The following is a 57,671-nucleotide window of genomic DNA, read 5'->3' as shown; positions in this document are numbered from 1 at the left end:
TTTGAGATGGTCATACGCTCGGACATTGGCAGTGAACTGATAGCTGAACCTGCATATTCTGCAGCCTTGTATCTTGCACCTTCTGCACCTACGTCACCGATAAGGTGGAGAATGATGTCCTTTGAGTAGACGTGCTTTGGAAGCTTTCCTTCGACCTCAAACCTGATGGTTTCAGGTACCTTGAACCAGAGCTTTCCTGATGCAAAAACTGCTGCCATGTCAGTTGAGCCGATTCCTGTTGAGAATGCACCCAGTGAACCATATGCACAGGTGTGTGAGTCTGAACCTACTACGAGGTCTCCTGGCTTTACATGTCCCTTTTCAGGCATTACCTGATGACAGACACCTTCGTAAACGTCATAGTTAATGATGCCCTGTTCCTTTGCGAACTTCCTGAGCATTATGTGGTTCTGTGCAGCGTTAAGTGAGTCTGCAGGAACCTGGTGGTCGAAAAGAATTACAATCTTGCTTGGGTCCCATACCTTCTTCTCTTCCTTGTCCCTCATAATCTCGTAGAATCCTTCTACTGCAAGAGGTCCTGTGATATCGTGGGTCATTGCCCTGTCTATATTGGCCAGTACGAATTCTCCGGCTTTTACCGTCTTCCCGGCAGCCTTTGAAAAGATCTTCTCAGAGATCGTCATAGGTTCATTATTAGTAGACATGTTTATTCCTGCATAATGTTTATTTGTTATAAATCAATCGATAAATGAAATTAGTGTAATTTTAAGCCCAATTTAGGGTAAATTCAGATATTTCTTACTATCCTGTAACTTCCCTCACTATAATGTACGACGTAATTTAAGTATCCTTGCTTCAGGCAAGATTCCGCAATATTTTTACCATTTTCTCCGGTTTCAAACCCGTTATAGTTTTTATATGTAAGAATAGTATCCTCTAGTTCCAGAATGTATCTTTTCAGCACCAATTCTGCAAGTGCATAACTTTCCTGAGCTCCTATCTCCTTTCCAACACCTTCACATTCAGATGTATTGAGTTTGAGTCCTTCCATGTAGAATGGATATGTACTGCACAAAAGAGGTCTTAGTTTGTAAATCTCACAACGATGGTTTGTGGTATCATCGGGAATGAAAGAACAATCCCGGTTCTTCTTGCGACGCAGCATCCATCCAAATGTATGTATATTGCCTTCTTCGTCGATGAGTCCGTCTGCTGCATTAGTCTCGCATTCTTCTTCCGGAGATTTAGCTTCTGCAACAAAAGGCTCTGCAATCTCTTCCCATCTACTATTATAACTACATTCGATTGTATGTATTTCAGTAGTTGTTACTGCAACCCTGTTATCTCCAAAATCCCTGCGACAACATTTACTGCATATCAGGCATTGAAATCCTATACTATATATCTCATCTGCAATTTCCTGCACGCTTATCTTCTTTGCAGCATCAAGTTCTGCTTCAAGCTCACAGATCAGGATTTCCTTCAAATTCTCATTCATCTGCTTATCTGAATGTTCTGATCATTTATCATCTATAGGGTAGGACAATCCCATGCATCTCTCTAAAAGTTTCTGCGTAGATCTGTCTATTTCTTTGTTGTGATGGACGTGTGAATTGAATATTGCGCAGTATTTTTTGTATTCTTTTGTAAGGGCATACATATTATGTGCTTTAATACGTAAGCTCTTGTATTCGTTTGTATGGTCATATGGATATTATCTGTATGTTTGGCATCAGGTATGTTGTGGGTAACGATGATGTCATTAAATCGTAGACACTACTTGGCTCAACAAACAGAGCAATATATGCACATCATGTAGTGCATAATGCATAATATATTCCACAATCTATACACATTAATATATATGTTGCAGCACACCATATTAAAAAACAGCAACGGAAGAGTTATTCGTCGGTCTCTTCCACACCAACAGCTGCCAGGAATCTTTTAACGACAGCTTCATTTACAAGTCTTAATAGTGTCTGGCGGTCTTTAGATACACTGAAAACTCCCAGAGGGATCTGTGCGGCTGCAGCGGTTGCATGTCCACCACCAGCATCTTCTCCGAAGGCTCTTTTCATGATATCTCCGAGATTGACCCTGATATCGTTACTGCGTCCGGAGATGTAGATCTTCTCTTCAGTAACTCCGAATACGATCGACGTTGAAATACCTTCAAGGTTAAGCAGGTAATCAGCTGCCTGTGGCAACGTATCTCTGTTACGGATACTTCCCACATTGGAGAGCAAATAGCTTCCTACTACCTGTCTGCTGTTAATGGCTTCACCCAGGACGTCCAGGGTTTCAATTGACATTGAAGGACGTTCTAGTTGTTCCAGTATATCATGGTCAGATACCGGATAGAGATATGAAGCTGCAGAAAGGTCTGATGAATCGGTATTTCTCTTGAAGTCAAGAGTGTCTGTCCTTATACCGTAGAGCAGTGCTGTAGCAAGCTCACTGTCAATATCAATATTGAGTTCCTGCAGGTATTTCGTAAGAATAGTAGCAGCAGCTCCTACGTGTGGCCTGATATCTATAAAGTCTGCATCGATGTCTGCATCAGGAAGAGGATGGTGGTCTATAATAATATTCACGCGAGTATCAGCTGGAAGTGAGTTATTAGCACCTGGCGTTGAACAATCAACCAGTGCAAGGTTCTCGTAATTTGTAAATCCGACATCTTCCGATCTGTAAAGATCAATTCCAAGCAGGTTCACAAAAGCCTTGTTTTCCTGATGTCCTATCTCTCCATGGTATATGATATCTGCAAGAACATTGAAAGATGATGCAATGGTTTTCAGGGCAAGAGCACTGGATATAGCATCAGGGTCCGGGTTGTCATGAACCACAATTCCAAGCTTTTTTCCTTTATTTGCCTCAAACCACTGGGTAAGTTTGTTACCTCTGCGCATTGCCTCTGCACGTTCAAGTGATCTTGAAAGAGACTTTGCCACCATTCTTGGAGGCATGATCACAAGGTCTGCTCCAAGGGTTTCCATCTCCTGCATATTGATTACATCAGGAGCCCTAACTACAGAATAGATATCTGATGACACTTTTTCCCTGATATTTTTGAGGGCTATTTTGTTTGCCTTTGGATCAGAACTCAGTATAAGGATACCTGCAAGGTTCTTGGTGTTGATTGTGTCAAAAAGGTTCGGGTCGCTAACATCACCAACCACAGCTTCATATGCTTCCTCACGCAGTGTTTCAACCTTCTGCTCATCCTTATCGATGATAATAAGCTCTTTGTCAAGTTCCCTGAGTTCCTTGGCTAATGCAAATCCAAAACTGCCACTACCAAGAATAAGGTATGTGGGCTTGATCTTAGTTTTGTCAGTTGCGTTAATCTCCTTTGCAACGTTGTTAATAGAATAACCTCCATCTGGTTAAGAATCATATTTGCATAAAACAATTTTCAATAAAATTACAGAAATAATACATCAACTGATAAATACAATGCAAACTAAGGAATAAATAGGTAACTATGTTTTCTGTCACATCTTCAAAAATGCGGGCTATTGATGCTAATTGCGCATACATTGGCTTAAGCCCTGTGCAGCTTATGGAAAATGCCGGTGCTGCCATTGCCCGGGAGATAATTTCAAAGATCAGTTCCGGTAAAGTCCTTTTTGTTGCAGGCAGGGGAAATAATGGAGGAGATACTTTTGTTGCTGCACGTCATCTGGCGATGAACGAGAACTATGAGGTAAGACTGATACTTCTTGGTAACTCTTCCCGCATAAGGACAGAAGAATCCAGACAGAACTTTTCTCTTCTCAGTTACAGCGGTCTTACAGAACTAAAAGAAATAGCAGATTCAAAAGAACTTGAAAAATATGCAGGATGGAAGGATAGTGACATCATTGTTGATGGGGTACTTGGTTCAGGAATAAAAGGTGCTCCAAGAGAACCTGAATCTACTGCAATTGACTTAATAAATTCCTCAAATTCATACATTATTTCTGTAGACTCCCCATCGGGATATGATCTGGATGGTGAAGAGGTAGTAAAAAGCGTGGTTGCGGATATAACTATCACATTCCACAGGATGAAAACAGGTCTTGAAATTCCAGGTTCTGAAAAGTACGCGGGTCAGGTAATAGTTGCTCCAATAGGTGTTTGCAAGGATGCAGAAGAATATGTGGGGATGGGTGATCTTATGTCTCTTGTACATAGGAACAGGGATTCCCACAAAGGCAATTCAGGACGAGTCTTGATAATTGGCGGCGGCGCTTACTATGGTGCTCCAGCCCTTGCAACCATGGCAGCACTTCGAACCGGTGCTGATATTGTAACAGTTGCAGTACCGGAAAATGTTGCTGATATTGTTGCTTCATTTTCACCAAATCTCATAGTAATACCACTTGAAGGTGACAGATTAAATCCTTCAAACATTCCAGTTCTTAAAAACCTCATAGAAACTCATAATGTTGCTGTAATTGGTCCGGGTCTTGGCAGGGAGAAAGAAACTCTGGACACTGTAGAACAGCTTTTGCCTCTATGCAGGAAAGCTGTTGTTGATGCAGACGCGCTTTTTGGGTTGAAACTACCCCTAGAAAGTGAGGGTAAATTCATCCTGACGCCACATTCAGCTGAGTTCTCACGTCTGTCAGGTTCTGAAATTCCAAAGGAACTTGATTCTAAAAAGGATGTTGTCAGCAGTTTTGCTTCTGAAAAAGATGTCACTCTTGTTCTCAAGGGAAAAACCGATATAATTTCTAATGGCTCAGTTACCCGGCTTAACAGGACAGGCAATGCCGGAATGACTGTTGGAGGAACTGGTGATGTTCTTACTGGTATAACCGGTGCTCTCTTTGCAGTAAACGATGCTATGGATGCTGCATCCTGTGCGGTTTTCATCAGTGGGGCAGCCGGTGACCTTGCATTTGAGGAAAAAGGGAACGGGTTGCTTGCGACAGATATAATTGCCCGGATAACCGATGTTATATTAGGTGTATTATAATGGAGCGAGAAAGTAGAAAACTCAGTGTGGATATTGAAAGAAAGTGGATACGTGTCATTGTCAGTCATGGCAAGGATGAGGAAATACTCAAACTCACACTTGATGAGGCACGCAGTCTGAAAGAACAACTAAATACTACTATTGAGGATTACCTGCAGAGACAAAATATTAGAATTGATTAAAAACGGTGATTAATTGGAAGCTACATTCACACATATCGAGAACGACCGTGCGGTCATGGTGGACATCAGTAAAAAGGACATAATTGTGAGAAAGGCAATAGCTTCCGGGGAAATTGTCCTTAATGATGCGACTATTGAGAAGATACGCACAGGTAGCGTTGAAAAAGGTAATGTGCTTTCCACCGCGCGCGTGGCTTCAATTCTTGCGGTGAAGAAGACTCCGGAACTTATTCCTATGTGTCACCAGATTCCAATTACCAAAGTGGATGTAGATTTTTTAATTTATGGGAACATTGTTCGTGCAACTGTAGAGGTTCGTTCTGTCGGAAAAACCGGTGTTGAGATGGAGGCACTTACAGGTGTCTCAGTTGCCCTGCTTACTGTGTGGGACATGGTCAAGTCTGCAGAGAAAGATGAGACTGGCAATTATCCTGCCACTGGTATTCAAAATATAAAGGTTCTTGAGAAAGTCAAAATGAACCAAAACTAATGTATTTGAGGGATGCATTAGAAATCATTCAAATCATTCTAATCAATTATCCTAAATTAATATTAATTAAATCTTAAAGAGGTAAATTATTTGAAAATTATAGGAGGACCAGCATCCCAGGCTCTTTCATCAAGGGTTGCAAGAGAACTTAATATTGAGCCTACTGTATGTGACTTCACAAAATTTCCGGATGGGGAGCTATATTCTCGCATACTTGATGAGGATGTGGATGAAGTTACTATTATTCAGAGTACAACAACGGATTCTGATCTTGTAGCATTATTACAGCTTATTGATGCCTGTGAGGATTCACCTGTCATCAATGTGGTTATACCATACATGGGCTATGCCAGGCAGGATAAAAAGTTCAAAAGCGGTGAGCCAATTACCGCAAGAGCTATCGCAAGGACAATTAACGCTGACAGGATCTTCACAGTAAATATACATGAATCAAGTGTTCTGAATTATTTCAATGCCGATGCATTCGATCTGGATGCTTCACGTCTTCTGGGTTATCACATCAGGTCACTGAACCTGTGCAACCCTCTCATCGTCTCACCTGATAAGGGTGCAATAGCTCTTGCAGAGAACACAGCTGCTGATGTCGGACTGGAGTACGATTACCTTGAAAAGACAAGACATTCCGGTGATTCAGTTACTATCAAGGCAAAGAATGTCGATGTAATGAACAGGGATATTATAATTATCGATGACATGATTGCAACCGGTGGAACTATGGCTGAATCTATCAAACTGCTGAAATCACAGGGAGCAAAGGATGTCTACCTTGCATGTGTGCATCCGGTTCTTGCAAGAAATGCGGTGCTTCGCCTGTACAACGCAGGGGTAAAAGATATTATAGCTACCGACACAATAGAAAAGGTGCAGAGTTGTGTCAGTGTGGCACCTCTTATAGCCAATGCTTTAAGAAGTATCTGAACATTAATATATTGAGGTTTGATAATGACGTTACCCGATGTTTGTCCCAAAGACGGAGTTTCCCAGTGTAAGAAAAAAGCCTGCCACCTTTACGTAGTAGACTGGCGTACCGGGGACGAACAATGTGTAATAGGGTACCGCTCAACCCACAAAGAGCTTTCAAGGTCCACTCCTATGGAAGATACCTATGCTGAAAGTACACGCATGAAGCTTCAAAAGAAAGCTCCTGTAGAAAGAAAATCCTGGCCTGAACCAGAACAAAGTACAGAAAGGCGTCAACATCTTCAACGCCAGCCAGTTCCTGCAGAAGCTCCCACAGAGATTGCCGGTCTTCCTCCAAAAGAACCGATGTCTCCTGTTTGTCAGGAGGAGGTAGTGGTAAATGATAAGGATACCACGGTTTTTGAAGCTCGCAAAGATGATCAAAAGGAAGAAAAAAAGAGAAAGTCTCTGGATGAATTGATGGATCTGGATCTTCCTGAAGATTATGAGGAAAAGTTCTGGGACTAACTCTTCTGAAATGTCATGACGGCTGGAATACTTTGCAGGGTATATGATCTGCTTCTTGATGAACTTGGACCACAATACTGGTGGCCGGCAGATACGGCTTTTGAAGTTGTAATCGGGGCTATGCTTACCCAGCAGACAAAATGGACCAATGTGGAAAAAGCTATAGAGGGCTTAAAGGAGCATGGTCTTCTGGAAGTAGAATCTCTTGCTGAAGCTGATACCGAGCTTATAGAGGAACTTGTGCGGTGTTGCGGTTTCTACCGGCAAAAAGCTTCAAGATTAAAGGGCATGGCAACTTATTTTGCAGAAAATGGTATGGTAAATATTTTTTCCCGGTCTGTGATGGAACTCAGGAAAACCATACTGTCGCTCAAAGGAGTTGGTAATGAAACTGCTGACAGCATAGTGCTTTATGCTGCCAACAAACCAAAGTTCGTTATAGATGCTTATACGACCCGAATGATGAAGTGCATTGGCATTGAGGGCAACTATATGCAGTTACAGCAAAGGTTTGAGGCTGAACTTCCCGAAAACGTAGATATCTATAAGGAATACCACGCCCTCATAGTTGAATATTCAAAAGCCTATTGTGGCAAAAAAAGATGTAATGAATGTATTCTGAAGGATTTGAATGAGAATGGATATTGAGACCTACAATAAAATATACGAAAGCCTTGAGAGTGTAGATGACGTGAAGAAATTGTCACGTAAGTTCTCGCAGCCCATAGGTACTCTCCATTCAATATTGAATCAGAAAACCGTTACAAAGGTCAAGAGAAATTTCTCCAGGGTAAAGAATAAGTCTCCAAGGCATCTGAGGCAGTGGAAGAAAGGAAAAAGCATTATTGAAATAGCGAAGAAGAATGATATTCCTGCAACTCTTATAGTTTCCATGCTGCTTAAGGAAATGGGTATTCCCAAGAAAGGCTTTATCAGGAATCTTGATGACCAGCCTGATGGCCGTCTTAAAAGAGAAATAATTGCAGCCATGGAATCCGATTTCTTTTTCTCTCCCAAAGCTCATGCGCTTCATGCAGAGAAAGGTGAAATGGGAGAGTCTATTCTTGCAGAGTGGCTTGATGAACACGAAATAACCTACAGGTCAGAAAATGACCTGAGGGATGAAGGCTTTTCAAAAACTCCTGATTTTCTGCTGGATTCAGAGATTGTGATCGATGGAATCGATATTTTCTGGATAGAAAGCAAGGCTCTTTTTGGTGATGAGAAAGAGCACGAATATTATATTAAAAAGCAGTTCAGGGAATACGAAGAGAATTACGGCACCGGTATGATCGTCTACTGGTACGGTTATATAGATTCGCTTAGTTACAATGGGAATCTGATAAAAGATTACAGGTTCTTCAATAAGGACCGCGATACCATAGAAGAACTTCTGAACTTCAAGACATACTGGTAATCATTTTCCAGCATTTTATTGTATCTTTTTCAGTTCAGACATGACATTTTTCGTATATACCTGATACACACCCTCTTCGTCATATACTACAACTTCCTTGTTGATGGTGGCATGATTTGCATGGACTACAAGGAATGGCCAGAGCTCATTGCTCTCCGGATCGCGCTGGTTTTTCATGTTGAAAATATCTTCTGAGGCGCTTAATGAGATCCTATGCATATTTTCGGTAATACGGGTCATAATAAAATGAACAGTAATTTTTTATTAATACTTTTCGTGTTGACTTTATATGTGATAAGAATCTGTCCGTAAACGGACAAAATACTCTTATAAGATTCCTATCAGGATTTTTCTGTTAAGCAAAGATTATAATAGTAACAATCATCTAAGGTTACTGACTCCGGAGCATCCGGACATTACAATATTCTCATCATAGATCGGTGAAATCATGGCAGATATTACACATTGGGCAGATGTCATCGCAGACGAGGTGCTGGCAAAAGGCAAGAAGCACCTTGTTGCAACAGGCATCACACCCTCAGGTCACATTCATATTGGTAACATGCGCGAGGTCGTAACTGCAGATGTAGCATTCAGGGCTCTTCAAGACAAAGGGGCTAATGTCGAGTTTATCTACATTGCAGACACATACGACCCATTAAGAAAGGTTTATCCTTTCCTGGACGAAAGTTATGCGCCACACGTAGGCAAACCACTTTCAGAGATTCCATGCCCATGCGGTAAGCATAAGAATTATTCCGAACACTTCCTTGAGCCATTCCTTGCAGCTCTTGAACACCTGGGAATCCACCCAAAGGTCTACAGGGCAGATGAGCTTTACAAGGAAGGTGTCTACGTAGAAGCTATCAAGCAAGCTCTTGTGAAAAAGGATGAGATCGCAGTAATCTTGCAGAAGAAATCCGGTAAGACTCCGGTAGATACATGGAACCCGTTCAACCCGATATGCAATGACTGTGGAAAGGTAAACACTACTACAGTAACAGGTTTTGATCTTGATGCTGAAACAGTGGACTATGAGTGTTCATGCGGAAGCAAGGGCACAGTCCCAATGAAGGGCGGCGGAAAGCTTACCTGGCGTGTTGACTGGCCTGCAAGGTGGAAGGCTCTTGGTGTTACCGTTGAACCATTCGGCAAGGACCACGCTTCAAGAGGCGGTTCATATGATACCGGTGTTGATATTACCAGAGATATTTTCGGCTATGAGGCACCACATCCAATAGTCTATGAATGGATCATGCTTGGTCAGAAAGGTGCAATGTCATCATCAACAGGTGTTGTTGTTTCAATTGAAGATATGCTCAAGGTGGTGCCACCTGAGGTACTGCGTTACCTTATCATCCGTACAAAACCTGAAAAGCACATCAGGTTCGACCCTGCATTACCGCTTCTCACACTTGTGGATGAGTTTGAGCGCCTTCAAACAAGTGACAAGGCAACAGATTACGATAAGAGGATGATAGAGCTTTCACATGCAGCAGGACTCTGTCACACTGATATTCCATTCAAGCACATGACAACAATCTATCAGGTTGCTGCAGGTGACTTTGATAAGATCATGAATATAGTGAAGAGAGCAGGATACGACACCAGCAATGAGGAATGCATACGTGGGCTTGTTGACAATGTTGGCAACTGGCTTGAGATGTATGCTCCTGACAATGCAAAATTCAGTGTCCAGGAAGAACTTCCAGTAAGCACTTCACAGCTCAATGATCTTCAGAGGGCTTTCCTCAGTTCTTTATCAGCTATACTCGACAAGAGTGGTGAACTGAATGGTGAGGATTATCACAACCTTGTATATTCCGCAAAGGAAGCAGGTGCCGAACTTAACACCATGATCGCTGATGCACTTAATGCGGATTCAGCTTCACTTGAAGTAAATCCAAAGGAACTCTTCAAGGCGATATATATCTCAGTTCTTGGACAGGCTTCAGGCCCAAAGGCAGGCTGGTTCCTTTCATCCTTAGAGAAGGACTTCCTTGCAATTCGCTTTAAGGAAGCAGCAGATTATAAGCCCTGATCCTGATCATGGCGAACAATTCATTACCAGGCAATGACTTTCAGGGCAAATCTCATTTCCTTGCCTGGGATGAAGAATACAAACATGTGACCTGGGGTGGTCCCAGGTCGATATCGATGCTGGAGGGTTTCATCTCTTCCAGTTCACTAATTCTTGATCTTGGCTGCGGTAATGGCAGGTTTCTCTTGCCGCTTTCCCGTAAGTACAATACTATCGGTACGGATGTCTCGGCAACCGCAGTGAGAAGGGCCAGAGAATATCTTAAAAAAAGCAATGTTGAAAGTGATAAAAGAGCTGAATGCATTGTTTCAAGTATAACATCAATTCCTTTTTCTAAGAACTCATTTGATGCAATTCTATGTCTTGGAGTTTTGCAGCACCTTCTGGAAGATGAAAGAAAGCAGGCAATTTCTGAGATCAAAAGAGTGATGAAAAACCGTGCGATTTTTGTGCTGGAAGTTTTCGGAACTGAGGATATGAGATACGGTGGCGAGTCTGTGGAAAAAGACACCTTCATCAGAAAAAATGGTATCATATACCACTATTTCACTAAGGATGAACTGGCATCACTGCTCGCTGGATTTGAAATTCTGGAAATTAAAAACCTTGTGTCAGAAAAAAAGTTTCATGGCGAGCCACACAGGCGCCATCAGATAAGAGTAATTGCACGTCTTCAGAATGCGATTCCAAGATAATTCAGCCCAATAATAAGAAGTGCACCTACTATACCCCCAATTGCGCACACTAAAATAACTATCCATGTGTATGCTATATTGAGGCCAAGTACAAGGTTTGCAACAACCAGTATGATAAGACCCAGAACTGTGTTAATTACCATGTTCTTTATGGTCTTCAGCACTTTCCAGAGGATGATAGCGACTATTATAGCCACTATAAGAGTTATTATTTCAATTGCCATAATCACCACTTTTATATTACTACGATAAGTATTTAATGATTACTAAAAAATTAGTGTTTGTTAGCATCATTCAGGAATTTAGTGATGAATTCTTTCATTTCATCAATATCATGGTAATCTTTGCAGATTATCCTCTTATCACCAAGAAGCATCGCAGAAACATTCGCTTCAGGAACATTCAGGCACAAGACTGGAATTTCTCTCTGGAGTGCGCTACAGATCTCATAACCAACACCAATTGATGGTGTACTCACCTCTGCTATCATGCACTCACTTTTTTCAAGGAATTGCATATCCCTGATGTATATATCTTCCTCGGAAAGCAATGATTCAGTTTTTTCAAGTTCAGGGTCAGCCACATGCCAGCTAAGTACTTCATGGCCGCTGTCCTGAAGATAATTGCACATCTCCATGTAAGTGGATAGCATCTGCCTGCCGCCCCTGATGGAAGCTGAAAGGAATACTCTCATTGCACACCTCTGTGATAGTGCCCTCTGGTGTGGAATTCACTAACATCGCTTCCCTGCCAGATGTGTTTTGTATCACCAGTGTAGTAAGCATCAATATTTGCCCTGTATGCCCTTGTGACCATGCCAACGTTGTAATCATCCATGTTCCTTGCATCTATCCTGAGTCTGGAAAGCCCTGCTTTGATAAGCTGGGGGGTATCATCCAGCAGGCATAGTTCTCTGGAATTGAATACGTGGGTTCTGCACTGTGAATCAGTTTTTATAGGGAACTCAAATCCCTTTTCATCGATAATCTCAAAATTACCACTCTTGCACTGGGAACCACAGTTAAAACCATTTTCATCTTTCTGTCCGAGCACACCGCCTATAAGACAGTGTTCCGACTCCATTATCTGAATCTGTCCATGAGCAATATATTCGCAATCACCATATTTTGCGATATCAGTAATCTGTCCAAGATTCATCTCAGTTGAAAGTGTGACCGCGTTTGCACCTTTTTCTTCAAGTGCATGAAGGCTGTGTTTGTTGAACACATTCATGGAACTGTCAGTCAGTATTTTCAGACCGTAACTGCGTGCAATTTCAAGAACACCAAGGTTCGCTGCAATGATTCCTTCAAATCCCAGTTCTTTTGCAATCTTAATTTTTTCTTTCACATTCTGGAATTCTGAGTCTTTCGTTATGACTGGAGTGTGCATATAGAGTGGAATCTTCTTTTCAGTTGCAAGCTCTGTCATTACTTTCCATTCAAGAGTTTGAAGCTCTTTAAGTGAAACATCAATGTAAACAAGGTCTGCTCCGCTTTTCAATGCGGAATTGAGCTTTTCCGAACTATTGACACTAACCGAAAGCAGTATTTTCTTCTCCTCGCTTTCAGTATCAACTTCTATTTCTGTTTCTTCTTCCAGGATTTCAGAACTCCTGTCATGTGCCGGTCTTCTGAACTTTTCGATTCTGATCTTTTCCAGTTCAGTGGTTGCTTCGGTTCTTGCATTATTCAGTTCTTTTATAGGTATGAATGCATCACCCGGCATATCAACTTCAATTTTCTGAGCTTCAAAAACAGTATTTCCGGTTTTTGCGAGTTGTTTTTTCACATCATCTTCTGTAGTAGGTCTTTTCTGCGACTTCTCTACAATGTAGTCAGAAACAACAGTTGGTATGTTATTTTCGTTATCAGAAAGTGAGAGTTCGAGCTTCTCACCGATGAGTGCTTTGAATTTTATGGAAACCGGTACCTTGCGTATTGGTGAAGGAGAACTGTAGGAAGCCTGCAATTCTTTCATCAGGGAATCATCAAGTGTCCTGTAAACGGTGGTTCCATTCTTAGGAGGCTGGTCAAAATTGATTGTTATGATATCCCTATTGCCAGCTTTCTTTTCAAGTCTGTTTCCAATGTAGATTCCTCTGACAATAGTACCGGCATCCCTGCTGCCTTCAAAGCCTATACCGTCCCCGACTTCAAGGTCTCCGGTTAGTGTGATCTCCATTCTTTTGAACTTATTATTGAATCCGCTGACCTTTCCAACAACAATCCCCTGATTGTGCGGTCTTTGACGGCTCATCAGATCTCCAGCTGGATCGCCTTTGAAGTATCCGGTAGTGAACTCGCGGTTAAATAACTGCTCAAGATTCTCCTTTTCTTCATCGGTTACAAAATAGTTGTCCGGGTCTTCTGCAAACCTGTCAATGAGGTTGCGATAAATCCTTACAACGCCTGCAACATATTCCGGACGCTTCATTCTGCCCTCTATCTTGAAGGAATCTATTCCTGCTTTAATGAGTTCAGGTAATATTTCAGATGTATTCAGGTCTTTAGGACTCAGAAGGTAGCTGCCTTCAGTTTTGATTTCCTTTCCATCCCTTCGTAATCTGTACTGTTTACGGCATGGTTGGGCGCAATATCCGCGATTGCCGCTTCTACCGCCTATCATACTGCTCATGAGGCATTGGCCGGAATAACAGATGCAAAGTGCGCCATGAACAAAAGCTTCAATCTCTGCTCCCGTTTCAGTTTTTATCCTTGCAATCTCTTCAAGTGAGAGTTCTCTTGCAAGCACAATTCTCTTAACTCCCATCTCATTCAGGGCCTGCACGGCTTCCGTATTGTGTATCGTCATTTGGGTGCTTGCATGGATTGGGAGTGATGGAACTTTTTCCCTTGCAAGTTCCAGAAGTCCCATATCCTGTACAATGATGGCATCAGTTCCAAGTTCATCAAGGGTGCACATGAGCTCAAGTGCTTCTTCCATTTCACTGTCCTTGATGAGTATGTTCATGGTGACATAAACCTTAACACCTCTCAGGTGAGCGAAGTCAAGTGCTTCACTGAATTCTTCTATGGTGAAATTGCCTGCGTATGCCCTGGCGCTGAAATCCTTTATTCCAAGGTACACTGCATCTGCTCCGTTTTCAACGGCAGCTATCAGTGATTCCATGTTTCCGGCAGGAGCTAATAGTTCGGGGGTTTTAAGCATGATAATCGCTCAGATGAGGTGAGAGTATATAAAAGCCCCTCTTGCTTTCAAGAATAGAAAAGACTCACTGTTTTATGCAAAGGTAGGTTGCCATGAAACCCTTTTTATGTACGTATTCCTCAATTTTGAAACCTGCCTGTTCGATAAGTCCTTTCATGGTCCAGTCAAAGGTTGAGTATTCTTCCTTGATGTGAAGTTTCATTGCTTCCACAACCTTATCATCTGCTTCAGTCGGCATATTCTGGAATAGCTGAGAGAAATATTCATCGAAATCCTGAATTTCTGATGAAAAAACCACATCTTTCAGGAAGAATTTCCCTCCCTCTTTTAGCATTGAGTTGATGTTTTTCAGAGCTATAAGTTTCCAGAAATCAGGCAGATGATGCAATACAAGCTGGGTGACAACTGCATCATATTTTGTCTCACCGGAATCAAATGTCAGAAATCCTGCATTGATGAACTTTATATTTTCTCTTTGTCTGAATTTTGCTTTTTTCTCTGCGAAATCAAGCATCTTCTGTGAAATATCCAGTGCCGTTACCTTTTTGCAATACTTTGAAAGCTCAATGGAAAACTCTCCGGTCCCGCACCCAATCTCCAGAATCTCATTCTCCGGCTGGATGTCGATGAGTTTGCACATGGTTTCAGCTTCTCCGGCAATGTTGCGGATGCTTCCCATTTTCCTGTCATAGTTCAGGACTTCATCTTCACTTTCATAATCCGTTCCAACTTGGATCAGTTCATCGTAATACCATTCAGGCAATTTTTTCATAAGCATTCCTTCTGGTTATCTAATATCTTTTAAATGAATAAGGAACTGTTGCTGAATTTAATTAACCAATAAATGAGGGTAGAAGTAGCGGAAAACTGAGGATAATATAAAAAGGAGAGGAAAAGAAATTATTTCTTTTCCTTTTTCAGGAAGAACTTATTCAGCACAAAAATTCCGGCGAGGACAACAAACAGATAATACAGTGATCTGAATATCGGTCTGTACTGGTATTCAAACCATGTGCTGATAATTTCGCTAACTGAGAAATACAACTGAAGTGTTGCAAGGGCGATTATGATGCCTACCAGTGCAAGCATACCATTCCTGAAATGTTCTTCAGCTGTTTTTTCTTTTTTCTCCTTTTTTGCTGTTTTAGGAACAAAGCTTTCCCTCTCTTCCTTCAGTTCCACATTTTCATTATCCTCACTCATTGCAATCTCCTCCTCACGATGTATAGTGCTGCGATAAAACCAATTACTGCAAACGAACACGTAAATCCTGGTGTTTCTTCTTCTACAGTATCTTCGGTAACATCATCATATTCCCAGTTGTAGTCCTCTTCATCTAGCTCCATCAGGAAGTCGGCTGTATTGATATTTTTATTCTGCACAAGCTGGTCCCTGTCAATCACTTTTTCCGGGTTAAGCTGTACATAATCCTCGTCTGTCTTGACGATGGTGTTTCCATCCCATACACTGATCTCTACAACATAGTTATAGCCGTCAGGTACCGTTAAATTCACACTTCTGATGGCAGTTTCTTCGGGTTCTATCTCACCGGAGCTTGTCCATTCCTTATCTGCAACAAGGCGCGCATCCATTTCCCTTGCCTTGATGAGTATGCGATAATCCTCAGAAGTTTCAAGTCCTTCATTCTTGAGGTAAATATCATTCTGAATTACCACTCCCTTGGAGCTTGTTTCACGCACCAGGAAATCAATAGTTTCTATTTGGATGCCGGTATCCTGCATGTCGCTCTGAAGAGTATCGAGTCCTGAAAGTGTCATTTTTCTCTCAAAACTCAGTTTTCCATCATCCATTATGCTTGTACTGATGCGATAATCCTCACTTTTCAGAAGACTGATGCTCTGGCTGACAGCCTTAGTTTCCCATTGTTCTATTGGTCCTATCCTTTCTTCCTGTTTCTTCTCAAGAAGTCCGGTATTTTTGTTGAATACTTTCAGGACAACGGTTGCATTACTGTCGCTGTCAGCACCCATGTTCTCTACATAAGTGGTTACATTGAGCCAGACATAAGTGCTTTTCACACTATCTGCCGAGAGCTCAACGTCCCTTATCCCCAAATAAGAGCTTTCCTGTTCATCGAAGTCACGCAAACATCCGCTGGATGTTGCCGAAACCAGAACAATAAGCAGTATGAGGAAAGAATAAATTGAACGTTTCTGTATCATTATATCCCCGATAAATAGAGGTGAGGATACTATTTATACATTGTTAAATACTTTATATATACACAAATTTAGTGAAAAAAGTGTAATGTGGAATTTGAACTAAAAGTTTAATTAAAATTTAAAATTTAATCCGTACAGATGCACGGATTTTGCTTGCATGTAGGGCAATGATCTGGATATTTTTCCAGAAACGCAGCTTCAAGGTCAATATCATATAGGTTTGCCAGCGCTCCTATCCATGCAAAACAGTCTGCAAGCTCTTCCCTGATATTCTCCATATCTTCCCTGCGGATAGCTTCTGCAAGTTCGCCTATTTCTTCCACAAGCCAGAGCGTTGTTGCGGCTGCACCTCTTCTCCTGTCGTTGTGTGCGTAAAGGTCGTACATACGTTTCTGGAACTCGGAGATTTCCATGTCTTAGCCTCCTGAAAATTTAGCTGGAATATTTTAGAGCCTTACAGGGATATTCTTTTCCTTCAGATACTCTTTCACATCATTTACAGTATATTCGCCGAAGTGGAATATGCTTGCTGCAAGTGCTGCGTCGGCTTTTCCTTTTGTAAAACCTTCGTACATGTGCTCAGGATTGCCAACTCCACCGGATGCGATGATAGGGATTTCAAGCTCCTCTGAAAGCTTTCTTGTGATCGGGATGTCAAAACCATCATATGTCCCATCCTTGTCCATACTGGTAAGGAGAATTTCTCCGGAACCAAGTTCCTCCACCTTCTTTGCCCACTGGACAGCATCGATTCCTGTTGGCTGCCTGCCGCCATAGATTACCACTTCATACCATGCAGGTGTCCCGTCCTCAAGCTCAAGGATGGTCTTGTTAGGATTATTTTCAACATCAAGGTTGCGTCTGCAGTCGATTGCTGTAACAATGCACTGTGCTCCGAATATATCGGATGATTCTTTAATGAGGTCTGGATTCTTTACGGCTGCTGTGTTAATGGATACCTTGTCAGCGCCTGCCCTGAGAATCTGGCGTATGTCCTCGATGGAGTTTATTCCGCCGCCTACTGTAAGTGGAATGAAAACTTCATTTGCAGTCCTTTCGATGACCTTAACCATTGTTCCTCTACCTTCATGGGATGCGGTGATATCAAGAAATACAAGCTCATCGGCTCCCTGTTCATTATATCTCTTGGCAAGTTCCACAGGGTCTCCTGCTTTTCTCAGGTCTACGAATTCTATTCCCTTGACAACGGTTCCGCCTTCCTCATCAAGCGTAACGTCAAGACATGGTATGATCCTTTTTGTAAGCATGTATGACTTGTCCCTTTCACTGCATTTGATTATTTGTTTCTGCCATGCTGATGGCAGATGCTGTATTTAATAAGAAGATATCGAGTTTTTATTTAATACTTCTTATTGTTGAATTCAAAAAAGAGTATGCATAAAAAAGTATTTTTCATGTGATTAGTGGTGTGTTCCAACATGCTCTATTTCAAACTCTTCACTTTCGGTATGCAGTTCAAAAAACATACAGGTTGAAATTGCAGGTTGAGTGTGTATATAGTGCTCTTTTCCTTTAGATGCTATAAAATAATCGTAGTCAGATGACGAATAAAATATATCTGCTTCTCTAAAAGGGTTGACCCATTTAACTACAAGTCTGAGGGGTTTTTTAACCTCTATTGTATCTCCTGGTCCTATTTCGTAGTATCTCTGCCATGAATACTCTCCATTTTCACTGGAAATGCTTGTGGTAACTTCGTGTGCATATTGGTCAGTGTTGGTAATTGTGTAAAATGGTTCGATTGATGGGAAAAACAAAAAGCTGGTTTTTAATAAAAGAAGAATAATAAACAAAATAGCAATTTTTTTCTCCTTCCGGTCCAATTTATCACCTCATATGTGAGTGAAAACTCAGATTTAATGCTAAAAGTCCATATACCTTGTATTTTAATGTCATACTAAAATTTAATTAATCTGTTGTCATGTTATCCTTATTTGATTCTGGAAAGAAAAGTGAGTTAAAGATTTCCAAAAATGTTTATTATCATCTAAATTTTACTTCAATTATCTTTATTGGAAACTCTATACTTTTATTATGCAGTTCTAACGATATACCGGTTGAAATTCCTGGTTCAAAATCCGTGGAATATTCATATTCTCCTGAAGTTACGATATATGTGTATTCCGATACTGAGTGGAATGTATTTTCTTTTCTAAATGGATTAAGCCATTTAATTACAAGACTGAGAGGTTTTTTAACCTCTATTGTTTCTCCTGGCTCAAGTTCGTAATATTCCTGCCATGAATATTCATCATTGTAACTTGAAATACTGATATTAATTTCTTGTGTATATTGATCCGCATTAGTGATCGTGTAGAAAGGTTCTACTTCTGGAAAAAAGGATAGAATAATCAGCAGTATTATCAGATAATATAGTGGTTTGAGGTTCATTTTTGCTCCATAATTCAAATTTTACTGTCCATGTAGGTGTCAGTTAACATGTAACCACAAATAAAGATAATTACTGTATTATTTAAATTTAATTGCCATGTTGGCAATTAAGACATTTCATAATATAACTCACTAAAGAGTAATACAAGAAATAGTGGACGTTAATGGATAAAGACAACATCACAAGTACAATTCGAGAAATTAATTCCGAAATCAAAACTCAGTTCAAAGCTGAAGTAATCGGGATCTTTAGTTCCTAAGTCCGTGGAGAGCAACATAGTGGGAGCGATGTTGATGTGCTTGTGAGATTTGAAAGTGGAGCCACACCTTTGACCTTGTGGGTCTTTCTGATTATCTCAGAGTAATTTTAGGTGTTCCAGTTGATGTTGTTTCTGAAAAAGCACTTCACCCAATGGTGCATGATGATGTGATGAATGAGCTGGTGGTTGTTTGAAATCTCCTTTGCTTTAGCTTTATTTATCAGAGATTCTTTAAGCTGTTCAAGAGAACAAAACGCATTTATCCGTTGGAGTCGTCAGCAGAAGGCTTTAGAAACATTTTCTGAGCTAGGATTGTATAAGATCACTGCAAGCATCGCTTTCAAGGCTACACAGGGAATTTTTGTAGGGTCCGAAATTCAATCCCACAAGGAAACTTCCTATATGGTCCTTATTCTTGATACCCAGTTTTGATTTAATATATTCATCAGTCAATTTCGATGGTGATGCTATCATAGCTTCAGAAACAAATGCCAGTTTTTCGACTTCTGGGCATGGTTTAGCATCGATAACTATCATCGGAGCGCTAAAGGAATACTTAACATTTTTGAATTTCTTACGATCGATGACTATGTTTCCAAATATCCGATATTTGCCGGACTTTTTCAGCCTTTCAATTTCAGCGGCATCAGTAACATCTTCTCCTATAACTTCTCCCCGGTGGACAATTTTCAGGTTATTTTCAGGCCATTCATAATCCCTATTTGTGATATAAGATATCAATAAGTCTGAGCCAAGAGCCTGTTTCATTCCTACGTTGTTCTTTTTACCAAAACAACATGAACTATTCTGCTCATCTTTTTCCTCAAGCCCGATGATCTCTTTCCTATCATATTCAGTAATCAAAAATGCTTTTTCGATGCCTTTTCTATTGTAAAGAATGGAAATAGCCTTTTCAACAACATCCTGCTCTGAAAATTGCATTCCACTGTCAAATACACTCATTTTTTCACCAAGTCAAGTTAAGTTGTCTTTAATGATGGATATGTGGGTTATAATATAAGTGTGTTGGCCCGATGTAATATATCTATGCCGGAAGTATTAGAGTGACTATCTTAACAAGTTTACTTGTTGTTTCGGTGAATTAACTCAAACAAGCTTGTAGGAGGAAAGTGATTCTTTGAGTATACTTTTTAGGGATCTGCAGAAAGCTGGAATATAAGTATGTTATTGATTTTCATCTTCAAACCAACAACACCGCAATAACCCCTGCCAGGAAAACTCCATCGAAAGTCCCCGCGCCACCAATACTAACAACAGGCGCGCCCAGCTTCGTTATCGCGCGCATGTTCAGCAGGTCGGCTCCTATCAGGGTTCCCAGGGTGCCGCTGATGTAGGCTACTGCGAAGATGAGGTCATGCTGGATACCGGTGATGGAGACAACCAGAATGGAACTCATGGCAGCAGCGATAGGTGGGAGGAGTGCAGGGGAAACAATTCCCACACCTCTGACAGGTCTTGCAACTGCTTTTGTGATAATGGCCACCATCAGGGTTGCGTAGAGTACTTCGATTGCAGAACCCGGGAAAAGTCCAAGCAGGTAGACAGAAACAATAGTTGGTATCAGTGCACCGCCTACGTTGATAGCTATTGTTGTCCTGGTTTTGTGAGTTTCCTTGAAAGGAACCCTGTATGAAACTCCAAAAATCTTCACATACTTGCTATTCTCGATCGGGACTTTAGTTTCAATGGTTTTAAGAGGGATATTGATACTACTTCCAATAAGAGATGCAAGAAGCAGGATAAGAGCATCGTTCCATGAAAATCCTATTTTGCTGAAAGCGCTGCTGACCAGCCCGTAAAACAGCACAGAAATACTAAACGCCAGCACAAAGGCCAATATAATAGTGAAAACAAACTTAAAAGGATTATAGAATATCCGATGCCTCATAGAAATAGTGTGCTAATTATCAGTATATACTTTTTTGGGTCTTCATGTGTAAATCTCAGGTGAATTAGCAGGAAAATCAGCAGGCGAATCAGGCAAATCCTGTGATTGCCTTTGAACCTGTGAAATTCTCCTTACTGATAGCATCACCATTGAACACTTCTTCACTGATCATAATAGGAGCATTGTTACGAAGAGCAATTGCGATACAATCACTAGGCCTTGCATCAAATTCCATGCTGTTGCCATCCTTTTTCAAGGTCATTCTGGCATAATAGATATTGTCTTTCTTCTCATCTATGAGAATCCTTTCAACCTCAGCTTCAAGCCGTGAAAGTATGGAAATTATAAGATCATGTGTCATCGGCCTTGGCATAGTCTCATTCTTCAGCACCGAACTGATAGACAAAGCCTCAGTCTGTCCAATATGTATCGGCATTATCATTCCATCCTTATCCTCAAGCATCACCGCAGGCACAGCTCTGCCAAAGATATTGATCATATAAACGCCCTTTACGGTGACTTCCTTAATGTCGCTTCCAGTTTCCATATTATTAACAACAGCCTTCCCTTTTCGCAGTTTATCTCTGTATCCACAGATGTTTAATAAGTATCCTTACTTAACTCTTTCTTTTCACTCTCAGGCCAAACCCACCTGCTCCGGGTGTTTCAATTACAAAAACATCATCCTCGTCCATCTCTGTAATACCCCTGCCACCAAGCTCATCGATCTGTGAATTTACGGCTATGATAACGTAATTTCTACCAGTCTCCCCGTCCTCTCCACCATTCAAACCCCGTGGTGCAAACTTCCTGTGACTGGAAATAATAGCAGCTCTCATAGGTTTCAGGAACCTTATCTTCCTGACAACACCATCTCCTCCATGATATTCACCCTCACCACCACTGCCTTCACGAATAGAGAATTCCTCAAGCCGCACCGGGAATCTCCATTCCAGAACCTCCGGGTCAGTAATTCTGGAGTTTGTCATATGAGTCTGCACAGCACTTGTCCCATTAAATCCTTCTCCTGCACCAGACCCCCCGCATATGGTTTCATAATACTGGAACTGCTCATCTCCAAAAGTAAAATTGTTCATGGTCCCCTGCGAGCCTGCCATAACTCCCAGCGCACCGAAAAGAGAATCAACGATATACTGCGACGTTTCGACATTTCCAGCCACTACAGCCGCAGGATATTCAGGATTCAGAATGCTGCCTTCAGGAATAGTTATCCTGAGCGGTCTCATACAGCCTTCATTAAGCGGAATATCCTTATCAACAAGCGACCTGAATACATAGAGTACAGCCGCCTTACAAACAGCAACAGGAGCATTCAGATTTCCAGAATGCTGCTCTGAAGTGCCGCTAAAGTCAATATGAGCTTCCCGCTTCTCATGGTCAATTCTCACTTTAACACACACGACAGTTCCGTCATCAAAGGAAAGTAAGTATTCCCCATCTTTCAAAACCTCAATAACTCTTCTGACAGATTCCTCAGCATTATCCATCACATGCTGCATGTATGCCTGTACAGTCTCCATTGAAAAGTGCTCAACAAGTTTCAATAGTTCCCTGACACCTTTCTCATTTGCAGCCACCTGTGCTTTCAGGTCAGCAATATTCTGGAATGGATTTCGTGCAGGATATTTGCCTGAATTAAGCCACTCTGCAACCTCATTTTCAAGGAACTTCCCGTTAGCGACAATATGCTGTCCTCCGGTAATCACACCTTCCTCATCGATGTGCCTGCTCTCCGGCGGAATCGATCCAGGAGTAATTCCGCCAATATCAGCATGATGTCCCCTTGAAGCTACATAGAACTCAACATTTTCATCATGGAATACAGGAGTTATAACCGTAATATCCGGCAGATGTGTTCCACCCTCAAACGGAGAGTTCAGCATGAAAACATCTCCTTCTTCCATATCAGGAAACTTCCTGGTAATTGCCTTTACACTCTCTCCCATGGAGCCGAGATGCACAGGTATGTGAGGTGCATTGGCTATCAGGTCTCCGTCCCAGTTGAAAACCGCACATGAAAAATCAAGTCTCTCCTTGATATTGACCGAATAAGCAGTATTCTGGAGAGTATAACCCATCTGTTGTGCAATGGACATGAACCTGTTATTGAATATCTCAAGCATCACTGGATCAGCCTCAGTTCCTATAGATTCCCTCTTTGGCAAAGGAACAACCCTTTCAAGCACTAATTCCTGATCTTTTCTGAGTTCTGCTTTCCATCCCGGTTCAATTATTACAGTTGTGTTAGTTTCAACAATTATAGCCGGTCCGGGAACTCCATCTCCGCCAAATTTTAGTTCTTCTCTCCTGAAAACAGGTGTTTTGTGGAACTCTCCACATGTGTACATTGTAGTTTCAGGAAGCCTGGTATTTTCTTCTTTTCTTGAAACTGAACTGTCAGAAAGAGAACCTTCCTGCATTTTTTCTCCGGAACCTATTATTTCAGTAGATACAGCTTCTATGAATAGCTCCTTGTTCTCCATCACAAAACCAAAACGGCTTTTATGCTCATTCTCAAAAGCAGTTTTAATCTCAGTTTCAGTACCAAAATCAACAATAATGGAAGTTCCTGCCTCCTTGTACTTGACATGAACCTTGTGCAGTGCGTTGATCTTTTCATCTGCAACTCCTTGCATTTTCATTTCTTCTCTGCCGGTTCTTTCAAGTTCAGCAACAACATCTTGCAGCTCTTCAATAAGGCTGCTTTCAAGTTTTTTCTCAACAGCCTGTTCTTTCATAATTCTCTGGTCTGCAAGTCCCATTCCATAAGCCGAAAGGACGCCTGCCAGAGGATGTATCAATATCCTGCTAATTCCAAGTGCATCTGCAACACCACAAGCGTGTTGTGCCCCTGCTCCTCCGAAACAGCAAAGAGCGTATTCCTTTGTATCATAGCCACGCTGGATGGATATTTTCTTGATGGCATTTGCCATGTTTTCGATTGCTATTTTCAGGAAACCTTCGGCAATCTGTTCAGCACTGTTTTTCTCTCCGGTGAAATCACTAACCTCCTGTGCCAGAGCAGAAAACTTCTCTTTGACCACCTCCAAATCAAGTGGCATGTCTGCATTATGTCCGAATACATGGGGGAAATGCTTCGGGTCAATTTTGCCAAGCATCAGGTTGCAGTCTGTGATAGTGAGAGGTCCGCCTTTCCTGTAACATGCAGGTCCGGGTTCAGAACCTGCGGAATCCGGTCCGACTCTGAATCTTCCTGCTTCAAAATGTAGTATTGAACCTCCGCCTGCTGCAACAGTATTAATATAAAGCATGGGTGAGCGCAGATGAACACCGGCAATTTCAGTCTCAAAACTCCTCTCATATTCCCCGTTATAGTGAGCTACATCTGTGGAAGTCCCACCCATATCAAAAGTGACAATTTTGTCAAAACCTGCTTTTCCGGAAGTTTCTACAGCTCCTACAATACCACCGGCAGGTCCGGAAAGAATACAGTCCTTGCCCCGGAACTGGCTTGCTTCCGCAAGTCCCCCGTTGGACTGCATGAACATGAGTTTTGTATTGTTACCACCGGCTTCAAGTGTGGCAGTTATCATATTGATATATCTTTTAAGCACCGGGGAAAGATACGCATCAACGACCGTGGTTTCACCACTGCTGATAAATTTCATCAGCGGGCTGACCTTGTGTGAAAGTGAGATCTGGGTAAATCCAATTTCCTCTGCAATTTCACGAAGTTGAATCTCATGTTCAGGATACCGGTAAGCGTGCATGAGTACGATAGCAACAGAGCGTATTCCTGATTGGTATATTCTCTCAAATTCCAGGCGTGCACTTTCAGTATCAACAGCTTCTAACTCCTCACCCGATGCACTGTATCGCTCATTTATTTCGATGACTTCATCATAAAGCAAATCCGGAAGCTCGATCTTCAATGCAAATATGTCAGGTCGGTTCTGGTATCCAATTCTGAGTGCATCCCTAAATCCTCTGGTGATTATCAGCGCAGTTGGCTCACCTTTGCGTTCAAGGAGTGCGTTTGTTCCTACGGTGGTTCCCATTTTGATGGAAGCTATGTTTTCAGTTGGGAGTACATCTTCAGAGTCCAAGCCGAGAATAGTTCTGATGCCATGCATTGCAGCATCGGTATAATGTTCAGGGTCAACTGAAAGCAGTTTGTGGGCAACCAATTGTCCGCCAGGTTTTCGGGCAACAACATCAGTGAACGTGCCACCCCTGTCTATCCAGAATTGCCATTTTTTGTTGATAGAAGCCATCATATTTCCGTCAATTAGCGATTTGTATTATTATAAAATATGCTACGCTAAATGAACTCATCTCAATAAAAGTATTTTTGCTATGGGCGCTGCATTATATTATCTGTCACCACAAAGCATGTTAAAACCATGGTCTCCTACAAGAGGTACGAATATCACGCCACCTCGGTCTTCTTTTATAATATTCCCTTTCATATCCTTTTTGATAAGGTAGAGACGCTGGTATCTTTTACCTTCAGGAAGAACCATAATTCCTCCCGGTTTTAGCTGCTCTATAAGAGGCAGTGGTGTACATGGTGCAGATGCAGTTACACAAATACGGTCGTAGGGTGCATGTTCGGGAAGACCCAGAGAACCGTCTGCACATAAAATTTCAACGTTGGAATAACCTGCATTTTTTAGATTTTCCTGTGCAAAAACAGCAAGCTTTTCAAGCCTTTCAATAGAATAGATGTTTCCCTTTTTACCCATGATCTCTGCCATTACCGCGGCGTTATAACCCGATCCGGCACCGATCTCAAGTATTGTCTGTCCTTCATGAAGGTCAAGAAGGTCGCACATCATGGCTACCATGTGCGGGGCAGATATTGTTTGTGCGTAGCCTATGGGCAAGGGGTGGTCAACATAGGCCTCCGCTATCTGGATAGAAGGTACGAAAAGGTGCCTTGGCACCTTATTCATTGCTTTAAGTGTTTTTTCAGATATATTGTACTCTTTCAGAGAATTTACCAGCCTTTTCCTTTCCCTTTCATACTCCATTGAGTTTTCCCCTCTCCCCAGCTCTTTCTAAATACTTCTTCTGCAAATATCCTTTTAATGAATTTAGCAGGTATCGCAATGCCAGTTTTAGATTCCAGGCTCCCGTCCCGTATCTTGATCTTTTTTATACGGATCTTCGTTTTATCGACCTTTTCTTCCTGACCGATAATAAACTCATATCCACCTGGCACTCTTTTGTGCATTGCTTCAGTATTTCTGCCCTTATGCACTGCAATTTTTACAACTACCTCATCAATAGCTCTTCCCCATATGGTAGTTATCTCAGACGCGTTGGCTTTTTTGAGTCTTTTTTCACCGGATTCTATTGCGGTTATAAGTATTGGGAATACTTCATCAGATTCTCCATCATCTACAATTATCTCATCTTCTACCATCAAGTCTTCTTCAGATGTAAGAATGGTTGTCTGTGTGAAAGACTCCTCGCCTTTACTGATTATTACTTTGACATTGAACGTTTTGACCTTCTCAATTTTAGTCGGATGGACATTTTCACATTCCTGACACTGGACGACAGGGTTCTGTCCTCCTTTTAAAACATCATGCGGTACTGCTATTTTTGGTGAGCATACCGGACATACAACTTCAACTTCGTCGTTCATATTCTCTATGATGCCATTGTCTGGAGGATGTAAATAATTATCTGTGACTGGCTATCTCAAAATGATATTGTATTAAGCTTAATGAAAATCTTCTCGGTCTTTCTTGTATTAATATTCGATAGCTGTACCACAATTGTTAATATAATCCAGCCTGATTTTTATTTAGAGGCTTTTCCATCTGGAAAAGATAAAGGGAGGATTTAAATGAAGACCAAGTTACTTAGGAATCTAGTGGTGCTTCTGATAGGCGTAGCGCTTGTAATGATGTCGGGATGTACTGATACTTCTTCACCGGAAGAAGTATCTGAAGACACCATAGTGGAAGAAGAACCAGATCGCGTGGCAGATACAGAAGAAGATGCTGCAATGGAAGAAAATATGACTGAGACTATGGAGGAGTCTGATTCTGTAATTGATCCTGCAGATTTCACAGACCCTGTCGAGAATCCATATTTCCCTCTTGAAGTTGGCAAAACATTCATTCTTGAAGGAGAATCTGACGGTGAGGATATCAGGGTTGAAATATATGTAACCGAGCAGACTAAATATATAATGGGTGTCACTACTATGGTTATCCAGGAAAGAGAATGGGAAGACGGTGAACTTGTAGAGGACACATACGACTGGTATGCCAATGACAATGAAGGCAATGTCTGGTATTTCGGTGAGGAATCAAAAGAGTATGATGACGGTGAACTGGTGAGCACGGAAGGCTCCTGGGAAGCAGGTGTCGATGGTGCAGAACCGGGAATTCTTATGGAGGCAGACCCACAGGTTGGAGATGTATACCAGCAGGAATACTATGAAGGTGAAGCAGAGGACATGGCTGAGGTTCTGAGCCTTGATGCATCTGTCACGGTTGAATACGGTTCATTCGATAACTGTCTCCAGACTAAGGAGTGGACTCCTCTTGAACCGGGAATTGAGGAACATAAGTACTATGCAAGTGGTGTTGGTATTCTTAAAGAGGAAGCTGTGGTAGGAGGAGACGAGGTCCTTGAACTTGTGGAGATCACTACAGAATGAAAGGAAGACCCTGTCTTTCTTTCTGTTATTGTTTTTTCTCATCTCTTAAATTTTGTAGTCATATTTGTTTTCTCATGACAATTGAATCCGATCTCTCATCGTCATCAAAAAAGCCATTTATTACCTGAATTTCGTGGAATCCATTCTTTTCATAGATTCTTTTTGCAGCTATCCAGTTAACAGAAACCATGAGGATTATGCTTGATATCCCATATTTGTTGCAGATATTGCTGATAAGCTCTGATAAAAGGGCATCTCCGTAGCCTTTACCACGATACATTTTCAAAACTGCGATGGATGATATGTAAAGTTCTTTCCCGTCATATCTGTGAGTTTCAGTAATGCTGTGTCCAAGTTCGAATTTTTCAGTGTCGATGTTTTCAGAATAATCCCAGAGCTCAGAGGAAATATATCCTGCAATCTCTCCATTGATTTCCATGACCAGAAATCCGTTAGGAAATACTTCGATTCTTTCCAGAAGAGTGTCAGCGTTTTCAGCTATATTGGGATGGAATGAGTCATGCTCAACACTCAATATTCCTTCGATATCCTCTTTTTCAGTATTCCTTATTGAAATTTTCATAGGATCACCGGTATTTAATCAAAAATGAGTGTGCAGGCAGGAACCAATGCCCTATTTACTACAGTTTCTATCTCTCACTTGCAGCGTGAGCAGCAATAAATTCCCTGAGAAGCCTTGTTCCCAGAAGTGCGCTGATCCCGTTATCATATTCCGGGGAGATTTCCATAACATCAAAACCAACGGAAATTGGTGCCAGAGCACGTATAATTTCACGCACATCGATATCAGTAAGTCCAAATGGTTCAGGTGTGCCAAGACCGGGAGCGTATGCCGGGTCAATTGCATCCATGTCAAGTGACAGGTAGATCTTCTTGCAACCGAGATATTCTTTGACTTCGGAAATAACCTTTTTTATTCCCATTTCTCGTACATCATCTGCAGTGTAGTATTTGATGCCGTTCTCTCTGGCATAGACCCATTCTTCCTTTGGTCCGCTGCGAACACCTATTGTCACATAATTGTCTGTGATGTCATCGCGAACGTGTCTGGAAACGCATGCATGATTGTTCCTGATGCCTCCGTACTCTTCACGGAGGTCAAAGTGTGCGTCCATTACGACAAAGCCAATATCTTCTCCCGCTTCCTCTGCACATGCCTTCACACATGGATAAGTAAGGGAATGCTCTCCTCCCATCATGATTGGGATCTTTCCATCTTTTAGGATCGGCCTGACTGCATGGTACAGGTCCTCAAGCGTTTCATCCACAGAAGAATAAGGCTCAAGATTTCCGATATCATGGATGAGCAGGTCTTCAAAATCAATGTCAAAATACTGGTTATAGGTTTCAAAGTTCACTGAAGCTTTTCTCATAGCATCAGGAGCCCAGCGACTTCCTGGCCTGAATGAGGATGTAGCATCAAAAGGGACACCGAATATAACATACCTTGCAGTCTCATAGTCGGCAAAGGCATCCATCATATCAGGTTTGTAAAACATAAATTTAGTAATAAAAAAAGATAAGAAAAGTTAGGGTTCGATCATCTGAGATCGAACTTCATCTTGCCCATTGCGGTGAGATATGAAACTTCTTCACCCTCAACGACTCTGTCCTTGTACTCATCAGGGACCTTCATTTCAAATGTTGAGAAGTCGCCCATGTCCATGAGCTGTGCAATATCTCCTGCAATTGAAAGTACCTGTGCGTTCTTTCTCTCGACGACTGGGACATAGATCTTGTCAGATACCGGACCTACAATTGATCTCTTCTGGTTGTCAAAAAGTCCGATTACATCGATTCTTGCCTTTGCTGAACCGTGCTTACCTGGTTTGGACTTGGATATGCTCTTGATGACGCAGGCCTCGTCGTCTACAATGACGTACTTGCCTTCTTTAAGTTCTTTAACTTCAACTTGTATTTTCACTTAAAATCCTCCATAATCGTAATAATTATTTATGAGCTTAAAACGTCTAAAGGGTATAACTCCTAATGCTATATATGAACTTAACCTTTGATTTCGCGTTAACAGGGGGTTATAATAGAGGATTCTACTATAAATGCATTTATATCTTTCTCATCCTGCAGAACATTCAATTTCACATTTTCCTTCATCAATATCAAGTTCTTTGAGCTTATCCTCTTCCGGGATTCCCTCAACTGTCCATCCTCTGAAATGGTAATAGTCCAGAATAGTCTTTTCAAACTCGTTTTTATCAATGCCACCATTCTCAAAGAACCTATCAGGAAGCGTGTCATCTTTGGATGTGATACCTGCTTTCAGATTGAACATCCTTTCCATATTGAATATCCTTTCGCCAGCTCTTAGCAATTCCTCGGCAGAATAGTTCTCTCCAGTTACCTTATTCAGCATAGAAGCGAAATCCACTTCTCCTATCGCAAGCATTGTGAACGGACACATCACCAGAGAATCAATTACTGCTGTAAGATTCTGGAAATATAATACCAGAGCAGCTTTTCCATCAAATTTATCTCTCTCAAGCAGCATAGGTTTTCCCATTATCTCCGGACCAACCATAAATGCACTTAAGTGCGAGCCACCTGTATTTGAAGTGGTATAGGCAATGGACATGCCTTTAATTTCCCTGGGGTCGTATCCCGGTATATCAAGACCTTTTACTGTTGTATCACATTCCTCTTTTCCAGTAGAAGAGAGGTAATCATGAGATCCTTTACATAGATTATGTGTTCCTTCTCCAATCTCAATGGCTATTTCCTTAACCTCTTCCATTGTGATCCCGGGTTTAATTTCCATGTAGGAAGCTATTGAAGATCCTACTGAAATCGGATCCAGTCCATAATCAAGACAGAGTCGGTCAAGTTCTTTCACAAATTCAATGTCATCATTTCCAATGTTTGGGCCGAATGCCCATATTGAATCATAATCGGGAACAGGTCTTCCATCCGGGTGGATTCTCTTGCAGCCAATAGGGCAGGAATAGCAAGGCGCTTCCTTTAGAACATTTGTATTGTTTAATTCCTCGCCTGAAAGCTTGTATGCATTAGGGAATTTTTTTTCACGGAAATTCATGGCTGGCATAGTTCCCATATAATCCAGAAGATCTGTTATTACTGAGTTTCCGTATATTTTCAGTCCTTTGGAAGCAGGCGGGCTTGCAATTAGCAGTTTATTTTCCTTCTCTACCAGCATTTCAAACTCATCAGGCTTTGCAATTTCTATTTTATTAGTGCCTTTAACAACAATGGCTTTGAGGTTCTTTGAACCTGCAACCGCACCATGACCTCCACGGCCGCTGGTATATATTCGGTCATTCACGATATTTGCCATGCTTACCAGTGTTTCGCCGGCTCTACCTATGCATGCGACCTTTCCCTTATCTTCAAGAAGAGTTGTTGTTTTAGCAGTATTTTTTCCCCGGAGATGCCCGGCAGATAATATTTCCACTTCTTCGTCATAGATGCTGATGTACACAGGCTTTTCAGCTTTACCTAAAATTACCAGAGCATCAATACCTGCAAATTTTAGTTCTGCACCGAAATGTCCTCCCACATTTGTACTGAATATTGTTGACGTAAGCGGGGACTTAGACGTGATCGAAAAATGTCCTGACATGGGAATAGAGGTTCCTGTGAGTGGTCCGGTGGTAAGTATCAGGGGATTTTCAGGGCTTAACGGGTCTAGTTCAGGGTCGGCAAAGTCCTGCATGAGCCTGCATCCAAGACCTCTACCTCCTATAAATTGCTCAGCATACTTCTTTTTAGTTTTAGTTTCTGTGACTGAGTTTTTTCCCAGGTCAATGATAACTGTTCTTCCCGTCCATCCGTCCATGTTTAGCCCCATATGTTTTGTTTTGCTCCACCATCATCAGCAAGTATCTATTTCATCATTTATTTTCTTTTGCAGTTAGCTTCCATTTCAAGCATTCTTCTCTTAAGCTCGACCTTTTCTCCACAGGTTTCACCACAAAATCCTCCAATACCGGATGATGAGACTACACGGTGGCAGGGTATGATTATGGGATAAGGGTTTTTGGCAACAGCAGAACCTACAGCTCTGGCTGCACCTTCTCTTCCTACTCTGTAGGCCAGTTCCCGATACGTTACTGTTTCACCGTAGGGTATTTTTCTGACCTCATCGAGGACTTCCCGCTGAAATTCTGTGAGTCCTGAAAGGTCCACCTCATACTCCGAAAAATCAACGATCTCTCCGCCAAAATATCGAAGTATTGCCTGGAATATGGTTATATCACTCATTTTTCCTCTTTATCAGGACTGCTGAAAACATCATCTTCCAGCTTTTTTCTCTGTTTTCTGTACTGGAGCCATCCGGTTCCATGATATGTAATTATAAGTACCGCTCCAATCAGCAGAGTCAGAAGCACATAGCGAGTTGAATTGAACAGTAGTGGATTAAGATTCTCCCTGCGGTCATATTTAGGGTACATGATATCGCTTCTGTCATTGCTGTGTCCAAGTCCCAGCGCATGTCCCAATTCATGTGCGGCTATGTCTTCCATAATGCTATCTCCGTATTGTCTCCATGCATAACCTTCGTAATTTCCGGTTTCAAGGACAATATCCACTCTTTCAAATTGATCATTTACGATATATGGCCTTGTAAATCCTGCAATTCCATTTGCTGTGCCTGCATCTTTTTCCAGGTTGTCTACCCACATTATCAATATGTCAGCATTATCAACTTCAACAACCTGAAATTCGGGCTGGAATTCAAGTTGACCGTTCCCACCGCTTTCCCAATACATAAGGGCATTCAGTACATCTTCCCTGTAACTGGGGCTGTAATGTTCCGGTACATCAGTATCATCAATATAAACTGTAATTGGGCTGTGGTCCCACGGCTGTGATACTATTGCCGGTTCATTATAATCTGTATGTCGCATACCCTCTAAAGCAAGGGCCAGCAAAACAATGACTACCAGGATTTTTATGATCAGGTTAGTTCTGTTCATTGGTGTTCTCAAATAGTTCCTGTTTGTTTATTAGTTATTTGGGATTCTGTGCTGTCATGGCTTTGCAGTAAAGGAGTAAACGTATATTTGATGAGTCCTATCAGAATTTATGAAAGGACGTGTTGCTGTTGTCTTTGACAGTGCCGGAACACTGTTACATATGTACCGTGTTGCCAAGGACATGAGTGATGGCTCAGTGCTGGAAGATATACAGACAACTCTTTTGGTTGCGGAAAAAGCAAACAGGGCTCTTGTTATTCTGCGTACGAGGTTTGATGAATTATTGCAATGCTCCCCGGATCTGGAGCTTCGTGAATTCATAGATATGTACGATATTCCTCTGGGAATAAGTTGTTCAAGCAGTCCGTTTGAACTTGAAGATGTTTACAGTATAATTCATGGGAATACGGTAAAAGTGAGGGATATCTACGATGTAGTGTCCCACGTAAAAGGTCGTTGTCCCGAAATATCCTATATTGCAGCAGGTATTATTGTTGATTCTCAGGATAACCTTGTTCCCTATGTTCTTAGTACGGGCGGAAAGATGTATTCCAGTACCTTAGAAACGATAAAATCTGTGAAGGGTCTTGGTGTTGATGTTTTCATAGCTTCAGGAGATGACGCGCAAAACCTGAAGGTTCTTGCATCTTCGTTGTCAATCCCGATGAAAGATGTTTTTGCAGTTGCCACAACGCATGATAAAGAACGTATTGTGAAAAACCTGAAAAATGACCATGATACTGTTATCATGGTGGGCGACGGAATGAATGATATACTTGCATTAAAAGCTGCTGATATTGGAATTTTGACATCCCAGCAAGGTGATGAGCGCCCCCAGGTATTGAAGGATTCTGCGGATATTATAATAGCTAATATCATCGATGTAGTTGACATTATAAAAAATATGGGCGGCACAACCACTTCATAAAATCAGATGGAAGCTACCGTTTTTAGAAGTTAACACCGCGAAGCATATGCGTTACGTTTATGTATTGAGTTCAATAATCCAACAGTAATTCTTTAAAAAAGACGCTAAAAACTTGTTATCAGGTCTGCATGGGTTCCGGCAGAGCTAGTTTTGTGCGCAGTCTGCAAAACCGTTAAGTAATTTGAGTAGATATGCATATCATGATTAGTGAAACAGGACTCCTATGCACCCCTGGGCGGAGGAAATCAAATGACATTATTCATTGAAGTCAAAAACCTGACACTTGAATTTGATGGTGTCAAAGTTCTCAAAGATATAAATCTGACCATCAACGAGGGAGAAGTTCTCGGTATCCTTGGTAGGAGTGGTTCAGGCAAAACAGTATTGATGCACGTCCTGCGTGGTGTTGAAGAGTACGAAGGTATTAGTGGAGAAGTAATATACCATCTCGCAAGATGCGAGAAGTGCGGACATATGGAGCCGCCAAGCAAAGCAGGACAGCAGTGTCCTTCATGTGGTGATACTCTCACATCCTTTGAAGCTGATTTCATTAAAATTTCCCTGCATGATGCTAACAGACGTGAGATTACCAAGAGAATCGCAATCATGCTCCAGCGTACATTTGCGCTGTATGGTGATGACAGGGTCATAACCAATGTAGTGAACTCACTTACGGAAATCGGTGTTAACAGCGAGACTGCCGTTTCCCGTGCAGTAGAACTTTTGGAAAAGGTTCAGCTTTCCCACCGTATGATGCACGTTGCACGTGATCTTAGTGGTGGTGAAAAACAGAGAGTAGTACTTGCCCGTCAGCTTGTAAGAGATCCAATGCTCCTCATTGCCGACGAACCAACCGGTACACTTGACCCAAGGACAGCTGACATAGTCCACGATGTGATTGCAAAGGCAGTAAAGGACTACAACATGACAATGGTCATTACGTCCCACTGGTCAGAAGTAATTGAAGACCTTGCAGACAAGGCCATCATCCTCGAAGATGGTGCAATTGTAAAAGAGGGTAATCCTTCTGAAGTTGCAAAAGGGTTCATGGAAATGCTCTGCACTGTGGAAAAGAAGTGTGACGTTGTTGTAGGTGACCCGCTTATCAAGGTGGACAACCTTGTGAAGAAGTATATTTCTGTAAGCAGGGGTGTCGTTTATGCAGTAAATGATGTTTCCTTTGATGTAAAAGAAGGAGAGATTTTCGGTCTTGCAGGTACGAGTGGTGCCGGAAAGACAACGACATCTGAAGTGCTTATGGGTATTGTATCGCCAACCAGCGGTGACGTACAGGTACGTGTCGGTGAGGAATGGGTCGATATGAGAAAGCCCGGTCCGGAATGCAGGGGACGCGCTGTAAAGTATATGGGAATACTGCATCAGGAATATGGTCTTTATATACACAGGACTATCATTGACAACCTTACAGAATCTATAGGAATTGACCTTCCATACGAGCTTGCTGTCAGAAAAGCTATCAATACCCTGAAGGCAACCGGATTTACCGAAGAGAAGGCAAAATCTATATTATCAAAGATGTCAGATGAGATTAGTGAAGGTGAAAGGCACAGGGTTGCACTTGCCCAGATCCTGATGAAGGAACCTAATATCATTATAATGGACGAACCAACGGGAACAATGGACCCGTTCACAAAGAAAGAGGTCACAAAATCTATTCTGGAAGCACGTGAGAAGATGGGCGACACATTCGTCATCGTATCACATGATATGGACTTTCTGGAAGAGATATGTGATCGTGTGGCTCTTATGAGGCATGGCAAGATAGTCAGTGTCGGCGAACCAAAGACCGTTCTGGCAGAGCTTACCGACGAAGAGCGTATGGAAGCAGCTGAAACATGATATTTTAGACTATACGGAGGAGTTTGGCACGAGTGGCGAAATAACGGTAGAGATCAACGGACAGGAACTGAAATTACCCGGAAGTTCAACCCTTGAGGACGCCATCAAGGTGTCAAACGCCCCTTACAAAAAGGGTACAGCGATTGGTATTCTGATAGAGAAGGAAGATCAGAAATCACAGGCTTCAAAGGAATACCTTGTGAAGACCTCAAAAGGCGAGTTCAAAATAGAGCTCCTTGACGAATCTTCTCCTTCTTCCAAACGCTGGATTTCTATTTTTAAAGACCTTACAGAACTTCCTGTACGATGGACAAACAAGGATGTACTTGCCTTTGGTCCTTTCAGCACTGATATGGAAACTACACGTGATAATTCCGAAATGGAAAGGTTCACACTGCTTTTCGGTGCAGGCGGCGGCGATGCTGCAAATACGCACCTCATTGTAAGTAAAACCCGCCACTCTGCGGAATATGGTGCACCTGAAGATGGTGTGTTTGCAAGGCTGATAAGCGGAAAACATGTAATCTCCGACCTTGACAGGGGTGACAGGATACTATCTGTAGAACCGGTTGTCGAATGGGAAAAAGCAGGAGAACATATTTCCACGACAGACCTTTCAACAAAACTTGAAGATGGTTACCGTATTTTCACTTACATCAAGATCGAAATTGATCCTCTGGCTCCTGAAGGTGCAGAATTCTTCTTTGCAGTAACAAAGGATGGCACGTTCCATATTGATTATCTTTCAACTTCATTTATATCCGATCACAGGTTCAAGGGTGAACTGGTAACATACGAGAATTTTGAGGCTCGTTCAACAGGTTCAGTCTTTGTGAGAACTGTGGGATACGGTGCCGGAAAACTTTTCATTTCAACCGATGCCCGCACTTCATCTATCATGCATTCTGTGATAGGTCATGTTGTTCAGGGAATAGAACTTGCAAGGATAGCAGAAAAAGGTCAGAAAGTTATGGTTGAGTCTGTTCCTGATCGTATTATGCTTCTTGGAATGACCAATGCAGATGCAGAAGCACAAATGGCTCAGAAGGATATTGAAGTTACCAGAGAAGGCTATACCGGTGATGACGGTTTTATTGTAAAGCAGTCTCCATCGACCACTATTGAGATCCTGCATGAAAAGAAGGTAACAGTACAGGGCGTTGACCCTGAGATGCTTGTAGAGATCGAGCTTTACGATGATCTTGCTCCAAAGACCCTTGATTTCTTCAGGCATGCAGTGGGTCTACAGTACGATCCGGTAGGTCTGCTTCCTGTAATGATGACCTACGAGAATACCTATATCTTCAAGGCCGAAAAGCCTGCGGAATCCTATAAAGAGATCTTCCCGGAAAATACTCCGGCAAAGGCAATTGCAGGTGAGATCGGTGTTACCAACCAGGCTGCAAAGAGGGCCGGAATGATAGGTGTCAAATTAGTTGATGATGACCTGTTTGGTCCGACCGGTGAGAGACTTGGAAACACCAATATTATCGGTAAGATACTGGACCCCGAGAAACTCAAACATTTCAAGGATGACGATTTAATGTATGTCCTGGAGAGCAGCAAGGAGGAATAAAAATGGCTGAAGAGAACAATGATGTCATAACAAAACTTGTCGTCACAAGTTCTGACAGTGTGCTGCCTATCGATGCTGCCATGAAGGTATATGAATCCAGTACTGATATCGTTATCAAGGAAACATGTTTCGGGACAATGGTCACCGGGCCCAGAGAGGCTGTTAACAAAGTTGTCAAAGAGATCGTTGATCTTGATAAAAATCACATTTTCGTAAAAGAGAGAGGTTTCCCTCCGGGTGATGACAGGCGCTGCCGTGCTTCCCGTGGAGGAGGTTCAAGACCTGGTTTCTATTTCCTAAAGGAAGAGGCGATGATGCTTCCGATGATAGGCAAGGCGCTTGACAAATACGATGAACATGTTCCGCTTAAAGAGATAGAACACAAGAAAAAACTTGGAGTGAAAGATCTTCAGGATATAGTTGAATCCAGCTTATGAGGCAATACCATGGCTAAAGTTATCATATACCCTACAAACAGTCTGATCCTTTCTGACCTGGTGCAGAGGTTCGGTCACACACCATTGGCAATGATGGAAAAGATAAAGGAAAAGGTCACAACCGTTGGTGTTGATTCACCACCCATGAATATTACAGCAGAGGAGCCAAAGCACGGTCTCAAATATGCGGCTGTGGAAGTTCCGGCAGGTGTAAGAGGCAGGATGGCTATCGTAGGTCCGATGATCGAAGAGGCTGAAGCCGGAATCATTGTAGGTGAATCTCCAATGGCCTTTGGTTGCATGGGATGTGCCCGTACCAACGAACTTACCAAGTATCTTATCAGAAGCCGTGAAATGCCACTTCTGGAACTGGAATTCCCAAAAGATGATGATGAAGGACAGGAATTTGTGTACAGGATCGCAGAGTTTTTGAAATCACTTGATGAAGTCAAAGGAGAATCAGAGGAGGCAACAGAATGAATGAGGATGCTGTTGTAAAAGTGGCACTTGTGTCATGTGGTTCCGAATATGCAGGTGTGCACGGGGAACTGACTTCAGTGGCAGAGAGTGTTAATGCCAAACTTGTCTATCCTGAAATTGAGATTGATATTCTGGATGACATAGGCAAGGATTTCGGAATTGAGGCTGCAAGTCCTGATCTTTGTCTCATGATGGCAAGAGCAAAGGCTGTTGTAGAAGGGCTCTCTGATGTCGATGGTGTTTTTATCACCTCATGTTTCAGGTGTGCTGAGGCGGCAATTGTAAGAAACGAGATTCGCCGTTACATCAACAAACATTCAGATCTTCCGGTTATCAGTTATTCATTCACAGAGCGCACAACTGCAGCAACATTGCTGACACGTATGGAAGCTCTCACAACTATTGCAAGACGCAGACACCTGCTTGCAAGAGAAAAGCAGAGTGGTCTCACTGCAGGAATCGATTCCGGTTCCACGACCACCAAGGCTGTTATAATGAGGGATAATGAGATCATAGGTTCCGGCTGGGTGCCGACCATCAAGGTCATTGACAGCGCCACAGAGGCTTTCAATCAGGCACTTGAAGAGGCCGGTGTCAAGCAGGAGGATATTCAGGCGATCGGCACTACAGGTTACGGTCGTTTCCTTATCGGTAAACACTTTGGTGCTAAACTCATACAGGAAGAGATTACTGTTAACTCAAAGGGTGCTGTTTATCTTGCTGACACCCAGAAAGGCCATGCAACTGTAATTGACATCGGTGGAATGGACAACAAGGCAATATCAGTTGATGATGGAATTCCCGGAATGTTTACCATGGGAGGTATCTGTGCAGGTGCATCAGGTCGTTTCCTTGATATGACTGCAAAGAGGCTTGGAGTAGACATTACAGAACTTGGTGCCCTTGCAGTTAAGGGTATGGAACAGAATGTTGATATGAACAGTTACTGTATCGTTTTCGGTATTCAGTCACTTGTTAACTCACTTGCAAAGGGTTCAACACCGGAAGATGTTGCAGCAGCAGCATGTCACAGTGTCGTTGAGCAGATATTTGAACAGCAGCTTCAGGAAGTCGACGTTAAGGAGCCACTTATCCTTGTAGGAGGTTCATCTCTTATTGAAGGTGTTCCAAAAGCTCTTGGTGAGCTGCTCAAGATCAATGTTCTTGTACCACCGAACTCCCACCTCATCGGTGCTGTAGGAAGTGCTTTACTGGCCTCAGGATACGTGGAGGAGTAATTCTATGGAACCTCTTGAGACTTTCATTGTAGAGTCCACGGTACCGGAAGAGGGTGATGCCTACAAGAGCATAGTTGCGGACGTGATTACCGAACTGATGCTTGGCGGTGCTATTGGTAGAATAAAGGTGAGAGTTAGACCAGAGGAATCCCTTTTCCTTATGGCTATAATTCTCAGGGGCAGCCAGCCAAAAGTCAAAGTATCCGATATGGGTAGTGTCGATGTTACAAATCATTTGACTAAAGAAGTCACAATTTCAATAGAACAGGAAAAATACCTTCCTGAATTACTTGAACAACTCTGGGCAAAATACGGACGTGCAGGGATACGCCAGCCGGAAAGGAAAACCCTTATCCTGACTGTGGAGGAGCTGGATGAAGAGGTGGAATTCCTGCGAAACCTTGTTGTGGCAGACCCTCAGAAGACTCTCCAGTCAAGGCTTGTTGAAATGGCTATCCGCGCTACTCCGGAAGGATTCAGGGTACGTTATCATTCAATGGATAAGCATGTTTTTGTATTCGCTGCAACCGAGGATATTCTCAAAAAAGAATGGATACAGGAAGCGCAGGACATTGCAACGGAACTTCAGGAGGATGAATAATGGCAGCAGTTCTTGAACCTTATATTTATGAAGGTGGAATTCACCAGCATACTCTTATCACCGAACTTCTGGAAGACCTTGGAGGCTATCTTATTCAGAAAGTCCCGGCAGCCACAGAAGTTACTCTTGTGATGCTCATCCCAAGAGATGATGTTCATCTTATCGAAGAACTCGGGAAGAAACTTCTTGGCAAGCTGGAACGTGCTCCACTTACCGGAACTGAGATCGCTGTGGTTTCTCCGACTCTTGCTTCTCACCACCTTCCGCATTCTGCATGTGATGTTGCGGAATTCATGCGCAGAGGTGGCGGAAACACCAATATGATCGGTCTTGCAAGAGGAATGGGTAGAAGGGTCTCACTTTCTGATAACTACGAGAGAAAACTCATTAATGAGCATGACCTTGCGGTATTCTCATTCGGTACATTTGCAGATTGTATCAAGAACAAGAAACCAAAGCTTCTTGAAGGTGTGACTGTTCCGAAGATTGTTGCCGGAGGCCCTCATGACATAAAGACCGAGGAAGTTGTCGGTGCGGATCTCTATGTTGGTGGTATCGGCAGGGTTGCCCATCGTCTGAGGAAACCAGGAGAACTCAGTTCCCTTGATAATTTGCTCGAGAAGGTCGTGGAAGTTGTGGAGAAAATGCGTGAGGACCTTGCAAAGGACCCGCTTGCAGTGCTTCCGCCCAGGGTTATGAAAGAGATACATGAACAGATACCTGAGATATTTGATGTGTTCTCTCCTGCGCCTGTAACTCTTCAGCTCGATGGTCTTCGTGTGAAGCTTCCGTATGATGAGTTCCATGAAAGAGTAGAGAACCTTGAATTTGATGAAGGTGTCAGGCTTTCTGATATGGCAACCATCACAAAATCCCGTATGAAAAATTATATATTGGTCAAGATCAAACGTGAATCTGAGGTTGGATTCTCAACTTAAAGCTTGATAAAAGGTTTGAACTTATTAGGGGTTATTATGGAACTTGAAAAAATCAAAGAGCTCCTTGATAAAGAGCCAGAGGATGCTGTCGATGAAATTCTGGCGGATGTCGAGAAAAGATATGGAGAAATTCCATATATTACTAATTTTATGAAGGATATGCCGGAAATTTTCATATCGCGGATGATCTACGAGAATAGTGTTATGCGCGAATTCAAACGCATGGACCCTAAGACCGTGGAACTTATCAGCATTGCAGTGGCATCAGCACTTCGTTGTGAGCACTGTCTGAAAACTCACGTGAGAGTTGCAAAACGGCTCGGTGTCTCAAAAGAAGAGATATTCGATTCTGTTCTCATAGCCAGCAGTGTATCAACAGCAGCGGTTCTTGCAGAAGGCACCCGCTCAGTAGATTCTGTTTTTACTGAAGATGAACAGGGCATTGCCCCGTCTTCAAACTGTACAATGTGTAATATTAATTCAGAACTTCCAGAGGAAGACTGAATTATTTTTCTTTTCTTAAGGTATATTTAAAAAAGAGATTAGTAGAGTGGTGCTCCGCTAAGCAGCACTCCTGCTAAGTATCCCAGTATAACTCCGCTGTTAAGGAACGGAAGGCCAGCCTGAGGTTTTCCTCTCATGACAAGTATTGTAAGAGCCATAAATCCTATGATAGTTCCTATCATTGCGCCGATGGCAGGGTAGGATATGAATCCTGTGTGTTCAAGGAAAACATTTGCTGAAACTACAAGGATCGTTGGCATTATAGCATCTCCAAGTCCCATGAAGAATGCTTCTTTCTCTTTTCCTTCTTCCTTATTGAGTGAGTCCTCAATGAATGAGTACTTCAGGTGTTTTGGAATCACAAAGAGAATTGGAAGGTGAAGGTCCATTACTCCTTCTGCAAGGTCTATCATGTGCTTTGTCTTGTAAACGGATATTGCATCATAGATTGCCAGCAGTGCCAGAAGCACAATAACCGGCAGGATGGATAGTGATATTCCAAATATCGCACTGGCCCCGGCTCCGATAATAAGTCCTACTACATCGATGACATACCATTCCGGGAACTTATAGAGCAATACTGTAAGTATAGCAGCTACAAGTCCTGATGCTACATTGTTTGTCATGACTGAGATGTCTGCAAGTGAAAGCAGTGCATAGAAGACGTAGTACATAGTGGCTCCTACAGCAAGTAGAATTACTAACTGTATTACCCATTCCATGTTCTTTTTGATAGCCAGCAGCAAAAAGCCGGTAAATACAAGGATGACGCCTATGTAGTATATTGCATTTGAAGTCGAGTCCGGGTCTTCAAAAGCCTGCATGTCGTTTGCGTTCATTGGCGCAGCCAGAAGCAGTGCCGTGATCTGTACCACCAGAATAATGCCCGCCATAACAAGCATTGGAACGTAATCTTTGAATACCGTCTTTTCAGAACTCAACTAAGCAACTCCAAATATATAAATCATTGAATATTATATAATAATGTATAGTAAATACTCTGTTCAGTATTTAAGTGATTCTCTTTTTAAAAAATAGAGTTAAATAATATAAATAGCAAAAAAGTCCATATTAAGAATGAGGGAACATAATGGAAACCAGAGAAATATTATTCTCAGTTGTAATGGTCGTGTCTTCGTTTGTACTTACATACGAATGGCTTGGTAGATTCAAATACAGTCCTGCAAATGCTTTGATCATACTTTCTGCAATGGTAATGGTTGGTGCGCTGGCTGCCATGATCCTTTTGGTAGATATGCGTCTGCGTAAGATCGACAATATGCTTGAAGCAAAAGAGCGTTCTTTAAGGATCAATATTCAGAGTGTGGAAAATAACCTTGATTCACGTATGAATGAGGTCCTCATCAAGATGGATGATGTAATGGATTCAATGGACAGGCGAAGGTACAGGTAATTTGTTATCATAATAATGATACTGTTCTAAGTTCCGAAAACCATATTAACTAGGTTGTAGTAGAATGTAGAGTAATATTTTCTATCTATAAGAGGTGCGTATATGCGCATTAATTTAGAACCTATTGGGATTATCAAAAAAGCCGGAAAATGTTCTGAGATTCTTATCTACTCTGACTTTGAACAGCTTGTGAAGAACATGATGTCAAAGTTAAGTAAGATTGGGACCGATCAGCATAGTCTAGTGGTGGTACACAAAAACAGAGATACAAATGATATCCACCAGGTACAGATTACTAAAACACAACTTATTGACAGGGTAGGAAATATCCTTAAAGTCGGAAAGATCGATGCAAACGATGATTCTGTTATCGATGTAAGACTTGAATGCAATGGACTTATAACAACTGAAGCCTGAAAGGTTTCAATATCAAAATTATACGATTCTTCATGGGTGTTGATATAGGAGAGCTCCTAAAAAGGAGCACGATTGAAGTATCTGACCTTTCATTAAACGTTGTGGCGATTGACGCCTTTAATACACTTTATCAATTCTTAAGTATAATTCGTCAGAGAGATGGCACTCCCCTGAAAGATTCACAGGGGAACATTACATCACATCTGTCCGGTATCCTTTACAGGATGACCAATATTGTTGAAGCCGGAGTGAAACCTGTTTTTGTTTTCGATGGCAAGCCACCTGAGTTCAAATACTCAACTATACAGAAGCGGACTGAAGTCCGTGAAAATGCTAAAGCAAAATGGGCAGAAGCAAAGGAACAAGGCCTTGCTGAAGAGGCCTACAAATACGCTCAAGCATCTGCCAGAGTTGATGCAACAATTGTTGAAGATTCTAAGAAGTTGCTAACCGCAATGGGTATTCCTTATGTTGATGCACCATCAGAAGGTGAGGCACAGGCAGCCTACATGGTCAAAAAAGGAGATGCTGACAGAATTGCATCTCAGGATTACGATTCACTGCTTTTCGGTTCCCCAAAAGTTGTCAGGAACCTGACAGTTTCAGGTAAGAGAAAACTCCCAAAGAAGAATATCTATGTAGATGTCAAACCTGAACTTATCGATCTTAAGGAAAACCTGGATGAATTGGGAATAAACCAGTCACAACTTATTGATATTGCTCTTTGTGTCGGAACCGATTATAATGACGGTATCGAGGGTGTTGGTCCAAAGACAGCTCTCAAACTCGTGAAAGAATACGGCAGCATAGAGAACATTCTTCAGGAAAAAGGTCTGGAAATAGAGAATCTCGAAGGGATCAAAGAGTTTTTCAAATCCCCACCAGTTACAGATGATTATTCTCTCAAATGGAATAAACCTGATTCATCAGCAGTAATATCTTTCCTCTGTGGAGAGCATGATTTCTCAGAGGACAGGGTAACAAAGGCTCTGGAACGCCTCGAAGCTTCATTAGGAAGCGATCAGAGTACCCTTGATAAGTGGTTCTAAATATAGAACCTAATTCTAGATTAATCTAAGATTCAATTGTCTTTTGTGATAAGTGAAATTCCTGTCATCTCGGCAGGCTGTTCTATTTTCATTATCTCAAGCATTGTTGGTGCAAGGTCGGAAAGCTTACCATCATGCAATTTTGCTCCCACCGGACCATTTACAAGAAGACACCTTACAGGATTTGATGTGTGTGCAGTGTGTGGCTTGCCTGTTTCGTAATCAATCATCTTCTCAGCATTTCCATGATCTGCTGTTATGAGTGCAGCTCCACCTTTTTCGATTATTGCATCGATGATCTTTCCAACACATTTATCCACAGCTTCGATTGCTTTGATGGCTGCATCCACGATTCCGGTGTGACCGACCATATCCATGTTGGCAAAATTGAGAATTATAGCATCATACTTGCCGGACTGTATCTTTTCAAGAAGCTGGTCTGTCACTTCATAAGCACTCATCTCTGGTTTAAGATCATAAGTGGCAACGTCCGGTGAAGATACAAGACACCTGTCTTCGCCTTCATTTTCCTTTTCCACACCACCGTTGAAAAAGAATGTCACATGAGCATACTTTTCAGTTTCAGCTATTCGGAGCTGCTTTTTCTGATTCTTGCTAAGGACTTCTCCAAGTGTGTTGGTAATGGTTTCTGGCGGGTATGCGATTGGAATATCCAGATTTTCATCATATTCAGCCATACAGACGTAGTGAACCTGTGGTCTTTCCTTTCTTTCAAATCCATCAAAGTCATCATTCACGAATGCATAGGTCATCTGTCTTGCCCTGTCAGGACGGAAATTGAAAAAGATCACAGAGTCTCCATCTTTTACAGTTGCCACAGGTTTCCCATTTTCATCTGTAACAACAGTAGGCTTTACAAATTCGTCATTCTCGCCTCTCTCATAAGCCATGCTCACGGCTGAAACTGCATCTTCTGCAAGGATTCCTTCACCGAGTGTCAGTGCATCGTATGCCAGTTGTGTACGATCCCATCGCTTATCACGGTCCATTGCATAATATCTGCCACTTACAGTTGCCGTCTTTGCACCTGTGCTTTTGCAGAATTCCTCGTGAGATTTCATATCCTCAAGTGCAGTCTGAGGTGGAACATCCCTGCCATCGAGGAATGCGTGAATGTAAACTCTTTCAACACCTTCTTTCTTTGCCATTTCCACAAGTGCTCTCATGTGGTCCATGTGACTGTGAACACCACCGTATGAGAAAAGTCCCATAAGGTGCATTGCTGAGTTGTTTTTCTTCACATTTTCCATGGCTTCAAGCAAGATCTGGTTTTTGAAAAAAGAGCCTTCTTTTATGTCCTTATTTATGCGTGTGAGATCCTGGTAGATTATTCTGCCAGCACCGATGTTAAGGTGTCCTACTTCTGAGTTTCCCATCTGTCCCTCAGGAAGTCCTACACCCTCGCCTGAAACCTGTAATAAGCATGATGGATATTTTTCCACAAGTGTATCAAGAACCGGGGTGTTTGCAGCCATTACTGCATTTCCTTTTTCTTCGGTTGTATATCCCCAGCCGTCAATTATCATCAGTAAAAGTGGTCCATTCTCGTATGACATGAATTCTGAATTGTTCCGATGCTTTTTAAATGCATTGTATCGGCCGATCAGGAACTACTATCAAGCCTCGTGAGAATCTTGAATTCCTTTAATACCATCACAAATGTAAGCAGGAACGATAGGCCATCGGATAGTGGAAACGCCAGCCACACACCTGTAAGCTGGAAGAAATTCGGAAGGATGATCACCAGTGGAATAAGGAATAACAGTTGTCTGCTCATAGCAAGAACAAATGACGGTAAGGCTTTGCCAATAGCCTGGTAAAGTGATGCTCCCACCACCTGGAATCCCACAAGTGGAAGTGCCAGTATCATTATTCTGGTGGCAGATGCACCTGATGATATCAACTGATTGTCAGATGTGAATATACCGAAAAGCTCTCCCGGGAATGCAAGAAGCACTATAAAGCCTACAACAGCCATGGTGGTGGTGACCATCATGGAAAGCTTAACAGATTCCATTACTCTGGAAAACTTTTTTGCTCCATAATTGAAACCTACAATAGGCTGGAGTCCCTGGACAATACCGTACATTGGCATGAACGTGAACATGAAAAGGCGGTTAACAACACCGTAAATGGCAATTGCCACATCTCCTCCTCCATAGATGAGGAGTATATTATTCAGTACGATAACAACAAGGCTGCTTGAGGCATTTCTGGCAAGTGGTCCCATTCCGATGGAAATACTCTCAAAGGCGATATCAGATTTTGGTATAAGATTCTTCAAATGAAAGCGAAGACTAGAGTTTCCGGAAGCGAAATACCATATAAGGAATAAGGCTCCTGTTGCCTGTGCAAGAATTGTTGCAATGGCTGCACCTTTAACTCCCAGTCCGAAACCATGTAAATAGAGTGGTTGAACTGCGATTCCCAGTTTATCTGCAAGGAAATTGAATTCAATATATCCTGATTTGAAAATGAATAAAGGGTCAAGAATCACATTTACAAGAGCTGAAACTAGCATTGTGTACATTGCAACCTTTGCATTCCCTTCTGAACGTACAACATTGTTCATGGCAAGTGCGAACATGAAGAACACTGAACCATGCAGTATAACTGTCATGTATTCGGTAGCATAGGGCAGAATCGTGTCCGTTGCTCCAAACAATTTCAGAAGAGGTGTCAGGAAAATACTACCTGAAATGATGATAAATGTGCTCATAATCAGGACCAGTGACAGAACGTTCCCCATCACATTCTCTGCTCTTTCCTGATTTCCTTCTCCAAGACTGCGGGATATCATAGAAGCCCCGCCAATTCCAATGGCAAGTGAGATAGCCATGATTACCATCATTATCGGGAAAGCTATGGATATTCCGGCAATACCCTGAACGCTGTTCTCACCGAGAGCCTGCCCTACAAAAACAGTATCCACAATGTTGTAAAGGGCCTGTACCAGCATTCCCACTGTGGCAGGTGCAGATAATTTGAAAAGAAGCTTGCCTATGTTCTCGTCAGCTAAAAGTTTACTTCTTTCGTGCAATGAGTATGCCTTCTTCCCGGAAAAGGGGATGAAACTATAGACAGAATAGGTATATTTATCCCTTTTCTTCCGTTTTTTCTGGTAATTACATTTATGGTTTATTGGGAAGATTTCTCCTGAATTGGTTTATGCAGTTCTTATATGTTTTAGCATAAGATTGAACATAAGCAAGAGATTGCTTTCAAAGAAGATGATATCACAGTTGTTCCTGTCTTTTTTATTTGCTCTGAGCAATGTGAATTCAAGATCTTTTTCCGCTTCCATACGAATTCTGGAAAAAGGATCCAGACTTCTTCTTCTCTCTTCAGCAATTGTTCTTGCAACTGAAAAAGGATCCAGGTATTTGTTTACCCAGCAGTTTAGCTCACGGCTGTAACCATTAGATAGAGCCATGTTATTTATTCTCTTCAATGCTGTCTGCTTATTGTCTTCATAGTAGTAAATCCAATCCGACATGTTATTTCCCCTGTGATCAAATCCAAATATTGAACTTTAATCTTGTGATTTTGTTCAACAGTATATACTCTCTCAAAAATAATATTTATATGTATCTGCTTATTTTGCCAACTCACTATTATTTTTTTGTGTTACAACATCTTTTTATTCTAATACCCTCACCATTTCAATGGGAGTTTAAATATGGCAGATGCGGCAGATACTATTGAAAAGTCAGATAAGCAGTGGAAAGAAATACTGAGTAACGATCAGTTCATTGTACTCAGGCAGAAAGGTACAGAAGCGCCTTTTACTGGAAAATACTATGCAAATAAGGAAAAAGGGCTTTATCTCTGTGCAGCCTGCGGTCAGGAGTTGTTCAGTTCAGATGCAAAATATGATTCAGGTACTGGATGGCCAAGTTTCTTCAAACCGATTACCGAGGAAAAAGTCTCGCTAAAAGAAGACCGCAGTAATTTCATGGAAAGGACAGAGGTTGTCTGCAGCCGTTGTGGAAGCCATCTAGGCCATGTTTTTGATGACGGACCTGCACCAACCGGCAAAAGATACTGCATGAATTCCATTTCACTGGATTTTAAAAAAGAGAAGTAAAGTAGTGATCAGAGTAATCTCTCTGATCAGTTGACTGTGACCGCAAGGGTCATGTCAGGTACATCTACAATACTGAATGTGTAAGTCCCACTTTCAGTGAATGTATAATTGCATGTGTCGTGGACATACATTTCCTGGTCCTCAAAGAGGCCATCATCACTAACGAGTACAAAGGTGTTCTGTGGTTTGTAATTTGTCCATACCAATGTGTCGCCTCTGTTAATTTCTATTTCAGAAGGTGTCATCATACCATAGTATTCCATTCTGATACCATAGTCAACTGCATCTGTGAATTCTTCTGCAACATCTTCTGTTGTCGTGTCCTCTATCTGTTCATCAGTTGCAGTATCATCTGCGTTGTCGGCACATCCACTGACAAGCACACCTGCAAGCATAAGTATTGTAATTAATATCAACCACTTTTTTGTCATGTTATACCACCCTAATTCTAAGTTTTGTTCTTTCTAAAAAAGCCAGTTTTTTCGGGTAATGAATTCATGTCTTATCCCCGGTAAATTTATACGGCTTATAGTGAAATAAAGGCTATGGAAACATCCTTTATAATTCTTATGTATTTGCTGCTGGTCAATATCATTGGATTTTATCTTATGTGTACTGACAAAAGAAAAGCAAAAAAAAGTGCATTCAGGATTCCTGAAAAAACCCTGTTTATGGTTGCGATTATAGGTGGCAGTATAGGTTCCATCGCAGGAATGTATCGCTTCCGTCATAAGACAAAGCATTCCTCTTTTACAATAGGGATGCCTCTTATTCTGCTGATCCAGATCTATGTATTGATCAGGTTTCTGCTACCATTATATGTTTTAAGTTGAGACTAAAGTTTAAAACTCCAGTCTCTCCATCTCTTTCAGGATTTCAGGGCTTAAATTGGTGAAATTCTGTATGCCACCTGTCCAGGCTGCTATCATCATGACGTCCTTTATCTCCTGGGCGGTTACGCCATATTTCTTAAGTCTCTGGAGGATCTTCACAGCACTTTTTGTTTTCTGGTTTGAGCATGCGATTGCAAATACCAGAAGATGCTTCTGCTTCTTTGAAAGCCCATCTTCTCTTTCATCCCATACTGAATTGTAAAATCCTGCTACAGCTTCTGCAAAATTATCATCCATTTTTTCAGCATAGGTCACAGCCCTTGGCTGGAATCCTTTCACATCTTTTGCTTCTTTTATTTCATCTGGCATTTGTTATTTCCCTTCTTTTGCTTTTTGTATTTTTCAATTTGCTTCACGTATAATTTAGCATTTGAAATCTGGCAGGAAATGATTTAATGCTTTCTTTGTCATTTCTTTAATGTGCATGACAAAAGGAATTTTCCGGACATTTCTGAAAAAGGAGTTTATTGCCTTATATTCAGGAACGGAAATTGCGTTCTTGATGCAGGGCGCCTTAAAAATATCGAGTTTTCAAAAGGCTACCATGTATATGTCGGTTCAGCGCTTGGGACCGGAGGTCTTAAAAGACTGAAAAGACATGTTTTGCTCTCATTAGAGAAAATAAAAAACCACGCTGGCATGTGGATTATCTTTCGGTTTCACAGGAATTCGAACTTATATCAGTGGTATATGCAATTACTGATGAGCCGTTTGAATGCGAACTTGCAGGTAGATTGGAATATGTTTTTAACAACCAGATTCGTGGTTTTGGAGCAGGCGATTGCGGCTGTTCTTCTCACCTTTTTTACAGTAAAAAACGTCCGGTATTTATGATAAAAGATGCTTTTACCTCAACGGGATTGAAATCTAAAGTTGCTCATTTTGTCTAACCTACTAATCAATTTGGAAACAAAACACAGAAAAGTTTTAATTCAGGTGCAGAGTAAGTTTCACTATGTCTCTTGAAAATTATGGGATATTGAAAGGGAAGCCGAAAGACTGGAAAAAAGGCAAGGGTAAGAATGCTCATTTCCAGATACTTGTTCATGATGGAAAAAGTGAGCACCGTGTGGCTGTAAATGTTAATTCCAGGGTGGCTCCGTCTGAGTTGCTTTATTTTGTCGATGATAATTTCATTCATCCTATAATTGAAAAGCTCCCAGAACTTGAAATGGGATATAGGAATGTTGACCGGTCTTCAAGAGACCTGCGACTTGATTACGTCCGTGGAGGACTTTTTGATACATCAAAAATGGTGCCGTTGGAATGTGATATTCCCGGTCCTTCCAATGACCTTAATGAACTTATACAGAAGTACGTTGATAAAGCCGCTGACATGGATGGAGGCATGCTCTATGCTTTTGGAGAACGATGGGGCCCAGAGTCATTTTTACCTGACAGTTTCTTTGGATTTCGACCCGGAAGCGGCATCCACGATATTCACATGAATCAGGGGAATTCTGAGAAATGGCAGGCTGATGATGCCCCCTATCAGGATGGCGGTCTGCTCATTCACTTACCAGAAGATGACCGATGGGTTGCTATTTTCCTTGCTTTCCAGTCACAGTGTTTCAACACTGATGATTTCACAGGACACTGTTTACCCGATGCTCCAGTGCAGAAAAAGCCCGAAACCGCATCTCAGGAATGTGATGTTAAAGAACCTGAGTCTATAGATGAAGGTTCTGTGCTGATTGTAGGTGCACTTGTAAATCCTGAAGGGACCGATTCTGGCAAAGAATCAGTGACGCTTTTCAATGCTTCACCAAAAGCAATTGACCTTGCCGGCTGGTCACTTAAAGACGCAGCAGGTCGCAAGTCCAATCTTAAAGGCAAGATCCGTGCAGGTTCAGGTACAAGAATCCTGTTTTCCGGAAAAGGAGTAATTCTATCCAACAGTGGTGGAACTATCAGTCTTTATGACAATCATGGTAATCTTATGCATGAAGTGAATTACAGCAGCAGGGAAGTCCGGTCTGGCTGGACACTTGTATTCTGATAATTATTTTTTCATTTACTTTTTTCATCTTCCTACTGTCTTATAGCATGTATATGCTTCAATAGTGGATAGAAATAATGCAAAGAATAGTGAAAATATCCGCTTCAAACACAATGGGTTTTAAACCCAGGATTAACCTTGAAACAAAAAGGGGAATATTCCAAGGATACAACTTGGTAGCAAAGGCACACATGTAGCTACGAAGTTTATTTGAAATAATCATAGTATACTTCCTTCCATCACCAAACTACCTTCTCTCTATTTTCATGTTGTCATTCTTGCATAGCAACGGAAGTATATCCAATAGAATACAGGGTACAATCAACAATAGTGAATTTTTGTTAAGGAAGGTGCTATTAATTCATTACTGGATATTCGATATACATAAATATGCTATATTTTATTCTTCTATTTTTAAAATATATCTATTTGATAAAATTTTTATACTAATTTTCTTAATTCTCTTTACTTTTCATGATAGGTGGTACTGTGGTTAAACTTAAAATAATATTTATTGAGATAATGCTGATTTTAGCATTATTTAGTATCGGTGTTGCAAATGCGGCTGGGAATGATTTTGAAGAAAACGATCAAATAGACATTTCCAATATTGATGTTTCTGAAAAAGTTTTCGAAAAGAGAATGGAATCTCTCGAAAATTTGAAAAGAGCTTTAGGGGAAGGAGATTGGAATACAGTTTCTGATTATGATTTTTCAAGTTTAACTGATTCTGCTATTCTGAGTGATACTACTCAGATATCTGAAGCTTCTTCTGGATCAAGTTCCTCTGATTATTGCGTATTGGAAGGTGATGCAAATCTACTTTGGACTTATGAAAGTAGCGGATCTTATTTAGATATCGATATGTATCCTTTGAATGATGTTGATAGTGACGGAATTTATGATTTTGTTGTTTGTGATGAAGTAGATGGCGATGATAAAATATTGGCATTAAGCGGTTTGGATGGTTCTACTATATGGAGTAAAGATAGTCCTGGAAATGTTGAATCTGTTATATCGGTGAACAATGAGAATGACATTGTTGTCGCTTATCATATTTTTAATCCTGATTTAGAGGAGTCATATCTTAATGTTGCACTATTGAGTGGTTCAGATGGAGAAACAATCTGGACAAAAAAAATAGAAGGTTGTGATGTTTGGGCTGGAGATGACTTCGATTGCCTTGATTCAGTAAGTGATGTAGATGGTGACAGAACTGAAGATATATTTGTAGAAATAGAAATTGAGTCTGGAGATGATTACGATGAGGTCTCATATATTTTGAGTAGCAGTGATGGCTCGATTTTATGTGAACTTCCTTATTATGTATATTGGGAATATGCAGATTTTACAGGTGATGGCTTAACTGATTTTGTGGTAGAAGATTGGGATACTGAGTCTCAGTCTAGATATATTGCTGTGATTAGAGGTACTGATGAATCAGTGGTTTGGGAATCCACTTCCAATGTGGGAGTAATAGGAATTATTGATGTAGATAATGATGGAATTTCTGAACTGCTTACATTTACTTATGAAGGAAATCTTAATGCACTGAGAGTGACCGATGGTTCTGTCATCTGGAGTGAGGAATTTGAAATAGATGGTTATCCATGGTATATTACAAACCTAAAAGATGCTGATGGTGATGGATTCGCCGACTTTGCCCTTTTATATGAGGATTATTATGGTAATGTAGGTTTACAATTCCGAAGCAACAGCGATGGTAAATCTTTCTGGGACTGGACATCACCAGTTGCTACTTACGGTATAGAAGTGGGTGAAGATATAGATGGTGACGGAATAGAGGACATAACTTGCACAAATTCTGAAGAAGTAACAGAAGATGAGTATCTTGTTACTATGGCTATCTTTAAAGGCAACGATGGGCGACAAATCTTTGAATGGTCTGATTATGTAACTATCAATTCTTTAGACTCTGCAGAGGGGAGCCTTGAATGGAGTTATCTTGATACATGGACTTGGGCAATTTGTGATATCAACGGAGATAACATTATAGATCCAGTTATGGAAATTGAAAGCAATTTATGTTACTTGAATGATGAAACTTGGAAATATACTCATTTCGGTGAGAATTTTGTCATTGCAATTGATGGCTCTGACAGTTCAACGATATGGAAATTTGGAACCGGCATGACCAATGAATATACATCTTTATGGTCTGTGTTATCGGCCTATTCTTATTTGAATGAAGATAATATTGTTGATTATCTCTTCGCAAACAATGCCGGTGCCTATGCGATAGTTACAACTCCAATCACAGATAGACAGCCTCCAGGTGCTTCGTTCTCTGCTGATGTAACCTCTGGTGATGTACCTCTGGAAGTGCAGTTCACTGATACTTCAAGTGGTAATCCAACATCGTGGTCATGGAGCTTTGGAGATGGTGCAACTTCCACAGACCAGAATCCATTACATACATATGATGTGGCTGGTGATTATACTGTAAGTTTGGAAGTAACGAATGATTATGGGTCCGATTCCATAGTAAAGACGAATTATATTCATATTACAGTACCAAATGAAGCACCAACAGCTACTATTGAATCAATATTACCAAATCCTGCAAAGTCAGGTGCATTAGTTAAATTAATTGGTTCTGGTGATGACACAGATGGTTCAATAGTTGCTTATGAATGGACATCAAGCATAAATGGTGACCTTGGAGATACAGCAACGTTGAGTATTTCATCATTGTCTATAGGAACTCACACAATCAGTTTCCGTGTTCAGGATAATGATGACTCGTGGTCAGATATTGTTTCAGCAGAATTGGAAATATTGGACAATTCTATTCCAACTGCAACAATAATATCTATCACACCTAATACCTCTGTTGTGGGTGAATCAATTACTTTCAGTGGAGAAGGAACAGACGCTGATGGAAGCGTTATTGCTTATAATTGGACCTCTAGCATTGATGGACAATTAAGTACAGATGCCAGCTTCTCCACATCAAATCTGCCTGCTGGAGAGCATACTATCTACTTCAAGGTTCAGGACAATGATTATGCTTGGTCACCTGAAGCAAGTGAAACTATTATAGTTGATGATGGTGCACCTTTTGTCAATATCAGTGTTGGACTTGACAGCAATATAAGCGTGAACAATCCAGTTGACATAATTCTCAACAGCAGTGATATGTATCCACTTGGAAGTGAGTTCCTGATCGTTAACAGTTCAGGAGATATAGTTTTCACCGAGGATTTAACAGAGTCCATAATTTCAGGTGGATATAACTTGACTTTGACATGGAATGCAAGCAACCAGTCAGGTGAACCAGTACCTAGCGGAGATTACACCATGGTTCTGACAAGTTTCGATGAATTCGGTCACCTGGCATCAGAAGAGAAAGATGTTGTTGTAGACAACACAGCGCCTATAATTGATATCGATGACATCTTTGGTTACTTTACTCAAGAAGGAGATTATGCATATAGTAACTCCTCACTTACGGTGAATACATCAACATCCGAGGATGTGAACTCTGTAGACTACTTCCTTAACCCTACATCCTCAGATTATGATGAAATTTCAGGTATAAGCGCAGGAAAGAGTGCAGAATTTATCAACAATAATTGGACGGCAACATTTAATCTTTCATCACTGAGTGAAGGTATTTATAACCTGACAGTAACTGCAACTGATGCTGCATCGAATATTAATTCCACGATGTCTGACATACAGGTGGTAATTGATCATACATCTCCTGTATTCTCATCAATAACTTCTCAGTGTAATGATACATATAGGAATGTCTCTGTAAGTGTTTCCGAAAACATAACTGGTAATCCTATTGTTGAAGTGAACTCTGAGTTAATCTCAGTATATCAGAATGGTAGCAAATGGACCGGCTGTTTCCCACTGGACAATGAAAATCTGTTCTATGTGAACGTCACAGGAACTGACCTTGCAGGAAATACTGGTGAAAGCACTTCCATACTATACATTGAAACTGTAACCTATGAAAATGGAACTGGTATATTCAATAGTAGTGAATTTGGTATGTCCATTACTTTCGATGGAACAAACAATACTACTGGAAACATAATTGTGACCGAAAGTACTGTTCCAATGGAAAACCTGACCGATGGTTCCATAGGTCTTTATTTCTTTAATGTTGAACTGGATGTGTCTCTTGCAGAGAATATGTCAGGTGCTAAGATTTCAATACCTACAGATTCAGTGGATTTGCCTGATGGAATGACGGAAGATGATGTTGTCATTCGTTATTACAATGAGACTACAGGATATTGGGATAACTGTACAACCTCAATAGAAACAATCAATGGGAAAAATTACTGGACTGCCTATGTGTCTCATTTCTCGACGTATGGAATTACTGGAACTTATCCTGATGATGTCGTAGACAATGATTCAGGTGATGACGATGGGGATAACAAAAGATCATCCAGCGGCGGCTCCTCTGGAGGCAGTGGTGGCGGAGGTACCACCGGTGAAAAGTATGAGAATATCTTTGTAAAGGATGTGCTAAGCATTTTCATCAACAAGGATTCTCATATTAATTACGAGTTCACAAAAGAGGGCAATGCTATCACATCAGTTCAGTTCGATTCCCTGAAGAACTCAGGCACAATCTCTACTATTGTTGAAGTGTTGAATGATAGATCCTCATTTGCAGATGTTGATGCACCGGGTACTGTCTACCAGCAGATGAATATCTGGGTTGGTAAATCTGGCTTCGTAACTCCTGATAATGTTGAGAACCTGTTGATCACTTTCAAGGTTGAAAAATCATGGCTTGAAGAAAACAATATCGAAGCAAGTACAGTCAGTCTCTATAGATATTCGGATGGTTCATGGAATGCACTTCCAACATCTGTAACAGAGGAAGACAATGAATTTGTTTCCTTAGAGAGTGAAACCCCGGGATTCTCTCCATTTGCGATTGGTTCAGAAGCAGAGGTAATTGAGACTGTGGAAGAAGATAGTCTTATGTCGGTTGATGATACAATTGCAGAAGATATTGATACTGAAGAAGAACCAGAGTCATCTAGCAGTTCAACAGGTATTCTTGCAGTACTTGGAGGTGTTTCAGTTCTGCTAGTAGGTGCATTTGTTGCATACAATAAACGGAGTTAAATCTCCGTTTTATTTTTATTTTTGATAATTCTCGATAAAATCAGGTTGTCAGTCTCTTATACAAAAGAGGCAGCATTTCCGGCAACATCAATACATCATCAATAATGGTATATCCAACATCGGAAAAGATGTTATTGAGGTATTCTCCCGGATTTTTATCCACTGTTATGCAGAAGAAATGCATTCCACGGTTTTTTCCTTCTGAGATTGCCATTCGGGTGTCTTCCTGTGCAATGTCACCCTGATACGAATCCTCCCCTCTGGCTCTATCATAGGGTTCACCGTCAGACAGCAAAACCAGTATTTTAGTTCTTGCACCGGCTTTTTCAAGTTTCTTAATTGAATGCCTGATTGCCGGTCCAAGCCGGGTATTGGATTCTGATGCCAGTATGCTCATTCTCCTTGCAACATCATCTGAGAATCTTTCATCGAATTCCTTGATCTTGAAGTATTCCACGTTATCCTTGCTTTTCCCGGAAAATGCATAGATAGCATACTTGTCACCAATACTTTCAAGCGCTTGGCTCATTATTATCAAAGCATCTTTCTCAACCTCAAGTATGCTTCTTCCATCCATTCCAAGTATTTTGCGTGTGGAGGCGCTCACATCCATAAGGAATAAGGTTGCAACATCCCTCTCCTGTTTATCCCACCTGATGTACATTCCGTCATCGGGATTTGCTCCGCATCTTTTTGTTATCAGAGATTCTGTGTAGGCATCAATATCTATCTCTGTACCATCGTTCTGTCCTTTCATCCGATGGAATGCTTCCGGTTTCATAAGACCGAATGTATGCCTGAGAAGCGCAATCTCATTTCCGTAATGTTCCAATGCTTTTTTGTAGTAAGCAGTGTTCCCTCCATGGGGTTCCATTTCATTTACAGTGCTCCACTCTGAGCGATAATCGTTGATGGTGCTGTCCCACTCATCATATTTGTAACTGCCAAGCACACGCCAGTTATTCTCAAAGGGTTGCGTTGGCTTGTCGGTAGCCTGCTCTTTAGGTCTATCCTCATCAGCAGTAAGGTCCGCTTCAGTTTCCGGGATGAAGTTTTTGATGACATTTTCGTATGGTTTTGTCATCATAGGGTCAGTTTGTCCGGTTGCACCGACATCCATTCCACGATACTCTATGTTTTTGATCATTTTGTAGTTGATCTCATCAAGTGGTCCAAGTTTCTCTTCCAGAGAGTAGTATATTTCAAAAGCCATCTCGAAGCTTGAAAAAGTGCTGGATTCCGTAGTTAATATCCTGTTTTCAAGCTTGTCCTGAAGACTGTTTAGCATTCCAATTGTAGTTTTATCCAGTCCAAGTTCAGCTTTTGGATCGTGTCCCG

General features: G+C 41.4%; 59 protein-coding genes and 1 pseudogene (2 of these 60 running past the window's edge). 27 read left to right on the top strand and 33 right to left on the bottom strand.

The annotated features are described in order from the left end of the window. From FKV42_RS01360 to FKV42_RS01350, 3 genes are all read right to left on the bottom strand, one after another. A protein-coding gene (locus FKV42_RS01360) for a 3-isopropylmalate dehydratase large subunit (protein ID WP_196214005.1) crosses the window boundary here: on the bottom strand, positions 1-665 show its 5' portion. Its footprint begins 616 nt before the window's first position; the window shows 665 of its 1,281 coding nt (coding positions 1-665); its start codon is at positions 663-665; its stop codon lies off the left edge, out of view. A gap of 83 nt (positions 666-748) precedes the next feature. Further along, positions 749-1,459 (bottom strand): YkgJ family cysteine cluster protein, encoded by a 711-nt coding sequence (locus FKV42_RS01355; protein ID WP_154808441.1) that lies wholly within the window; start codon positions 1,457-1,459, stop codon positions 749-751. Between the two features lie 406 nt (positions 1,460-1,865). Further along, positions 1,866-3,335, bottom strand: a complete 1,470-nt coding sequence (locus tag FKV42_RS01350) for a DHH family phosphoesterase (RefSeq protein ID WP_154808440.1) — start codon at positions 3,333-3,335, stop codon at positions 1,866-1,868. Positions 3,336-3,451: 116 nt separating this feature from the next. On the opposite strand from FKV42_RS01350, the gene FKV42_RS01345 reads away from it, so the two are divergent. From FKV42_RS01345 to FKV42_RS01315, 7 genes are all read left to right on the top strand, one after another. After that, positions 3,452-4,930, top strand: a complete 1,479-nt coding sequence (locus tag FKV42_RS01345; RefSeq protein WP_154808439.1) for an NAD(P)H-hydrate dehydratase — start codon at positions 3,452-3,454, stop codon at positions 4,928-4,930. Further along, positions 4,930-5,112, top strand: coding sequence for a hypothetical protein (locus FKV42_RS01340; protein WP_154808438.1), 183 nt, complete (start codon positions 4,930-4,932; stop codon positions 5,110-5,112). The genes FKV42_RS01345 and FKV42_RS01340 overlap by 1 nt, the downstream gene beginning before the upstream one ends. A gap of 13 nt (positions 5,113-5,125) precedes the next feature. Beyond that, complete coding sequence (gene moaC / locus FKV42_RS01335) at positions 5,126-5,602, top strand: cyclic pyranopterin monophosphate synthase MoaC (RefSeq protein WP_154808437.1); 477 nt, start codon at positions 5,126-5,128, stop codon at positions 5,600-5,602. A 90-nt stretch (positions 5,603-5,692) separates the two neighbouring features. Further along, entirely contained in the window at positions 5,693-6,541 is an 849-nt protein-coding gene (locus tag FKV42_RS01330; protein ID WP_154808436.1) for a ribose-phosphate diphosphokinase, read from the top strand. 24 nt (positions 6,542-6,565) lie between these two features. After that, positions 6,566-7,051 (top strand): hypothetical protein, encoded by a 486-nt coding sequence (locus FKV42_RS01325; protein WP_154808435.1) that lies wholly within the window; start codon positions 6,566-6,568, stop codon positions 7,049-7,051. A 15-nt stretch (positions 7,052-7,066) separates the two neighbouring features. Further along, positions 7,067-7,699, top strand: a complete 633-nt coding sequence (locus FKV42_RS01320; protein ID WP_154808434.1) for an endonuclease III domain-containing protein — start codon at positions 7,067-7,069, stop codon at positions 7,697-7,699. Then, the gene (locus FKV42_RS01315) at positions 7,683-8,468 is read left to right on the top strand and encodes a C15orf41 family protein (protein ID WP_230375387.1); all 786 of its coding nucleotides are present in this window, start codon (positions 7,683-7,685) and stop codon (positions 8,466-8,468) included. Before FKV42_RS01320 ends, FKV42_RS01315 begins: the two co-directional genes overlap by 17 nt. A 15-nt stretch (positions 8,469-8,483) precedes the next feature. On the opposite strand, the gene FKV42_RS01310 is transcribed toward FKV42_RS01315, so the two are convergent. Beyond that, positions 8,484-8,708, bottom strand: a complete 225-nt coding sequence (locus FKV42_RS01310; RefSeq protein WP_154808433.1) for a hypothetical protein — start codon at positions 8,706-8,708, stop codon at positions 8,484-8,486. A 208-nt stretch (positions 8,709-8,916) separates the two neighbouring features. Between FKV42_RS01310 and lysS the strand changes: the two genes are divergently transcribed. After that, the gene (lysS, locus tag FKV42_RS01305; protein WP_154808432.1) at positions 8,917-10,509 is read left to right on the top strand and encodes a lysine--tRNA ligase; all 1,593 of its coding nucleotides are present in this window, start codon (positions 8,917-8,919) and stop codon (positions 10,507-10,509) included. An 8-nt stretch (positions 10,510-10,517) separates the two neighbouring features. After that, on the top strand, positions 10,518-11,204 hold the full coding sequence (locus FKV42_RS01300; RefSeq protein ID WP_154808431.1) for a class I SAM-dependent methyltransferase: 687 nt from the start codon (positions 10,518-10,520) through the stop codon (positions 11,202-11,204). On the opposite strand, the gene FKV42_RS01295 is transcribed toward FKV42_RS01300, so the two are convergent. From FKV42_RS01295 to FKV42_RS01215, 16 genes are all read right to left on the bottom strand, one after another. After that, positions 11,183-11,428, bottom strand: a complete 246-nt coding sequence (locus tag FKV42_RS01295) for a pro-sigmaK processing inhibitor BofA family protein (protein WP_154808430.1) — start codon at positions 11,426-11,428, stop codon at positions 11,183-11,185. The two genes, FKV42_RS01300 and FKV42_RS01295, sit on opposite strands and share 22 nt — an antisense overlap. A gap of 50 nt (positions 11,429-11,478) precedes the next feature. After that, positions 11,479-11,898: a TIR domain-containing protein gene (locus tag FKV42_RS01290; protein ID WP_154808429.1), complete on the bottom strand. Its 420-nt coding sequence runs from the start codon at positions 11,896-11,898 to the stop codon at positions 11,479-11,481. Beyond that, the gene (locus tag FKV42_RS01285; protein ID WP_154808428.1) at positions 11,895-14,375 is read right to left on the bottom strand and encodes a U32 family peptidase; all 2,481 of its coding nucleotides are present in this window, start codon (positions 14,373-14,375) and stop codon (positions 11,895-11,897) included. The genes FKV42_RS01290 and FKV42_RS01285 overlap by 4 nt, the downstream gene beginning before the upstream one ends. 64 nt (positions 14,376-14,439) lie before the next feature. Next, positions 14,440-15,147, bottom strand: a complete 708-nt coding sequence (locus FKV42_RS01280; protein WP_230375385.1) for a class I SAM-dependent methyltransferase — start codon at positions 15,145-15,147, stop codon at positions 14,440-14,442. A gap of 128 nt (positions 15,148-15,275) precedes the next feature. Further along, positions 15,276-15,578 carry a hypothetical protein gene (locus FKV42_RS01275; protein ID WP_154808426.1) on the bottom strand — a complete coding sequence of 101 codons (303 nt, stop codon included), beginning with the start codon at positions 15,576-15,578 and terminating at the stop codon, positions 15,276-15,278. Continuing rightward, entirely contained in the window at positions 15,575-16,558 is a 984-nt protein-coding gene (locus FKV42_RS01270; protein WP_154808425.1) for a DUF7490 domain-containing protein, read from the bottom strand. Before FKV42_RS01270 ends, FKV42_RS01275 begins: the two co-directional genes overlap by 4 nt. Before the next feature lie 125 nt (positions 16,559-16,683). After that, positions 16,684-16,971: a MazG nucleotide pyrophosphohydrolase domain-containing protein gene (locus tag FKV42_RS01265; RefSeq protein WP_091710482.1), complete on the bottom strand. Its 288-nt coding sequence runs from the start codon at positions 16,969-16,971 to the stop codon at positions 16,684-16,686. A gap of 33 nt (positions 16,972-17,004) precedes the next feature. Continuing rightward, complete coding sequence (gene hisF / locus FKV42_RS01260; protein WP_154808424.1) at positions 17,005-17,826, bottom strand: imidazole glycerol phosphate synthase subunit HisF; 822 nt, start codon at positions 17,824-17,826, stop codon at positions 17,005-17,007. A gap of 153 nt (positions 17,827-17,979) precedes the next feature. Continuing rightward, a complete protein-coding gene (locus tag FKV42_RS01255) occupies positions 17,980-18,402 on the bottom strand; it encodes a hypothetical protein (protein ID WP_154808423.1) in 423 nt (140 codons plus the stop codon). A gap of 160 nt (positions 18,403-18,562) precedes the next feature. Then, a complete protein-coding gene (locus tag FKV42_RS01250; protein WP_154808422.1) occupies positions 18,563-18,970 on the bottom strand; it encodes a hypothetical protein in 408 nt (135 codons plus the stop codon). 566 nt (positions 18,971-19,536) lie between these two features. Then, positions 19,537-20,193: a hypothetical protein gene (locus FKV42_RS01240; RefSeq protein ID WP_154808421.1), complete on the bottom strand. Its 657-nt coding sequence runs from the start codon at positions 20,191-20,193 to the stop codon at positions 19,537-19,539. Positions 20,194-20,431: 238 nt separating this feature from the next. Further along, positions 20,432-21,139, bottom strand: a complete 708-nt coding sequence (locus tag FKV42_RS01235; protein ID WP_154808420.1) for a DUF1614 domain-containing protein — start codon at positions 21,137-21,139, stop codon at positions 20,432-20,434. 88 nt (positions 21,140-21,227) lie between these two features. Further along, positions 21,228-21,686, bottom strand: coding sequence for a bifunctional nuclease family protein (locus FKV42_RS01230; protein ID WP_154808419.1), 459 nt, complete (start codon positions 21,684-21,686; stop codon positions 21,228-21,230). Positions 21,687-21,756: 70 nt separating this feature from the next. Further along, complete coding sequence (locus FKV42_RS01225; RefSeq protein ID WP_154808610.1) at positions 21,757-25,395, bottom strand: hydantoinase B/oxoprolinase family protein; 3,639 nt, start codon at positions 25,393-25,395, stop codon at positions 21,757-21,759. 99 nt (positions 25,396-25,494) lie between these two features. Further along, on the bottom strand, positions 25,495-26,154 hold the full coding sequence (locus FKV42_RS01220) for a protein-L-isoaspartate O-methyltransferase (RefSeq protein WP_154808418.1): 660 nt from the start codon (positions 26,152-26,154) through the stop codon (positions 25,495-25,497). Beyond that, the gene (locus tag FKV42_RS01215; protein WP_154808417.1) at positions 26,121-26,774 is read right to left on the bottom strand and encodes an HVO_0476 family zinc finger protein; all 654 of its coding nucleotides are present in this window, start codon (positions 26,772-26,774) and stop codon (positions 26,121-26,123) included. The genes FKV42_RS01220 and FKV42_RS01215 overlap by 34 nt, the downstream gene beginning before the upstream one ends. Before the next feature lie 204 nt (positions 26,775-26,978). On the opposite strand from FKV42_RS01215, the gene FKV42_RS01210 reads away from it, so the two are divergent. Beyond that, the gene (locus tag FKV42_RS01210) at positions 26,979-27,800 is read left to right on the top strand and encodes a hypothetical protein (protein ID WP_154808416.1); all 822 of its coding nucleotides are present in this window, start codon (positions 26,979-26,981) and stop codon (positions 27,798-27,800) included. 58 nt (positions 27,801-27,858) lie between these two features. Here FKV42_RS01210 and FKV42_RS01205 read toward each other — a convergent pair whose 3' ends face one another. From FKV42_RS01205 to FKV42_RS01180, 6 genes are all read right to left on the bottom strand, one after another. Continuing rightward, complete coding sequence (locus FKV42_RS01205; protein ID WP_154808415.1) at positions 27,859-28,383, bottom strand: GNAT family N-acetyltransferase; 525 nt, start codon at positions 28,381-28,383, stop codon at positions 27,859-27,861. 67 nt (positions 28,384-28,450) lie between these two features. After that, a complete protein-coding gene (speB, locus tag FKV42_RS01200; RefSeq protein WP_154808414.1) occupies positions 28,451-29,320 on the bottom strand; it encodes an agmatinase in 870 nt (289 codons plus the stop codon). Between the two features lie 41 nt (positions 29,321-29,361). Further along, positions 29,362-29,745, bottom strand: coding sequence for a translation initiation factor IF-5A (locus FKV42_RS01195; RefSeq protein WP_154808413.1), 384 nt, complete (start codon positions 29,743-29,745; stop codon positions 29,362-29,364). Between the two features lie 150 nt (positions 29,746-29,895). After that, positions 29,896-31,629 carry an aldehyde ferredoxin oxidoreductase family protein gene (locus FKV42_RS01190; RefSeq protein WP_154808412.1) on the bottom strand — a complete coding sequence of 578 codons (1,734 nt, stop codon included), beginning with the start codon at positions 31,627-31,629 and terminating at the stop codon, positions 29,896-29,898. 59 nt (positions 31,630-31,688) lie between these two features. Continuing rightward, a complete protein-coding gene (locus FKV42_RS01185) occupies positions 31,689-32,054 on the bottom strand; it encodes a methylated-DNA--[protein]-cysteine S-methyltransferase (RefSeq protein WP_154808411.1) in 366 nt (121 codons plus the stop codon). Then, positions 32,051-32,770: a matrixin family metalloprotease gene (locus FKV42_RS01180; RefSeq protein ID WP_230375382.1), complete on the bottom strand. Its 720-nt coding sequence runs from the start codon at positions 32,768-32,770 to the stop codon at positions 32,051-32,053. Before FKV42_RS01180 ends, FKV42_RS01185 begins: the two co-directional genes overlap by 4 nt. Before the next feature lie 109 nt (positions 32,771-32,879). Here FKV42_RS01180 and FKV42_RS01175 point away from each other — a divergent pair, with 109 nt between their 5' ends. The 9 genes from FKV42_RS01175 to FKV42_RS01135 all read left to right on the top strand — a co-directional run bounded on the left by FKV42_RS01175 (position 32,880) and on the right by FKV42_RS01135 (position 41,332). Next, a complete protein-coding gene (locus FKV42_RS01175) occupies positions 32,880-33,698 on the top strand; it encodes an HAD family hydrolase (protein WP_154808410.1) in 819 nt (272 codons plus the stop codon). Between the two features lie 249 nt (positions 33,699-33,947). Beyond that, positions 33,948-35,558 carry a methyl coenzyme M reductase system, component A2 gene (gene atwA / locus FKV42_RS01170; protein WP_154808409.1) on the top strand — a complete coding sequence of 537 codons (1,611 nt, stop codon included), beginning with the start codon at positions 33,948-33,950 and terminating at the stop codon, positions 35,556-35,558. Continuing rightward, entirely contained in the window at positions 35,488-37,134 is a 1,647-nt protein-coding gene (gene mmp3, locus FKV42_RS01165) for a methyl-coenzyme M reductase-associated protein Mmp3 (protein ID WP_328287501.1), read from the top strand. The genes atwA and mmp3 overlap by 71 nt, the downstream gene beginning before the upstream one ends. 2 nt (positions 37,135-37,136) lie before the next feature. Beyond that, on the top strand, positions 37,137-37,571 hold the full coding sequence (locus FKV42_RS01160) for a methanogenesis marker 6 protein (protein WP_154808408.1): 435 nt from the start codon (positions 37,137-37,139) through the stop codon (positions 37,569-37,571). A gap of 9 nt (positions 37,572-37,580) precedes the next feature. Beyond that, the gene (locus FKV42_RS01155; RefSeq protein ID WP_091710505.1) at positions 37,581-38,051 is read left to right on the top strand and encodes a methanogenesis marker 5 protein; all 471 of its coding nucleotides are present in this window, start codon (positions 37,581-37,583) and stop codon (positions 38,049-38,051) included. Beyond that, complete coding sequence (locus tag FKV42_RS01150; protein ID WP_154808407.1) at positions 38,048-39,289, top strand: methanogenesis marker 15 protein; 1,242 nt, start codon at positions 38,048-38,050, stop codon at positions 39,287-39,289. The genes FKV42_RS01155 and FKV42_RS01150 overlap by 4 nt, the downstream gene beginning before the upstream one ends. A gap of 4 nt (positions 39,290-39,293) precedes the next feature. Further along, positions 39,294-39,890, top strand: a complete 597-nt coding sequence (locus FKV42_RS01145) for a methanogenesis marker 17 protein (RefSeq protein WP_154808406.1) — start codon at positions 39,294-39,296, stop codon at positions 39,888-39,890. Further along, entirely contained in the window at positions 39,890-40,828 is a 939-nt protein-coding gene (locus FKV42_RS01140) for a methanogenesis marker 7 protein (protein ID WP_154808405.1), read from the top strand. The genes FKV42_RS01145 and FKV42_RS01140 overlap by 1 nt, the downstream gene beginning before the upstream one ends. A 36-nt stretch (positions 40,829-40,864) precedes the next feature. Further along, complete coding sequence (locus FKV42_RS01135) at positions 40,865-41,332, top strand: carboxymuconolactone decarboxylase family protein (RefSeq protein ID WP_154808404.1); 468 nt, start codon at positions 40,865-40,867, stop codon at positions 41,330-41,332. Between the two features lie 38 nt (positions 41,333-41,370). Here FKV42_RS01135 and FKV42_RS01130 read toward each other — a convergent pair whose 3' ends face one another. Further along, positions 41,371-42,273: a presenilin family intramembrane aspartyl protease PSH gene (locus tag FKV42_RS01130; protein WP_154808403.1), complete on the bottom strand. Its 903-nt coding sequence runs from the start codon at positions 42,271-42,273 to the stop codon at positions 41,371-41,373. 149 nt (positions 42,274-42,422) lie between these two features. Here FKV42_RS01130 and FKV42_RS01125 point away from each other — a divergent pair, with 149 nt between their 5' ends. The 3 genes from FKV42_RS01125 (at position 42,423) to fen (ending at position 44,212) form a co-directional block, all read left to right on the top strand. Beyond that, positions 42,423-42,746, top strand: a complete 324-nt coding sequence (locus FKV42_RS01125; protein WP_154808402.1) for a hypothetical protein — start codon at positions 42,423-42,425, stop codon at positions 42,744-42,746. Positions 42,747-42,848: 102 nt separating this feature from the next. Continuing rightward, positions 42,849-43,163, top strand: coding sequence for a hypothetical protein (locus FKV42_RS01120; protein WP_154808401.1), 315 nt, complete (start codon positions 42,849-42,851; stop codon positions 43,161-43,163). A gap of 32 nt (positions 43,164-43,195) precedes the next feature. Next, positions 43,196-44,212, top strand: a complete 1,017-nt coding sequence (gene fen / locus FKV42_RS01115) for a flap endonuclease-1 (RefSeq protein ID WP_154808400.1) — start codon at positions 43,196-43,198, stop codon at positions 44,210-44,212. A gap of 32 nt (positions 44,213-44,244) precedes the next feature. Here fen and gpmI read toward each other — a convergent pair whose 3' ends face one another. The 3 genes from gpmI to FKV42_RS01100 all read right to left on the bottom strand — a co-directional run bounded on the left by gpmI (position 44,245) and on the right by FKV42_RS01100 (position 47,729). Then, entirely contained in the window at positions 44,245-45,789 is a 1,545-nt protein-coding gene (gpmI, locus tag FKV42_RS01110; RefSeq protein WP_154808399.1) for a 2,3-bisphosphoglycerate-independent phosphoglycerate mutase, read from the bottom strand. Between the two features lie 47 nt (positions 45,790-45,836). After that, entirely contained in the window at positions 45,837-47,273 is a 1,437-nt protein-coding gene (locus tag FKV42_RS01105; protein WP_154808398.1) for an MATE family efflux transporter, read from the bottom strand. A 126-nt stretch (positions 47,274-47,399) separates the two neighbouring features. After that, the gene (locus FKV42_RS01100) at positions 47,400-47,729 is read right to left on the bottom strand and encodes a hypothetical protein (RefSeq protein WP_154808397.1); all 330 of its coding nucleotides are present in this window, start codon (positions 47,727-47,729) and stop codon (positions 47,400-47,402) included. 183 nt (positions 47,730-47,912) lie between these two features. On the opposite strand from FKV42_RS01100, the gene msrB reads away from it, so the two are divergent. Next, complete coding sequence (msrB, locus tag FKV42_RS01095; RefSeq protein ID WP_154808396.1) at positions 47,913-48,320, top strand: peptide-methionine (R)-S-oxide reductase MsrB; 408 nt, start codon at positions 47,913-47,915, stop codon at positions 48,318-48,320. 26 nt (positions 48,321-48,346) lie between these two features. On the opposite strand, the gene FKV42_RS01090 is transcribed toward msrB, so the two are convergent. Continuing rightward, positions 48,347-48,751 carry a cupredoxin domain-containing protein gene (locus FKV42_RS01090; RefSeq protein ID WP_154808395.1) on the bottom strand — a complete coding sequence of 135 codons (405 nt, stop codon included), beginning with the start codon at positions 48,749-48,751 and terminating at the stop codon, positions 48,347-48,349. Between the two features lie 114 nt (positions 48,752-48,865). Between FKV42_RS01090 and FKV42_RS01085 the strand changes: the two genes are divergently transcribed. Continuing rightward, on the top strand, positions 48,866-49,153 hold the full coding sequence (locus FKV42_RS01085) for a DUF1294 domain-containing protein (protein WP_154808394.1): 288 nt from the start codon (positions 48,866-48,868) through the stop codon (positions 49,151-49,153). Between the two features lie 9 nt (positions 49,154-49,162). Here the strand turns inward: FKV42_RS01085 and FKV42_RS01080 are convergent, their stop codons facing one another. Further along, the gene (locus FKV42_RS01080; protein WP_154808393.1) at positions 49,163-49,522 is read right to left on the bottom strand and encodes a carboxymuconolactone decarboxylase family protein; all 360 of its coding nucleotides are present in this window, start codon (positions 49,520-49,522) and stop codon (positions 49,163-49,165) included. 111 nt (positions 49,523-49,633) lie between these two features. On the opposite strand from FKV42_RS01080, the pseudogene FKV42_RS14320 reads away from it, so the two are divergent. The 3 genes and pseudogenes from FKV42_RS14320 (at position 49,634) to FKV42_RS01065 (ending at position 56,333) form a co-directional block, all read left to right on the top strand. After that, positions 49,634-50,103: pseudogene (locus FKV42_RS14320) on the top strand (GIY-YIG nuclease family protein). A gap of 65 nt (positions 50,104-50,168) precedes the next feature. Beyond that, entirely contained in the window at positions 50,169-51,212 is a 1,044-nt protein-coding gene (locus FKV42_RS01070) for a DUF2278 family protein (protein ID WP_154808392.1), read from the top strand. A 489-nt stretch (positions 51,213-51,701) separates the two neighbouring features. Further along, the gene (locus FKV42_RS01065; RefSeq protein ID WP_196214004.1) at positions 51,702-56,333 is read left to right on the top strand and encodes a PGF-pre-PGF domain-containing protein; all 4,632 of its coding nucleotides are present in this window, start codon (positions 51,702-51,704) and stop codon (positions 56,331-56,333) included. A 40-nt stretch (positions 56,334-56,373) separates the two neighbouring features. Here FKV42_RS01065 and FKV42_RS14055 read toward each other — a convergent pair whose 3' ends face one another. Further along, on the bottom strand, positions 56,374-57,671 hold the final stretch of the coding sequence (locus FKV42_RS14055; RefSeq protein ID WP_230375377.1) for a nitric oxide reductase activation protein NorD. The gene runs 2,125 nt beyond the window's last position; 1,298 of the gene's 3,423 nt are visible here — the last part of the coding sequence; the start codon falls outside the window, past its right edge — the gene reads right to left on this strand; it ends in the stop codon at positions 56,374-56,376.

This window comes from Methanolobus vulcani, from assembly GCF_006546655.1.
Classification (GTDB): Archaea; Halobacteriota; Methanosarcinia; order Methanosarcinales; family Methanosarcinaceae; genus Methanolobus; species Methanolobus vulcani_A.
This window is presented reverse-complemented; position numbering and strand designations above follow the sequence as displayed.

Bases quoted from the DNA above. Each gene is read 5' to 3' on its own strand.
- FKV42_RS01355 (WP_154808441.1), bottom strand. From the start codon at position 1,459: ATGAATGAGAATTTGAAGGAAATCCTGATCTGTGAGCTTGAAGCAGAA.
- FKV42_RS01345 (WP_154808439.1), top strand. From the start codon at position 3,452: ATGTTTTCTGTCACATCTTCAAAAATGCGGGCTATTGATGCTAATTGC.
- FKV42_RS01340 (WP_154808438.1), top strand. From the start codon at position 4,930: ATGGAGCGAGAAAGTAGAAAACTCAGTGTGGATATTGAAAGAAAGTGG.
- FKV42_RS01325 (WP_154808435.1), top strand. From the start codon at position 6,566: ATGACGTTACCCGATGTTTGTCCCAAAGACGGAGTTTCCCAGTGTAAG.
- FKV42_RS01320 (WP_154808434.1), top strand. From the start codon at position 7,067: ATGACGGCTGGAATACTTTGCAGGGTATATGATCTGCTTCTTGATGAA.
- FKV42_RS01315 (WP_230375387.1), top strand. From the start codon at position 7,683: ATGAGAATGGATATTGAGACCTACAATAAAATATACGAAAGCCTTGAG.
- FKV42_RS01310 (WP_154808433.1), bottom strand. From the start codon at position 8,708: ATGACCCGTATTACCGAAAATATGCATAGGATCTCATTAAGCGCCTCA.
- lysS (WP_154808432.1), top strand. From the start codon at position 8,917: ATGGCAGATATTACACATTGGGCAGATGTCATCGCAGACGAGGTGCTG.
- FKV42_RS01300 (WP_154808431.1), top strand. From the start codon at position 10,518: ATGGCGAACAATTCATTACCAGGCAATGACTTTCAGGGCAAATCTCAT.
- FKV42_RS01295 (WP_154808430.1), bottom strand. From the start codon at position 11,428: ATGGCAATTGAAATAATAACTCTTATAGTGGCTATAATAGTCGCTATC.
- FKV42_RS01290 (WP_154808429.1), bottom strand. From the start codon at position 11,898: ATGAGAGTATTCCTTTCAGCTTCCATCAGGGGCGGCAGGCAGATGCTA.
- FKV42_RS01285 (WP_154808428.1), bottom strand. From the start codon at position 14,375: ATGCTTAAAACCCCCGAACTATTAGCTCCTGCCGGAAACATGGAATCA.
- FKV42_RS01280 (WP_230375385.1), bottom strand. From the start codon at position 15,147: ATGAAAAAATTGCCTGAATGGTATTACGATGAACTGATCCAAGTTGGA.
- FKV42_RS01275 (WP_154808426.1), bottom strand. From the start codon at position 15,578: ATGAGTGAGGATAATGAAAATGTGGAACTGAAGGAAGAGAGGGAAAGC.
- FKV42_RS01270 (WP_154808425.1), bottom strand. From the start codon at position 16,558: ATGATACAGAAACGTTCAATTTATTCTTTCCTCATACTGCTTATTGTT.
- FKV42_RS01265 (WP_091710482.1), bottom strand. From the start codon at position 16,971: ATGGAAATCTCCGAGTTCCAGAAACGTATGTACGACCTTTACGCACAC.
- hisF (WP_154808424.1), bottom strand. From the start codon at position 17,826: ATGCTTACAAAAAGGATCATACCATGTCTTGACGTTACGCTTGATGAG.
- FKV42_RS01250 (WP_154808422.1), bottom strand. From the start codon at position 18,970: ATGAACCTCAAACCACTATATTATCTGATAATACTGCTGATTATTCTA.
- FKV42_RS01240 (WP_154808421.1), bottom strand. From the start codon at position 20,193: ATGAGTGTATTTGACAGTGGAATGCAATTTTCAGAGCAGGATGTTGTT.
- FKV42_RS01235 (WP_154808420.1), bottom strand. From the start codon at position 21,139: ATGAGGCATCGGATATTCTATAATCCTTTTAAGTTTGTTTTCACTATT.
- FKV42_RS01230 (WP_154808419.1), bottom strand. From the start codon at position 21,686: ATGGAAACTGGAAGCGACATTAAGGAAGTCACCGTAAAGGGCGTTTAT.
- FKV42_RS01225 (WP_154808610.1), bottom strand. From the start codon at position 25,395: ATGGCTTCTATCAACAAAAAATGGCAATTCTGGATAGACAGGGGTGGC.
- FKV42_RS01220 (WP_154808418.1), bottom strand. From the start codon at position 26,154: ATGGAGTATGAAAGGGAAAGGAAAAGGCTGGTAAATTCTCTGAAAGAG.
- FKV42_RS01215 (WP_154808417.1), bottom strand. From the start codon at position 26,774: ATGAACGACGAAGTTGAAGTTGTATGTCCGGTATGCTCACCAAAAATA.
- FKV42_RS01210 (WP_154808416.1), top strand. From the start codon at position 26,979: ATGAAGACCAAGTTACTTAGGAATCTAGTGGTGCTTCTGATAGGCGTA.
- FKV42_RS01205 (WP_154808415.1), bottom strand. From the start codon at position 28,383: ATGAAAATTTCAATAAGGAATACTGAAAAAGAGGATATCGAAGGAATA.
- speB (WP_154808414.1), bottom strand. From the start codon at position 29,320: ATGTTTTACAAACCTGATATGATGGATGCCTTTGCCGACTATGAGACT.
- FKV42_RS01190 (WP_154808412.1), bottom strand. From the start codon at position 31,629: ATGGACGGATGGACGGGAAGAACAGTTATCATTGACCTGGGAAAAAAC.
- FKV42_RS01185 (WP_154808411.1), bottom strand. From the start codon at position 32,054: ATGAGTGATATAACCATATTCCAGGCAATACTTCGATATTTTGGCGGA.
- FKV42_RS01180 (WP_230375382.1), bottom strand. From the start codon at position 32,770: ATGAACAGAACTAACCTGATCATAAAAATCCTGGTAGTCATTGTTTTG.
- FKV42_RS01175 (WP_154808410.1), top strand. From the start codon at position 32,880: ATGAAAGGACGTGTTGCTGTTGTCTTTGACAGTGCCGGAACACTGTTA.
- atwA (WP_154808409.1), top strand. From the start codon at position 33,948: ATGACATTATTCATTGAAGTCAAAAACCTGACACTTGAATTTGATGGT.
- FKV42_RS01160 (WP_154808408.1), top strand. From the start codon at position 37,137: ATGGCTGAAGAGAACAATGATGTCATAACAAAACTTGTCGTCACAAGT.
- FKV42_RS01155 (WP_091710505.1), top strand. From the start codon at position 37,581: ATGGCTAAAGTTATCATATACCCTACAAACAGTCTGATCCTTTCTGAC.
- FKV42_RS01150 (WP_154808407.1), top strand. From the start codon at position 38,048: ATGAATGAGGATGCTGTTGTAAAAGTGGCACTTGTGTCATGTGGTTCC.
- FKV42_RS01145 (WP_154808406.1), top strand. From the start codon at position 39,294: ATGGAACCTCTTGAGACTTTCATTGTAGAGTCCACGGTACCGGAAGAG.
- FKV42_RS01140 (WP_154808405.1), top strand. From the start codon at position 39,890: ATGGCAGCAGTTCTTGAACCTTATATTTATGAAGGTGGAATTCACCAG.
- FKV42_RS01135 (WP_154808404.1), top strand. From the start codon at position 40,865: ATGGAACTTGAAAAAATCAAAGAGCTCCTTGATAAAGAGCCAGAGGAT.
- FKV42_RS01125 (WP_154808402.1), top strand. From the start codon at position 42,423: ATGGAAACCAGAGAAATATTATTCTCAGTTGTAATGGTCGTGTCTTCG.
- FKV42_RS01120 (WP_154808401.1), top strand. From the start codon at position 42,849: ATGCGCATTAATTTAGAACCTATTGGGATTATCAAAAAAGCCGGAAAA.
- fen (WP_154808400.1), top strand. From the start codon at position 43,196: ATGGGTGTTGATATAGGAGAGCTCCTAAAAAGGAGCACGATTGAAGTA.
- gpmI (WP_154808399.1), bottom strand. From the start codon at position 45,789: ATGTCATACGAGAATGGACCACTTTTACTGATGATAATTGACGGCTGG.
- FKV42_RS01100 (WP_154808397.1), bottom strand. From the start codon at position 47,729: ATGTCGGATTGGATTTACTACTATGAAGACAATAAGCAGACAGCATTG.
- msrB (WP_154808396.1), top strand. From the start codon at position 47,913: ATGGCAGATGCGGCAGATACTATTGAAAAGTCAGATAAGCAGTGGAAA.
- FKV42_RS01090 (WP_154808395.1), bottom strand. From the start codon at position 48,751: ATGACAAAAAAGTGGTTGATATTAATTACAATACTTATGCTTGCAGGT.
- FKV42_RS01085 (WP_154808394.1), top strand. From the start codon at position 48,866: ATGGAAACATCCTTTATAATTCTTATGTATTTGCTGCTGGTCAATATC.
- FKV42_RS01080 (WP_154808393.1), bottom strand. From the start codon at position 49,522: ATGCCAGATGAAATAAAAGAAGCAAAAGATGTGAAAGGATTCCAGCCA.
- FKV42_RS01070 (WP_154808392.1), top strand. From the start codon at position 50,169: ATGTCTCTTGAAAATTATGGGATATTGAAAGGGAAGCCGAAAGACTGG.